Annotated in this window: 51 protein-coding genes and 2 pseudogenes; 26 read left to right on the top strand and 27 right to left on the bottom strand. The window is 66.0% G+C overall.

The features are described 5' to 3' along the window. Positions 1–24: 24 nt before the first annotated feature. Together KZZ07_RS05755 and KZZ07_RS05750 are read right to left on the bottom strand one after the other, a co-directional pair. On the bottom strand, positions 25–1,359 hold the full coding sequence (locus KZZ07_RS05755) for a PQQ-like beta-propeller repeat protein (protein WP_219512836.1): 1,335 nt from the start codon (positions 1,357–1,359) through the stop codon (positions 25–27). 65 nt (positions 1,360–1,424) lie between these two features. Further along, entirely contained in the window at positions 1,425–2,081 is a 657-nt protein-coding gene (locus tag KZZ07_RS05750) for a tetratricopeptide repeat protein (protein WP_219512835.1), read from the bottom strand. Positions 2,082–2,428: 347 nt separating this feature from the next. Between KZZ07_RS05750 and KZZ07_RS05745 the strand changes: the two genes are divergently transcribed. Beyond that, a complete protein-coding gene (locus KZZ07_RS05745; protein WP_255564179.1) occupies positions 2,429–4,372 on the top strand; it encodes an efflux RND transporter periplasmic adaptor subunit in 1,944 nt (647 codons plus the stop codon). Further along, positions 4,369–8,190: an efflux RND transporter permease subunit gene (locus tag KZZ07_RS05740; protein WP_219512834.1), complete on the top strand. Its 3,822-nt coding sequence runs from the start codon at positions 4,369–4,371 to the stop codon at positions 8,188–8,190. Before KZZ07_RS05745 ends, KZZ07_RS05740 begins: the two co-directional genes overlap by 4 nt. Before the next feature lie 129 nt (positions 8,191–8,319). On the opposite strand, the gene KZZ07_RS05735 is transcribed toward KZZ07_RS05740, so the two are convergent. Together KZZ07_RS05735 and KZZ07_RS05730 are read right to left on the bottom strand one after the other, a co-directional pair. Then, positions 8,320–8,490: a DUF2256 domain-containing protein gene (locus KZZ07_RS05735; protein ID WP_219512833.1), complete on the bottom strand. Its 171-nt coding sequence runs from the start codon at positions 8,488–8,490 to the stop codon at positions 8,320–8,322. After that, on the bottom strand, positions 8,490–10,001 hold the full coding sequence (locus tag KZZ07_RS05730) for an FAD-binding domain-containing protein (RefSeq protein WP_255564178.1): 1,512 nt from the start codon (positions 9,999–10,001) through the stop codon (positions 8,490–8,492). The genes KZZ07_RS05735 and KZZ07_RS05730 overlap by 1 nt, the downstream gene beginning before the upstream one ends. 90 nt (positions 10,002–10,091) lie before the next feature. Between KZZ07_RS05730 and pepN the strand changes: the two genes are divergently transcribed. From pepN to KZZ07_RS05710, 4 genes are all read left to right on the top strand, one after another. Then, positions 10,092–12,644 carry an aminopeptidase N gene (gene pepN, locus KZZ07_RS05725; RefSeq protein ID WP_219512831.1) on the top strand — a complete coding sequence of 851 codons (2,553 nt, stop codon included), beginning with the start codon at positions 10,092–10,094 and terminating at the stop codon, positions 12,642–12,644. A gap of 209 nt (positions 12,645–12,853) precedes the next feature. Beyond that, positions 12,854–13,597, top strand: coding sequence for an SDR family oxidoreductase (locus tag KZZ07_RS05720; protein ID WP_219512829.1), 744 nt, complete (start codon positions 12,854–12,856; stop codon positions 13,595–13,597). Further along, on the top strand, positions 13,594–14,025 hold the full coding sequence (locus KZZ07_RS05715) for a hypothetical protein (RefSeq protein ID WP_219512828.1): 432 nt from the start codon (positions 13,594–13,596) through the stop codon (positions 14,023–14,025). The genes KZZ07_RS05720 and KZZ07_RS05715 overlap by 4 nt, the downstream gene beginning before the upstream one ends. Before the next feature lie 268 nt (positions 14,026–14,293). Then, positions 14,294–15,157 carry a lysophospholipid acyltransferase family protein gene (locus tag KZZ07_RS05710; RefSeq protein ID WP_219512827.1) on the top strand — a complete coding sequence of 288 codons (864 nt, stop codon included), beginning with the start codon at positions 14,294–14,296 and terminating at the stop codon, positions 15,155–15,157. 119 nt (positions 15,158–15,276) lie between these two features. On the opposite strand, the gene KZZ07_RS05705 is transcribed toward KZZ07_RS05710, so the two are convergent. Further along, on the bottom strand, positions 15,277–16,038 hold the full coding sequence (locus tag KZZ07_RS05705; RefSeq protein ID WP_219512826.1) for a transglycosylase SLT domain-containing protein: 762 nt from the start codon (positions 16,036–16,038) through the stop codon (positions 15,277–15,279). A gap of 242 nt (positions 16,039–16,280) precedes the next feature. On the opposite strand from KZZ07_RS05705, the gene KZZ07_RS05700 reads away from it, so the two are divergent. Both KZZ07_RS05700 and gatB read left to right on the top strand, forming a co-directional pair. Beyond that, a complete protein-coding gene (locus KZZ07_RS05700) occupies positions 16,281–17,513 on the top strand; it encodes a hypothetical protein (protein WP_219512825.1) in 1,233 nt (410 codons plus the stop codon). Positions 17,514–17,584: 71 nt separating this feature from the next. Continuing rightward, on the top strand, positions 17,585–19,099 hold the full coding sequence (gene gatB, locus KZZ07_RS05695) for an Asp-tRNA(Asn)/Glu-tRNA(Gln) amidotransferase subunit GatB (protein WP_219512824.1): 1,515 nt from the start codon (positions 17,585–17,587) through the stop codon (positions 19,097–19,099). Positions 19,100–19,872: 773 nt separating this feature from the next. Here the strand turns inward: gatB and KZZ07_RS05690 are convergent. Continuing rightward, entirely contained in the window at positions 19,873–20,130 is a 258-nt protein-coding gene (locus KZZ07_RS05690) for a BolA family protein (protein WP_219512823.1), read from the bottom strand. Between the two features lie 73 nt (positions 20,131–20,203). Here KZZ07_RS05690 and KZZ07_RS05685 point away from each other — a divergent pair, with 73 nt between their 5' ends. Together KZZ07_RS05685 and KZZ07_RS05680 are read left to right on the top strand one after the other, a co-directional pair. After that, on the top strand, positions 20,204–20,827 hold the full coding sequence (locus KZZ07_RS05685; protein ID WP_219512821.1) for a J domain-containing protein: 624 nt from the start codon (positions 20,204–20,206) through the stop codon (positions 20,825–20,827). Positions 20,828–20,954: 127 nt separating this feature from the next. Further along, on the top strand, positions 20,955–22,277 hold the full coding sequence (locus KZZ07_RS05680) for an invasion associated locus B family protein (protein ID WP_219512820.1): 1,323 nt from the start codon (positions 20,955–20,957) through the stop codon (positions 22,275–22,277). A gap of 173 nt (positions 22,278–22,450) precedes the next feature. On the opposite strand, the gene msrB is transcribed toward KZZ07_RS05680, so the two are convergent. Together msrB and KZZ07_RS05670 are read right to left on the bottom strand one after the other, a co-directional pair. Continuing rightward, positions 22,451–22,915: a peptide-methionine (R)-S-oxide reductase MsrB gene (gene msrB, locus KZZ07_RS05675; protein WP_219512819.1), complete on the bottom strand. Its 465-nt coding sequence runs from the start codon at positions 22,913–22,915 to the stop codon at positions 22,451–22,453. A 118-nt stretch (positions 22,916–23,033) separates the two neighbouring features. Next, positions 23,034–23,600, bottom strand: a complete 567-nt coding sequence (locus KZZ07_RS05670) for a fasciclin domain-containing protein (protein ID WP_219512818.1) — start codon at positions 23,598–23,600, stop codon at positions 23,034–23,036. A 230-nt stretch (positions 23,601–23,830) separates the two neighbouring features. Here KZZ07_RS05670 and KZZ07_RS05665 point away from each other — a divergent pair, with 230 nt between their 5' ends. Then, a complete protein-coding gene (locus KZZ07_RS05665) occupies positions 23,831–25,204 on the top strand; it encodes an L-serine ammonia-lyase (RefSeq protein ID WP_219512817.1) in 1,374 nt (457 codons plus the stop codon). A 149-nt stretch (positions 25,205–25,353) separates the two neighbouring features. Here KZZ07_RS05665 and KZZ07_RS05660 read toward each other — a convergent pair whose 3' ends face one another. The 15 genes from KZZ07_RS05660 to KZZ07_RS05595 all read right to left on the bottom strand — a co-directional run bounded on the left by KZZ07_RS05660 (position 25,354) and on the right by KZZ07_RS05595 (position 39,419). Then, complete coding sequence (locus KZZ07_RS05660) at positions 25,354–25,914, bottom strand: helix-turn-helix domain-containing protein (protein ID WP_219512816.1); 561 nt, start codon at positions 25,912–25,914, stop codon at positions 25,354–25,356. 189 nt (positions 25,915–26,103) lie between these two features. After that, positions 26,104–26,973, bottom strand: coding sequence for a substrate-binding domain-containing protein (locus KZZ07_RS05655; RefSeq protein WP_219512815.1), 870 nt, complete (start codon positions 26,971–26,973; stop codon positions 26,104–26,106). A gap of 58 nt (positions 26,974–27,031) precedes the next feature. Further along, positions 27,032–27,841, bottom strand: coding sequence for an ABC transporter substrate-binding protein (locus KZZ07_RS05650; RefSeq protein ID WP_219512814.1), 810 nt, complete (start codon positions 27,839–27,841; stop codon positions 27,032–27,034). A gap of 32 nt (positions 27,842–27,873) precedes the next feature. Further along, positions 27,874–28,632, bottom strand: a complete 759-nt coding sequence (locus tag KZZ07_RS05645) for an ATP-binding cassette domain-containing protein (RefSeq protein ID WP_219512813.1) — start codon at positions 28,630–28,632, stop codon at positions 27,874–27,876. Further along, the gene (locus KZZ07_RS05640) at positions 28,625–29,332 is read right to left on the bottom strand and encodes an ABC transporter permease (protein WP_219512812.1); all 708 of its coding nucleotides are present in this window, start codon (positions 29,330–29,332) and stop codon (positions 28,625–28,627) included. The genes KZZ07_RS05645 and KZZ07_RS05640 overlap by 8 nt, the downstream gene beginning before the upstream one ends. Before the next feature lie 204 nt (positions 29,333–29,536). Further along, the gene (locus KZZ07_RS05635; protein ID WP_219512811.1) at positions 29,537–30,865 is read right to left on the bottom strand and encodes a sigma-54-dependent transcriptional regulator; all 1,329 of its coding nucleotides are present in this window, start codon (positions 30,863–30,865) and stop codon (positions 29,537–29,539) included. A gap of 27 nt (positions 30,866–30,892) precedes the next feature. Further along, positions 30,893–31,018, bottom strand: coding sequence for a hypothetical protein (locus KZZ07_RS27600; RefSeq protein ID WP_255564177.1), 126 nt, complete (start codon positions 31,016–31,018; stop codon positions 30,893–30,895). Further along, positions 31,015–32,298, bottom strand: coding sequence for a c-type cytochrome (locus KZZ07_RS05630; protein ID WP_219513084.1), 1,284 nt, complete (start codon positions 32,296–32,298; stop codon positions 31,015–31,017). The genes KZZ07_RS27600 and KZZ07_RS05630 overlap by 4 nt, the downstream gene beginning before the upstream one ends. Then, a complete protein-coding gene (locus KZZ07_RS05625; protein ID WP_219512810.1) occupies positions 32,298–33,566 on the bottom strand; it encodes a formate dehydrogenase subunit gamma in 1,269 nt (422 codons plus the stop codon). The genes KZZ07_RS05630 and KZZ07_RS05625 overlap by 1 nt, the downstream gene beginning before the upstream one ends. 163 nt (positions 33,567–33,729) lie before the next feature. After that, positions 33,730–34,323: a formate dehydrogenase FDH3 subunit beta gene (fdh3B, locus tag KZZ07_RS05620; protein ID WP_219512809.1), complete on the bottom strand. Its 594-nt coding sequence runs from the start codon at positions 34,321–34,323 to the stop codon at positions 33,730–33,732. A 12-nt stretch (positions 34,324–34,335) separates the two neighbouring features. After that, the gene (locus KZZ07_RS05615; RefSeq protein ID WP_219512808.1) at positions 34,336–37,236 is read right to left on the bottom strand and encodes a formate dehydrogenase subunit alpha; all 2,901 of its coding nucleotides are present in this window, start codon (positions 37,234–37,236) and stop codon (positions 34,336–34,338) included. A 137-nt stretch (positions 37,237–37,373) separates the two neighbouring features. Next, entirely contained in the window at positions 37,374–37,562 is a 189-nt protein-coding gene (locus KZZ07_RS05610; protein WP_219512806.1) for a twin-arginine translocation signal domain-containing protein, read from the bottom strand. 80 nt (positions 37,563–37,642) lie between these two features. After that, positions 37,643–38,272, bottom strand: a complete 630-nt coding sequence (locus tag KZZ07_RS05605; protein WP_370631076.1) for a TorD/DmsD family molecular chaperone — start codon at positions 38,270–38,272, stop codon at positions 37,643–37,645. Beyond that, positions 38,269–38,886, bottom strand: a complete 618-nt coding sequence (locus tag KZZ07_RS05600; RefSeq protein ID WP_219512805.1) for a DUF3306 domain-containing protein — start codon at positions 38,884–38,886, stop codon at positions 38,269–38,271. The genes KZZ07_RS05605 and KZZ07_RS05600 overlap by 4 nt, the downstream gene beginning before the upstream one ends. Continuing rightward, positions 38,883–39,419, bottom strand: coding sequence for a DUF3305 domain-containing protein (locus KZZ07_RS05595; RefSeq protein WP_219513082.1), 537 nt, complete (start codon positions 39,417–39,419; stop codon positions 38,883–38,885). Before KZZ07_RS05595 ends, KZZ07_RS05600 begins: the two co-directional genes overlap by 4 nt. 370 nt (positions 39,420–39,789) lie before the next feature. On the opposite strand from KZZ07_RS05595, the gene KZZ07_RS05590 reads away from it, so the two are divergent. Beyond that, positions 39,790–41,736 carry a 4Fe-4S binding protein gene (locus KZZ07_RS05590; protein WP_219512804.1) on the top strand — a complete coding sequence of 649 codons (1,947 nt, stop codon included), beginning with the start codon at positions 39,790–39,792 and terminating at the stop codon, positions 41,734–41,736. Between the two features lie 37 nt (positions 41,737–41,773). Here KZZ07_RS05590 and KZZ07_RS05585 read toward each other — a convergent pair whose 3' ends face one another. Continuing rightward, entirely contained in the window at positions 41,774–42,538 is a 765-nt protein-coding gene (locus KZZ07_RS05585; protein ID WP_219512803.1) for a cytochrome c, read from the bottom strand. A 53-nt stretch (positions 42,539–42,591) separates the two neighbouring features. On the opposite strand from KZZ07_RS05585, the gene KZZ07_RS05580 reads away from it, so the two are divergent. The 14 genes and pseudogenes from KZZ07_RS05580 (at position 42,592) to KZZ07_RS05515 (ending at position 53,753) form a co-directional block, all read left to right on the top strand. Beyond that, on the top strand, positions 42,592–42,783 hold the full coding sequence (locus KZZ07_RS05580) for a DUF6494 family protein (RefSeq protein ID WP_219512802.1): 192 nt from the start codon (positions 42,592–42,594) through the stop codon (positions 42,781–42,783). Further along, the gene (locus tag KZZ07_RS05575) at positions 42,780–43,853 is read left to right on the top strand and encodes an Mrp/NBP35 family ATP-binding protein (protein WP_255564176.1); all 1,074 of its coding nucleotides are present in this window, start codon (positions 42,780–42,782) and stop codon (positions 43,851–43,853) included. Before KZZ07_RS05580 ends, KZZ07_RS05575 begins: the two co-directional genes overlap by 4 nt. Beyond that, positions 43,850–44,560 (top strand): biotin/lipoate--protein ligase family protein, encoded by a 711-nt coding sequence (locus KZZ07_RS05570; RefSeq protein ID WP_219512801.1) that lies wholly within the window; start codon positions 43,850–43,852, stop codon positions 44,558–44,560. Before KZZ07_RS05575 ends, KZZ07_RS05570 begins: the two co-directional genes overlap by 4 nt. Next, positions 44,557–45,036 carry a DUF6505 family protein gene (locus tag KZZ07_RS05565; protein ID WP_219512800.1) on the top strand — a complete coding sequence of 160 codons (480 nt, stop codon included), beginning with the start codon at positions 44,557–44,559 and terminating at the stop codon, positions 45,034–45,036. The genes KZZ07_RS05570 and KZZ07_RS05565 overlap by 4 nt, the downstream gene beginning before the upstream one ends. A gap of 25 nt (positions 45,037–45,061) precedes the next feature. Beyond that, a complete protein-coding gene (locus KZZ07_RS05560; RefSeq protein WP_219512799.1) occupies positions 45,062–47,008 on the top strand; it encodes a sensor histidine kinase in 1,947 nt (648 codons plus the stop codon). A gap of 367 nt (positions 47,009–47,375) precedes the next feature. Continuing rightward, entirely contained in the window at positions 47,376–47,525 is a 150-nt protein-coding gene (locus KZZ07_RS05555; RefSeq protein ID WP_219512798.1) for a hypothetical protein, read from the top strand. Next, positions 47,516–47,677 (top strand): hemin uptake protein HemP, encoded by a 162-nt coding sequence (gene hemP, locus KZZ07_RS05550; RefSeq protein ID WP_219512797.1) that lies wholly within the window; start codon positions 47,516–47,518, stop codon positions 47,675–47,677. Before KZZ07_RS05555 ends, hemP begins: the two co-directional genes overlap by 10 nt. Beyond that, complete coding sequence (locus tag KZZ07_RS05545) at positions 47,674–48,156, top strand: hypothetical protein (protein WP_219512796.1); 483 nt, start codon at positions 47,674–47,676, stop codon at positions 48,154–48,156. The genes hemP and KZZ07_RS05545 overlap by 4 nt, the downstream gene beginning before the upstream one ends. Positions 48,157–48,185: 29 nt before the next feature. Further along, a complete protein-coding gene (locus KZZ07_RS05540; protein ID WP_219513080.1) occupies positions 48,186–49,457 on the top strand; it encodes an imelysin family protein in 1,272 nt (423 codons plus the stop codon). A 22-nt stretch (positions 49,458–49,479) separates the two neighbouring features. Continuing rightward, positions 49,480–49,695, top strand: a pseudogene (locus tag KZZ07_RS05535) ((2Fe-2S)-binding protein); the annotation flags it as partial. 26 nt (positions 49,696–49,721) lie between these two features. Further along, positions 49,722–50,207, top strand: coding sequence for a bacterioferritin (bfr, locus tag KZZ07_RS05530; RefSeq protein WP_219512794.1), 486 nt, complete (start codon positions 49,722–49,724; stop codon positions 50,205–50,207). Positions 50,208–50,244: 37 nt separating this feature from the next. Further along, complete coding sequence (locus KZZ07_RS05525) at positions 50,245–51,708, top strand: di-heme oxidoreductase family protein (RefSeq protein ID WP_255564175.1); 1,464 nt, start codon at positions 50,245–50,247, stop codon at positions 51,706–51,708. A 1-nt stretch (position 51,709) separates the two neighbouring features. Then, the gene (locus tag KZZ07_RS05520; protein ID WP_219512792.1) at positions 51,710–52,699 is read left to right on the top strand and encodes an imelysin family protein; all 990 of its coding nucleotides are present in this window, start codon (positions 51,710–51,712) and stop codon (positions 52,697–52,699) included. 1 nt (position 52,700) lies between these two features. Further along, on the top strand, positions 52,701–53,753 hold the full coding sequence (locus KZZ07_RS05515; protein WP_219512790.1) for a DUF1513 domain-containing protein: 1,053 nt from the start codon (positions 52,701–52,703) through the stop codon (positions 53,751–53,753). Positions 53,754–53,759: 6 nt separating this feature from the next. Here the strand turns inward: KZZ07_RS05515 and KZZ07_RS05510 are convergent, their stop codons facing one another. The 3 genes and pseudogenes from KZZ07_RS05510 to KZZ07_RS28045 form a co-directional block, all read right to left on the bottom strand. Then, positions 53,760–54,932, bottom strand: coding sequence for an acetate/propionate family kinase (locus KZZ07_RS05510; protein WP_219512788.1), 1,173 nt, complete (start codon positions 54,930–54,932; stop codon positions 53,760–53,762). Beyond that, entirely contained in the window at positions 54,932–56,320 is a 1,389-nt protein-coding gene (locus KZZ07_RS05505; protein ID WP_219512786.1) for a bifunctional enoyl-CoA hydratase/phosphate acetyltransferase, read from the bottom strand. Before KZZ07_RS05505 ends, KZZ07_RS05510 begins: the two co-directional genes overlap by 1 nt. A gap of 186 nt (positions 56,321–56,506) precedes the next feature. Then, positions 56,507–56,583 (bottom strand): annotated as a pseudogene (locus KZZ07_RS28045) (aldehyde dehydrogenase family protein); the annotation flags it as partial.

Genomic DNA, 56,583 nt, shown 5'->3' with positions numbered 1-56,583 from the left:
CGCGCGCCCGCAGGCGCGCTCCTTTTAGCGGTAGGCGTGCAGCACACCCTTGCGCGATACGACATAAAGCGTGCCGCCCGCCACCACGGGGCGCGTGGTGGCGCCACCGGGGATCGCGATCTCCTGCAGCAACTTGCCGTCCACCGGGTTGAAGGCCCTGATCTTGCCATCCGAACTGGCCACGATCAGGCGCCCGCCCGCCAACACCGGGCCGTGGTTGGCGTAAGAGCCGTCACGGCGGCGGTTCGGATTGCGCGTGGGGCGATAGCCCGGCAGGTCGCGGCTCCAGATTTCCTGGCCGGTTCCGGCGTCCAGCCGCACCAGCTGGTTGAGATCGGAGACGAAGAACACCGAATCGCCGGCGGGCCACATCGGCCCCAGAGCGCCCTTCTTGGCGGTCCAGATGCGCTCGCCATTGTAGACCGACAGCGCCACAGCACGGCCCGAATGGTTGCCGGCAAAGACGCGGTCGCCCGCGATCACCGGATCACCGGTGACATCGTTGATGCCCGCGATGGTGACGCCGGTGCGGCGACCCAGCAACTCGGCGTTCCAGACCTGCAGCCCGCCCTGGCGGAAGGCAGCCGAAACAGCGCCTGACCCAAAGGCGAATACAACGTATTTGTCGTTGATCGCAGGCGCGGGCGCCCCGGCGATGTTGTTGAAATCCTTGGCGCCTTCGAACTGCCAACGCACGCGGCCATCGTCGCTTTCGATTGCCCAGGCTGTGCTGTCGCCCGAGACGACGTAGACCAGCCCGTCGCGATAGCTCGGTGCGCCGGTGGCGGTGTTCTTGAGATCCTGCTCCCAAAGCTTCTGCCCCGTCGCCGGGTCCAGCGCAGTCAGCATGCCGAAACCGGACGAGACAAAGAGCTTGCCGTCGCCATAGGCCAGACCGCCGCCCTGCCCCTCGGGAGCCTTGTCGCGCTGCGGCACAAGGGTCGCCGTCCAGAGTGCCTGCCCGGAGGTGGCGGTGGCCCGGACCTGGTGGTTGGCATCCATCGTGAAGATGCGTCCGCCCGCGACGATCGGATCGGCGTTCAGCCGGGTCTTGCGCCCGTCGCCCGCGCCGATCCCGACCGAGAACAGCGGTTTGAGCGCCTGGCCCAGGGCCGGGTTCGTGACCCGGACCCTTGGCGACACCGGGCTTTGCGCCCAATCGGTGTTGGTCACGCTGGCGGGCGTGGAAAAGGCGCGAGCCTGCGGGCCCGCCGGTGCAGGGTCTGCGCCGTCATCATACCCGCCGGTCAGCACGTCCCGGACGTTCAGCCGTTCGCCCGGAAGGATCTGCTCGCTCTTGGCGCAGGCCGTCAGCGCCAGCGCGGCCAGCGAAATCAGCAGAGAGGTCTTGCGCAGCATCACCATGCCCCTTTTCGTCACTACCCGGGGCCCTGCCCCCCGCCGTGCGCCCCGCCTGCGCGGGCTCAGTTGCCGGACGCGTCGCCGCCCAGTGCCACAATCAGTTGCCCGGCCCGGCGCTGCAAGCCCTGCGTTGCCTCGGCATCCTCTGCCAGGCGTTCAAGCCGTGCGATCGCGGCGTCACGCTCGCCGGTTTCGATCTCGATCAGGGCCAGTTGTTCCTCGGCCAGCAGGCGCAGCGGCTGGCCCGGAACGGCCAGTGCCTCGAAACCGGCGCGGCGTTCGTCCACCGAAAGGACGGAGGCGCCGCGGGTCAGGGCCTTGTAGCTGGCGATCTGTCGATAGATCGACGGGATCTCGGTGTTCTCGGCCACGGCCTGCAGGCGGGCGACCGCCTCGGCGTCGTCGCCGGCGGTGCCTTCCTCGGCGGCGGTCAGCATCGACAGAATCGCCGCGGCACCGGTCGTTGGCGCGTCGATTGCGGCCAGGGCGTCGATGCGCTGCGCCGGCTCCTCGGCATCCAGCGCGTCAAGCACGCTGTCACCAAAGGCCTGGGCCCGGGATTCGGCAGAGGCGATCTGCCATTCGCGCCAGGCGGTGCCGCCGACGATCAAAAGCACGATGACCACGCCAACCCAGCCCCACTTGCGCAAAGTGGCGAACAGGCGGTCGCGTTTGACCTCTTCGGTCACCTCGTCGATAAAACTGTCGGCGTCGCTCAAACGGGCCCCCTCCGGTTGGTTTTCTCCCTCTTACATGTCCCGCCGCGCAGTGCCAAGGCGAGATGGCACCGGCGCAAGAGCCCATTTCCGCGCCGAAACCCGTCCGGCGAATTGTCGCGCAGTTGCCGATTAATCGTCAAACTCTCGCAGAATTGTCGAAAAACCGCCGCTTTACCGCGCAAAAACCCCGCCCGTGCTTGAAGCCTCCGTCGCGGCACCCTAAAACTGAACGGAACAGTTCAGCCCGGAGTCACCCGGGTCAGCGGGGTTCGGGGCGGCTCGGCACCGTAACGATTAACAGGATATGCGGCGGGCCACCGAGGTTCGGCGCCGAAGGGACGAAGACGATGCGCATCATGTCTATCCTGACCGCCTGCCTTGTGGCTGCGGTTCTTTATGGGGTTGTGTTCGAACGGGACCGACTGCTGGAATTTTCCCGCGAGGTGGCCCCGGCATCGCAGGATGATGCGGCAGAGGGCGGGCCCGATCCTGTCGATATCGCCGATCCGGCGCCGGAGGCCGCGGCCCCCGATGCACTGCCCGAAGGCGCGGTGCGCGTGATGGCCAAGCGGTCGGTGGCCCAGGTTGTCGACAGCGAGGTGATCCTGCGCGGCGAAACCCAGGCCGTCCGCCAGGTCGAGGTGCGGGCCGAAATCTCTGGCAAGATCGTCTCTGAACCGCTCCGCAAGGGATCTCTGGTCGAGGCCGGGCAACTGCTGTGCGAAATCGACCCGGGCACCAGCCAGGTCTCGCTGCAAGAGGCGCTGGCCCGGCTGGCCGAATCCAAGGCCCGCCTGCCCGAGGCCAAGGCGCGTCTGGCCGAAGCCCAGGCGCAATTGCCCTCGGCCAGGGCCCGCATCCTGGAGGCCGAGGCCGCCGTGCCCGCCGCCGAGGCGCAACTGGCCGAGGCCCGCGCCAGCGTCCCCGCCGCCGAGGCGCAACTGGCCGAGGCCAAGGCGCGCGTCCCGGAATTCGAAGCCCGCCTTGAAGAGGCCGAGGCCCGCGTGCCGGAGGCCGAAGCCCGGCTGGCAGAGGCCCGGGCCGCGGTTCCCGCCGCAGAGGCCCGCCTGAAAGAGGCCGAAGCCGGTGTGCCCGCCGCAAAGGCCCGGCTGGTCGAGGCCGAGGCCCGCGTCCCCGAGGCGGAGGCGCGGCTGAAACAGGCCCAGGCGCAGGTGCGCGAGGCCGAGATCAACCTGCGCGCCTCGCAGGAACTGGCCCGTGACGGATTTGCCGCGCAGACCAAGCTGGCCGGGGCCGAAGCCGCTTATGAAACCGCACTGACCGCCGTGCAGACCGCGCAACTGGGTCTGAAATCGGCCGCAGCAGGGATCGAAACGGCCAAATCGCAGCTGCAGGGCGCTCTGGCCGCCATCCAGACCGCCAAGAGCCAGGTCGAGACCGCGAAGGCCGCTGTGCAGGCGGCACAAAGCGGCATCCGCAACGCCCGCGCCGGGGTGATCTCGGCCAAGGCGCAGATCCAGAACGCCCTGGCCGGTGTGCAATCTGCGCAAAGCCGATTGCAGGGCGCCAAGGCCGCCGTGGCCTCGGCGCTGTCGGGTGTCGAAGGCGCCAAGGCGGCGGTCATCGCCGCACGCGCCCAGCTTGAAACCGCCACGGCGGGCATCCAGTCGGCCAAGACCGGCGAGGAAAGCGCCCTGAGCGCGATCCAGTCCTCCGAGGCCGCCGTCGCCTCGGCCCGCCGGGAAATCGACCGGCTGCAGGTGCATGCGCCCTTTGGCGGTCTGCTGGAAACCGACACGGCGGAACTGGGCGCACTGCTGCAACCCGGATCGGCCTGCGCCACGGTCATCCAGCTGAACCCGATCAAGATCGTCGGCTATGTCCCGGAAACCACAGTGGCGCGGGTGATGCTGGGCGCCAAGGCGGGGGCGCGGCTGACCAACGGTCGCGTCATACAGGGCGAGGTCACCTTCGTTTCGCGCAGTGCCGACCCGACCACCCGGACTTTCCTGGTGGAACTGACCGTCGACAACTCAGACCTGACCATCCGCGACGGCGAGACCGCCGAAGTTGCGATCGAGGCCGAGGGCGCCAAGGCGCACCTTTTGCCCCAGTCCACCCTGACCTTGAACGACCAGGGCAAGCTGGGCGTGCGCACGGTCAAGCCGGATGACAGCGTGCAGTGGATGGATGTCTCGATCCTGCGCGACACCCGCGACGGTGTCTGGATCACCGGCCTGCCGGACGAGATCAACGTGATCACTGTCGGCCAGGAATACGTTACAAACGGCGTGACCGTGGTGCCGAGTTACGAGGATATCATACAATGACCGGCATCATCGACTGGGCCGCCGCACGGGCCCGAATGATCATCGCCTTCATCGTTCTCAGCCTCGTGGTCGGGGCCTATGCCTATGTCTCGCTGCCCAAGGAGGGCGAACCGGACATCGAGATCCCGGCGCTCTTCGTCTCGGTCCCCTTCCCCGGCATTTCCGCCGCCGACGCAGAAAAGCTGCTGGTCAAGCCGATGGAGACCGAGCTGTCGGATCTCGACGGGCTGAAGAAGATGACCGCTACCGCCGCCGAGGGCTATGCGGGCCTGGCGCTGGAGTTCGAGTTCGGCTGGGACAAGACCAAGATCATCGCCGACGTGCGCGACGGCATGAACAACGCCGAGGCCGAGTTCCCCGAGGGCGCCGAGAAATACTCGATCAACGAGATCAACTTTTCCGAATTCCCGATCCTGATCGTCAACCTCTCCGGCCCGGTGCCGGAACGCACGCTGACCAAGGTCGCGAAGGACCTGCAGGACCGGCTGGAAGGGTTGGATGCCGTGCTGGAGGCCGGGATCGCGGGCAATCGTGACGAGATGCTGGAAGTGGTGATCGACCCGCTGCGGCTGGAAAGCTACAACGTCACCGCCGACGAGCTGATCCGCGTGGTGCAGAACAACAACCAGCTGATCGCCGCGGGCGAGGTCGAGACGGAAAACGGCGCCTTCTCGGTCAAGATCCCGTCCAGCTTTGATGATGCGCGCGATGTCTATGACCTGCCGGTCAAGGTGAACGGCGACCGCGTGGTGACGCTGGGCGACCTCGCCTCGATCAACCTGACCTTCGAGGACCGCAAGGGCACGGCACGGTTCAACGGCGAACAGACCGTCGCGTTGCAGGTGGTCAAGCGCAAGGGCTTCAACATCATCGACACGGTGGCGCAGGTAAAGGCCGAGCTGGCCACCGCGCAGGAGAACTGGCCAGACGAGCTGCGCGCGGTGCTGGACGTGGGCACCTCGAACGACCAGAGCCGGCAGGTGGCCAGCATGGTCAGCCAGCTCGAAGGCTCTGTCCTGACGGCCATCGCGCTGGTGATGATCGTGGTGCTGGCGAGCCTGGGCCTGCGGCCCGCGCTGCTGGTGGGCTTTGCCATCCCGACCTCCTTCCTGCTGTGTTTCGTGCTGCTGACGATGATGGGCGTGACGATTTCGAACATCGTGATGTTCGGCCTGATCCTGGCGGTGGGCATCCTGGTGGACGGCGCTATCGTGGTGGTGGAATACGCCGACAAGCGTATCGGCGAGGGCACCGGCCCCATGCACGCCTATGTCGAGGCCGCGCACCGGATGTTCTGGCCCGTGGTCTCGTCCACGGCAACGACGCTTTGCGCCTTTCTGCCGATGCTGTTCTGGCCCGGTGTCGCGGGCGAGTTCATGGGCATGTTGCCGATCACCATCATCTTCGTGCTGACCGCCTCACTGGTGGTGGCGCTGATCTACCTGCCGGTCATGGGCGGTGTCTCGGGGCGGTTTTCCCGCAACGTGCACCGCGCCGGCGACTGGCTGCGCGCGCGGCTGCACTGGAGCCTGCGGATCCTGCTGGTGCCGGTTGCGATCCTGGGCCTGTTCACCGGCGCCATGATGGTGCTGAACCCCAGCTACCTGGGCCCGACAGAGGCCACGGGCTGGACCGCGCATATGCCCGGCGCCGTGATCTTCGTGCTGTTCGCTGTGATCTCCTCGGTGGTGATGGATGCCGCCGAGTTCCGCCGCAAACCCAAACACATCGACGCCCGCCGCCGCCGGACGCTGTTCGGCAAGTTCACCAAGCTGATCGCGGGCAACCCGATCATGCCGCTGGTGACGGTCTTTGCCGTGGTGGGGTTCGTGGTCAGCGTCTTCGCCTACTACGGCGAGAACAACAACGGCGTGGATTTCTTCGTCGAGAGCGAACCGGAACAGGCCATCGTCTACGTCCGGGCGCGGGGCAACCTGAGCCTTGCGGAAAAGGACGCGCTGGTGAAACGGGCCGAGCGGATCGTGCTGAGCCATCCCGGCATCCTCAACGCCTTCTCCTTTGCCGGTGAAGGCGGGCTGGACAACAACACCGGCGGCGCGGCGGCGCCCAAGGACACCATCGGCCAGGTCCAGTTCGAGACGATTTCCTGGGACGACCGCCCCGCCTATGCCCGCGCAAACGACATTCCGCTGGCGCGGCTGGACGGAGACGTGATCCTGGACGACCTGACCGAAAAGCTGGAGCGCATTCCCGGCGTCGAGATCGAGATCCTGGCGCAGGCACGCGGCCCCGCCAGCGCCAAGCCGGTGCACCTGCAGCTGCGCGGCGACGACTGGAACGCCCTGCTGGAGGCGGCGGGCATCGCGCGGGCCAAATTCGAGAACACGCCCGGCTTGACCCTGGTCGAGGACACGCGCCCCCTGCCGGGCATCGACTGGCAGATCGACGTGGACGTGGAAAAGGCGGGCCGTTACGGCGCCGACGTGGCCACCGTGGGGGCAATGGTGCAGCTGGTGACGCGCGGGCTGGCCATCGGCAGCTATACCCCCGGCACCTCGGACGAGGAAATCGACATCCGCGTGCGCCTGCCCGAGGAGAACCGCGTGCTGTCCACGCTGGACAGCCTCAAGGTGCGGACCCCGGACGGGCTGGTACCGCTGGTCAACTTCATCACCCGCGAGCCGGTGGCCAAGCTGGCCGAGATCGAGCGCATCGACCAGACCCGCTTTTTCGACATCAAGGCCGGCGTCCGCGAGAGCCTGATGGAAATCGGCTGGGACGTGACGACGACCGGCCCGGACGGGGCGGACAAGACCGAGTTCGTGCCCCTGATGACCGGCGTCGAGCTGGACCCGGAAACGGCAGATATCTCGACCGCGGACTGGAGCCATGACTTTGGCCGCTCGTCCGGCTTTTTCGAATGGCTGATGGGGGACAATCTGCGTCACTTCGGCGATGTGCGCTGGCTGACCGACATGACCCCCGAGGAAATCACCGCGCAGGCCGGCACTGGCGACATGTCGCGCCTGAAAGTGGTTCCGGTGACGGGGACAGAGCGGATCGACGTGCTGACCGATTGGCTGCAGACGAACCCCCTGCCCGCGGGCATCGAATGGGAATGGACCGGCGACCAGGAAGACCAGGAGGAAAGCCAGGCCTTCCTGCAATCGGCCTTTGCCGGTGCGCTGTTCCTGATGTTCATCATCCTGCTGGCGCAGTTCAACAGCTTCTACAACTCGGTGCTGGTGCTGCTGGCGGTGATCCTGTCCACCACGGGCGTGCTGATCGGCATGCTGGTGATGGACCAGTATTTCTCGATCATCATGACCGGGACAGGGATTGTGGCCTTGGCCGGGATCGTCGTGAACAACAACATCGTCCTGATCGACACCTACCAGGATTATTCACGTTACATGCCGCGGATCGAGGCCATCGTGCGCACCGCGCAGGACCGTATTCGCCCTGTCCTGTTGACGACGATCACCACCATGGCGGGCCTGGCGCCGATGATGCTGGGGCTGAGCCTGGATTTCTTCGGCGGCGGCTATTCCATCGACAGTCCGACGGCGCTGTGGTGGAAGAACCTGGCGACGGCGGTGGTCTTTGGCCTTGGGATCGCGACGGTACTGACTCTGGTCTTTACCCCCGCGATGCTGGCAATCCGGGTCTGGTTCACGACCTATGTGCTGTGGTTCGCGCGTCTGCTGGCGCGACTGAGCTTTGGCCGTGGCAGCCGCGTGGCCCGGGACTGGGCGCTGAACCGCGCGGCACGGCAGGTGAAATCGCCCGAGATCATCTGGGAAGACGAACCCGTCCCCGCGATGGAACTGACGCCGGACCTGCGCGCGGCGGAGTAACGTGACCTGGTGTCGGCCCGCTGGCGCGGGCCGATCCGCGCGCCTTGCGGCGCGTTTGGGGGCGCTGCCCCCGTCGCGCAAAGCGCGACTCCCCCGGAGTATTTCCAGCCCAAAGAAACACTGTGCCGGTCAGGGTCGGTCTGGTCCCCTTGAGGTAGGTTTGCGACTGCGACGGCAGCGGTCCGAGCAATAGCGCACCTCCTCCCAGACCTTTGCCCATTTCTTGCGCCAGGTGAACGGACGCCCGCAGGTGGCGCAGGCCTTGACCGGCAGATCGCCTTTACGGGTGCCGCGCGGCATCAGAAGTCGAAGCTTTGCTGGCGGCTGTCCGCCGCCGGGCGCCTTTTGCGCGGCGCGCGGTCGTTGACGAAATGGCGTTGCGGATCCTTGCGCGAGGCGTGTTTGCGCACCACCCGGGCGGCTTCATCGCCAAAACCCGCGCCCTTGCGCACCGACCAGATGGCATCACGGGCTGTTCTTGCCGCCTGTTTCACGTCGACCACGGGCGGCAGATACTCTGCGCGCGCCTCCCCTCTCCAGGGTTGCTGCAGGAACGCATCCGGCACCTCGGCCAGTTCCGGGCACCAATGGCGGGTGAAGGCGCCGGTCGGGTCCTGATCGTACCCCTGTTTGACAGGATTGTAGATCCGCAGACTGTTGATGCCCGTGGTTCCCGATTGCATCTGGACCTGGCTCCAATGGATGCCCGGCTCGTAGTCGGTGAAGAGCCGCGCCAGGTGCCGGCCCGTGCGCTGCCAGGGCAGCCAGAGATGATAGGAGGCCACGCTCATCAGCATCGAGCGCATGCGGAAATTGAGCCATCCGGTGGCGATCAGCGAGCGCATGCAGGCATCGACGAAGGGCAGCCCGGTTTCGCCCTTTTCCCAGGCGGCAAGGCGCGCGGCATCCGGTGTTTCCGGGCGGAGCCCCTCGTAGGCGCGGTGCAGGGCGCGCCATTCCAGGTCCGGCTCGTCTTCGAGTTTCTGGATGAAATGGTCGCGCCAGGCGAGGCGGGACTGAAAGCTCTTCAGGCTGCCGGACCACCCCGTCCGGGTGCCCCTGACCTCGCGCTGACGGGTGGCTGTGGCGCGCACCGCCTCGCGCGGGCTGAGCGTGCCAAGCGCCAGATGGGGGGACAGACGGGAACAGGCGCTTGCCCCCTCCAGCGGGGTCGACATGGCCTTGCGATAGGTCTGACCGCGCTCTGTCAGGAAACTGGCCAAGAGCGCCTCGGCCTCGGCGCGTCCGCCAAGTTGGCGCCCCGGGCAGGGATCGACGGTCAGTCCCAGGTCGGCGGCCTCCGGCAGGGGATCGGACGGGAGATCGACGGGCGGCAGCGCCCTGGGCGCGGGCAGCGGATCCTGTGCCATCAGCCGGTTGCGATGGGCGGCCCAGCCGTCACGGTCGTGGCGCCCGCGCCTGACCGCCGAATGTGGCATTTCCTGCCAGCGCACCCCCTGCCCCGCGGCCCAGGCGGCCACGGCCCGGTCACGGGCATGGGTCCAGCCGTTGCCGGTTTCCTCGGTGCTGATCAGCCTGTCGGCCCCGCAGTCCCGGCACAGGGCCTCCAGCACGTCGACCGCCGGGCCAACCCGGATCACCAGATCGCTGCCCAGGGTCCGCAGGTCGGCGCGCAAGTCGGCCAGCGTCTCGCAGAGAAAGGCGTAGTGCCGGGCCGAGGCATCGGGCTGTTTCCAGAGACCCGGCTCAACGATGTAAAGCGGCACGACCGCGCCCAACTCCGCCGCGCGCAGCAGCGCGGCATTGTCCGTCACGCGCAGATCACGCTTGAACCAGAGGATCACGAGCATCGGATCTCCTTTCCGCTGCGCTGCCATTGCAGCCCCCTCGGGTCCGACCTAGGGTCACGGCCAAGAGCTTCCAGCCCCGCGAGGACCCCGATGAAAGACGCCGCACCCACGACCATCTATCTCAAGGATTACACGCCGTTCGGCTGGCAGGTCAGCGACGTGCACCTGACCTTTCGCCTTGCGCCCAAGTCGACGCGGGTGATCTCGAAGATCCATTTCGCCCCCAACCCGGAGGCCCCGACGCAGGACTTCTTTCTGCACGGCGAAGAGCTGAACCTGGTGCGGGCCGCAATCGACGGCGTCGAGGTCACGCCGGAGGTGACGCCCGAAGGCCTGCGCTGTGACGTGCCGGACGGCCCCTTCCTGTGGGAGAGCGAGGTGGAAATCGCGCCCGAAGACAATACCGCGCTGGAGGGGCTGTACATGTCCAGCGGCATGTATTGCACCCAGTGCGAGGCCGAAGGCTTTCGCAAGATCACCTATTACCCGGACCGTCCCGACGTCATGAGCGTCTTTTCGGTGCGGATCGAGGGCGATCTGCCGGTGCTTTTGTCCAACGGCAACTCGGTCGACCGGGGTGAGGGCTGGGCCGAATGGCACGATCCCTGGCCGAAGCCGGCGTACCTCTTCGCGCTGGTGGCGGGCGACCTGGTGAATTTTCCGGATCGGTTCACCACCCGGTCGGGCAAAGAGGTCAAGCTGAACATCTGGGTGCGTCCAGGCGACGAGGGCAAATGTGCCTTCGGCATGGAGGCCCTTAAGACCTCCATGAAATGGGACGAGGACACATATGGCCGCGAATATGACCTGGACGTGTTCAACATCGTCGCCGTCGACGATTTCAACATGGGCGCGATGGAAAACAAGGGGCTGAATATCTTCAACTCGTCCTGCGTTCTCGCCTCGCCGGAAACCTCGACCGACGGCAACTTCGAGCGGATCGAGGCGATCATCGCGCATGAGTATTTCCACAACTGGACCGGCAACCGCATCACCTGCCGCGACTGGTTCCAGCTGTGCCTGAAAGAGGGGCTGACCGTCTTCCGCGACCAGCAGTTCACGGCCGATGTGCGGTCCGCCCCCGTGGCGCGGATCGAGAATGTCGCCATGTTGCGCGCGCGCCAGTTCCCCGAGGATCAGGGCCCCTTGGCCCACCCCGTTCGGCCCGAAAGCTTTCAGGAGATCAACAACTTCTACACCGCGACCGTCTATGAAAAGGGCGCCGAGGTGATCGGCATGCTCAAGACGCTGGTGGGGGATGAGGATTACGCCAAGGCGCTGGACCTCTACTTTGACCGCCATGACGGCGACGCGGCCACGATCGAGGATTGGCTCAAGGTGTTCGAGGATGCCACGGGACGCGACTTGTCGCAGTTCAAGCGCTGGTACAGCCAGGCCGGCACACCGCGCGTCGACGTGACCGAGGATTGGGCCGACGGCACCTATTCGCTGACCTTCAAGCAGCACACGCCGCCCACGCCCGGACAAGACGAAAAGGCCCCGCAGGTGATCCCGATGGCGGTGGGCCTGCTCAATCCCAATGGGGACGAGGTGGTGCCGACCCGCGTGTTGGAGATCACCGAGGGTGAGCAGACTTTCACCTTTGACGGGCTGGCCTCCCGCCCCGTGCCCTCGATCAACCGGGGATTTTCGGCGCCGGTGGTGCTGGAGCGCGAGTCGAACCGCGAGGAACGCGCCTTTTTGCTCGCCCATGACACCGATCCGTTCAACCGGTGGGAGGCCACGCGCCTTCTGGCCCGTGAAAGCCTGATCGCGATGATTTGCGAGGACGCCGGGCCGGACGAGGCCTGGCTGGACGGGCTGGAACGGCTTTTGCGCGACCGCGACCTTGACCCGGCCTATCGCGCCATGATGATGGGAACACCCACGGAATCGGAACTGGCGCAGGTGCTGTTCGAACGCAGTGTGACGCCGGACCCGGAGGCGATCCACGCCGCCAAAGAGGTGCTGGCCCAGGTCAAGGCGGAACGCTGGGCCGATCTTCTGCCGCAACTGGCCGCCGAGGGCACGGTGGACGCGCCCTTTGCCCCGGATGCGGAACAATCGGGCAAGCGCGCGTTGGGGGCGGCGGTGCTGGCGCTGACCTCGCGGCTGGATGGCGGCAAGGCGGCGCGGGCGCAATTCGACAGTGCCGACAACATGACGCTGCAACTCTCGGCCCTGGCCCAGATCGTCCGGGTGGGCGAGGATGCCGAGGCGCTCAAATCCTTCGAGGACCAGTGGCGGCATGACCGGCTGGTCATGGACAAATGGTTCGGCCTTCAGGTCGGGGCGACGGCGCCGGAAAACGTCGTGCCCCGCGCAGAGGCGCTGACACAGCATCCCGATTTCGACTGGAAGAACCCCAACCGGTTCCGCGCGGTGATGGGGGCATTGGCGATGAACCATGCCGGGTTCCACCGCAAGGATGGCGCGGGCTATCGGCTGTTGATCGACTGGCTGATCAAACTGGACGACCTGAACCCGCAGACAACGGCGCGCATGACCTCGGCCTTCCAGACCTGGAAACGCTACGACTCGGAACGCCAGGCCCTGATGCGGGCAGAACTGGAACGCCTGCAGGCCAAACCCAAGTTGAGCCGCGACACCGGTGAGATGGTGACGCGCATCCTGGGCGCCTGACCACACGGGATCGCCCTGCGATCCCCCCTGCAGGCGAATGACCCGGCATTCGCCTGCAAGAACCGCTCCGGACGCGCAAGCAATCTTGTGGCCTGTGCCGAAACCGCGATAGCCTGAGGTCGAACCACTCCGGAGACCGCGATGCGCCCTGTCCTATCCCCTGCCGGCCGCTGGCCGTGCCTATGCCTCTGTGCCCGGGCGGGCCGCGCATGAACGGCGTGCTGATCATCACCGGCGCCAGCGCCGGGATCGGCGCGGCAACCGCGCGCATGGCGGCCTTTTCCGGTTGGCAGCGGATCGTCATCCACTACGGCCAGGACAAGGCGGGGGCCGAGACGACGGCGGCGATGGTCGAAAGCATGGGCGCACAGGCCTACCTGTTGCAGGCGGATGTCTCCAAGCCCAAGGCCATCGAAAAGATGTTTGCCAAGCTGCACGAGCTGAAGCCCGGCCCCGTCGGGCTGGTGAACAACGCCGGCATCGTCTCACCCCACGGCAGCATCGCGGACCTGACCCCGGACCGGGTGCAAAAGGTCTTTGCCGTCAATGTTTTCGGCGCGATCGAGGTGGCCCGGCAGGCGGTCGGCCTGATGCGCGACTGGGGCCAGGGCGGCGGCATCGTCAATGTCTCCTCGGCCGCGGCGCGGCTTGGGTCGGCCAATCAATATGTCGATTACGCCGCCAGCAAAGGTGCCATCGACACCTTCACCCTGGGCCTTGCGGATGAACTGGCGCCCGAGGGGATCCGCGTCAACGCCATCCGCCCCGGCCTGATCGAGACGGAAATCCACGCCAAGGGCGGCCAGCCCGACCGGCTGGAACGACTGGCACCGGCCACCCCGATGGGCCGCGCGGGAACGACCGAAGAATGCGCCGAGGCGATCCTCTGGCTGCTGTCGGAGCGGGCCTCTTATGTCACACGCTCCATCCTCGACGTGTCGGGCGGGCGGTGAGCGCGCCACTGGAACATGCCTCTTCGGGCCGGTCGCTGCGGGCCTTCCTGGTGCTGATGCTGGTCTGGCTGGCGGCTTTGACGTTGTGGTTCGCGCTGCAGGCGTCGGTCTGGATCGTGGGCGCGCTGCTTTTGGTCAGCCTGCCGGCGCTGATCGACTTCGGCACCGGGCGCAGCGCCTGGTTGCGGCTGGACGACAAGATGCTCAGCTGGGGATCGGGCGGGTCAACGGGCGAGGTTGCCTTGACTCGGATCACGCTGGTCCGCTTTGAAACGCGACTCGATTTCTCGATCCGGGTGCGTCTGGTCCTGGACGATGGCCGCCGCATCACTCTGCCGCAGGACAGCCTGCCGCCGCATCCCCGCCTGCAAGAGGCGCTGGAGGCGCGGGACATCAAGACAGAACGACATCATTTCGGCCTGATCTGAGACCGGGCCAGCTCCGTCACACACCCTTTTGTTTTAAAACATATTTTATAGAATACGCGTCCGAGAGAAGGCCACGAAGGATGCGTTTCAGAAAGGAAAAACCGCCCGAAATCCGCCCCGGCGATAACCTGTTCTTTTTGCCGAATGGCAAGCCATCGCCGAAAGCATACGTCAGAGGCGTGCACCCGCCGCGCCGGTGGTGTAAACTGCCTATGGAAGAGGCGCGCCCGTCATGGAAGTGTCACGAAATTATGATCTTGGGGCTAGAATGAAAGACCGCATCGACCCGCTGATCGCCGAGCGCGCGCCCTGGTTGTTTTCCAGTTCTCCGGTTGTCCGGCCTGCCCGGGCCGTGCTGAACCGCATGCTGGGCTATGAAAAGACCATAGAGATCGGGACGCTGGTCAAGGACATGAGCGCCGACCAGATCATGCAGGTCATGGCCGAGATGCTGGCCAAGGACTTGGAGGTCACGGGCCTGGAACACCTGCCGCGTCAGGGTCCGGCCCTGATCGTGTCGAACCACCCGACCGGAATCGCCGACGGAATCATGCTGCATCACGTGATCGGCCAGATCCGGCGCGACACCTATTATTTCGCCAACCACGACATCATGCGCGTGCTGCCGCAATACGCCGAGATGATCGCCCCCGTGGAATGGCGCAAGGAAAAGCGCAGCCACGGCAAGACGCGCGAGACGATGGCCTATACCCGCAAGGCCGTGGACGAAGGCCGGCTGGGCGTGATCTTTCCCTCGGGCCGGTTGGCGAAACGGCGCGGCCTGTCCCTGCACGAACGGCCCTGGATGGCCAGCGCGGCGATGATTGCGCGCAAGTTCGACCTGCCGGTGATCCCGGTGAATATCCGGGCCCGCAATTCGGTGCTGTTCTACCTCTTCGACCTGCTGCACCCCACCCTGCGCGACATCACCCTGTTCTACGAAACGCTGAACAAGGCCCGCCAGCCCTACCGGATCACTGTCGGCGAGGCGATCTCGCCCAAGGCGCTGCCCGCCAAGTCCGAGGATGGTATCGAGATGTTGCGCCGGGCGACCCTTGCCCTGGGCGGCCCCAAGGCACCGGCGGTATCGCTGGTGGATGCAACACGCCGGCCCAGCTGGTTGAAGGCCTGAGGTCCGGGACGCAGACGGCGCTTGTCCCGCCCACCGTCCCGTGACCGCGTTTCCCGTGCGCACCGCTTGGCGCGTTTTTTCGCCTCCGGGCTCACCAGAAAACAGGCAAGGCCAGAGGATCAGTCCCCCGTCGGGGCCGGGGCATCCGCCACGTCGCTGTCAGGGCCAAGCCCCTCGGGGCGCACCACCGGGCGCAGCGAACGCGCAAGGCCCGTGCAATAGTTTTGCGACCGGGTCCAGGCCATGATGTCCTCACGCTTGCTCCGGGAATGGAACGGCCCCCAGTCCGCGGCGACGCCCCGCATCCCTCGGCTGATGACCTTGTCGCGCGGCACCGTGACCGCCATGATCCGCAACGCGCAGGAGAGGTTGTCCTCGGGGTCCTTCAGCGCCGCGCCGCTGCGCGCCTTGCACTTGTAGAACCGCGCGGTCGGCGGATAGATCTGCACCAGCCCGAACCAGCGCCCGCCGCCGCCCACGGCCCAGGGCCGATGGGTGCTTTCGTGCCAGGCCAGGGCCGAGATCAGGCCAACCCAGAAAGCCTCGCGCTGCGCGCGGCCCGCACTGGGATAGGCCGGACAGTATTCGGCGATATCACGCGGCACGAGGTCCGGCAGATGGTCGGCCTGCGCGCGCAATCCCCGCAGGGCCGCGATGCTCCAGCTCCGGCTGCCCTCGATGTTGTCCCAGCGCGCCTTGGGCACGACGAATTTCTTGCGCGCCTTGGGCCGCAGAGAGACCGGAACCGCGAGGCGCGAAATCTCCGCCGCAGGCGGACTGACCGGCGGATGCAGGGCAATGGCCCCGGACGGATCGGGATTGGCGAAAGCGGCCTGGCCCGCGAGGACGAGACCGCAAAGGAGGACGGCAGCTTTTTTCATTTGTCCTGAAATTTCGCCCGAGGCCCCGACCGATGCAAGCGTCGCTGCCGCCGCAGGGCCTTGACCCGCCAATTGCAAGGCGGATCTCTGCTCATCGCCCCAGCCTTGGCGATGCATTGTTCGCCCGCCCGCAACATGTTGTCCCCCAGCTGGCACCAAAGTCCGACCCTTGCCGGCAGAAAGACAGCGCAATTCCCGCAAGCCGCCGGATTTTGGCCGCGAATCGCCGTCAGATTGGGTTTATGACGATACGTAACCTGTTTCCCTCCGTCCGCGCCGTTAGCGCTCGTTTCTCCCCACGGTCGGCTGCCCCCGTCGTCGCGGCTGTACCGGAGGCCCCTGCGCATCGGCACCCGCCGGTCGAAATCCCCGTCTGCGACCCCGGCCCGGATGCCCTGGCCTGTGAGCGGCTACGCGCGCGCGGGCAATTCCTGGCCCGGCAGGAGGACTGGGAACAACTGGCCACGGAAATCGCCACCGCCGAGGCAGAGCGGCGCCTGACCCCCGGTCTGCGGTCGGCGGCGGCGTTGCTCGCCGAGGGCGCGCGCCGCGACATGACCGTGGCGATCGCCGAGGCGGTGGCCCGGGGCAAGCCGCGCGAGGTGCAGTCCGCTGTCGCCGCGTTGGAACCGCTGTTGGCCGAAATGCCCGCCTGTCCGGTGATCGCCCAGGTCGTTGCGATGGTCCATGTCGAGACGGCCCGTGCCTGGCGTGCGGCCCGCGACACCAATGCTCCCGCCATTGACCGCGAGGCCGCTTTTGCCCGGCACATGGCCACCGCGACACGGTTGAACGACCGGTTCGACCCGTTCGAGCTCCAGTCACCGCTCTGGGCCGTCGTGCGGTGCGCGGTGCTGGAGGCAGACCCTGCGCCGCAGGACCGCGTGGCCGACGATTTCGAAGACCTGATCGACCTCGACCCCGGCAATCCGTGGCACATGTGGCAGTTGGGCAAGGCCCTGCGCCCCGCGCGTTTCGGCAGCTGGGAACAGCTGGATGCCCAGGCCCGGCGCACCGCGGCGCGCACCGGCGATCTCTGGGGCAATGGCGGCTATGCCTGGATTTACCTCGGCGCGCTTTGCGAAGAGGCCGGCGCCTTTGCCCGGCTTGACGCCGAACTGTTCGTGGAGGGGTTGCACGATATCCTGACCCGCCACCCCACGCAGGACATGGCCAATCGGATGGCCGCCCTGGTCGGGCACACGTTGGGCGGGCCGACCCGGGCCGGCAGCACGCGCCGCAGGGTTGCCGATTGCCTGGGCTGGATCGCCCAGGATCACCTGCGCGAGTTGCACCCGCAGGTCTGGGCCGAGGTGCCCGAGCGCCGCTCTGGCGGGAAACTGGATCGCCACGCTGCCGCCCCCGGGCAGGCCCGCGCGCTGGACTGCCTGGCAGAGTTTTATGGCCCCGCGCTGGAGGCGGGTCGGAGAGTGCAGTTCGGCCCCGATGGAATGCGGATGATCAAGGGCGACTGACGGGCGGGCCTTGCCCCCTGCCCCGCGCTGTTCTAGACCGCTCGGCAACCCGTTTTCCGATGAGGACCGCCATGCTGGATCTGACCTATGAAGCGCCCAAACCCAAGGTGATCGCCGGGGCCAAGCACGATTGGGAGCTGGTCATCGGGATGGAGGTGCACGCGCAGGTGGCCAGTCAGGCCAAGCTGTTTTCGGGCGCCTCGACGAAATTCGGCGCGGAACCCAATTCCAACGTCTCGTTCGTGGATGCGGCGATGCCGGGGATGCTGCCCGTCATCAACGAATACTGCATCGAACAGGCGGTGCGCACCGGGCTGGGCCTGAAGGCGGAAATCAACCTTGTCAGCGCCTTTGACCGCAAGAACTATTTCTATCCCGACCTGCCGCAGGGCTACCAGATTTCCCAGCTGTATCATCCGCTTGTGGGTGAGGGTGAGATCATCGTGGACATGGAACCCGGCATCGCGCGCCTTGTGCGCGTCGAACGCATCCACGTCGAACAGGACGCGGGCAAATCGATCCACGACATGGATCCGAACATGTCCTTTGTCGACCTGAACCGGACCGGCGTCGCACTGATGGAAATCGTCAGCCGCCCCGACATCCGCGGCCCCGAAGAGGCCGCCGCCTATATCGCCAAGCTGCGCCAGATCCTGCGCTATCTCGGGACCTGCGACGGCAACATGCAGAACGGCAACCTGCGGGCGGACGTCAACGTCTCTGTCTGCCTTCCGGGGCAATATGAAAAGTACCAGGCAACGCAGGACTTTTCACATCTCGGCACGCGCTGCGAGATCAAGAACATGAACTCGATGCGGTTCATCCAGCAGGCGATCGACTACGAGGCCAAGCGCCAGATCGGCATCCTGGAGGCCGGCGGCAAGATCGACCAGGAAACCCGCCTCTACGATCCGGACAAGGGCGAAACCCGGTCGATGCGATCCAAGGAAGAGGCGCATGACTACCGCTATTTCCCCTGCCCCGACCTCTTGCCGCTGGAGATCGAGCAGGGCTGGGTCGATGACATCGCCGCCAGCCTGCCGGAACTGCCGGACGAGAAAAAGGCGCGGTTCGTCAAGGACTTCGGCCTGTCGGAATATGACGCCAGCGTGCTGACCGCCGAGGTGGTGAATGCCGCCTATTTCGAAGAGGTGGTGACCGCCTCCGGCGATGGCAAGCTTTCGGCCAACTGGGTCATCAACGAGCTTTTCGGCCGCCTGAAGAAAGACGACACCGAGATCACGGATAGCCCCGTGAACCCGGCGCAGCTGGCTGCGATCATCAAGCTGATCAAGTCCGATGCCATCAGTGGCAAGATCGCAAAAGACCTGTTCGAGATCGTCTATACCGAGGGTGGCGACCCGGAAAAGATCGTTGAAGAGCGCGGCATGAAGCAGGTGACCGACACCGGCGCCATCGAAACCGCAGTGGATGAGATCATCGCCGCCAACCCGGCGCAGGTGGAAAAGGCCAAGCAGAATCCAAAGCTTGCGGGCTGGTTCGTGGGCCAGGTCATGAAGGCCACGGGCGGCAAGGCCAACCCCAAGGCCGTGAACGAGATCGTCAGCGCCAAGCTGGGCCTGTAAGGGGGCGTTCCGCCCCTGGCGCGCCTGCTCCATTACCTGCGTTTTATGCGGCGTTTTCCGCAGCATATACAAACGATGTGACGCGGCCCCCTCGGGCCGCGTTTCTCGTTTTCTTGCGTACAGATCAGGCCAGGCGAGGCCCCGGATTACCCCAAGGTAAGGAATCCCTGACTGCCGTTAGGTCAGCGCAATTTGTTAACGTTGTGTTACCGGAGGCTGCTAGATCTCCAGAGCGTCAGGATTGATCGACGCGCCACGCAAAAGATTGAAACGGGGGCTTTCATCCGTTTGTTCACAGAAAGTCGGGGCGCGGTCCGCATGGACCACGCCCCTTTTTCTGCCAAAGGGCGTCATTTGGTACCGCTGGTCGAACTCGTTGAAAAAATCTGGGACAGAACGCCGCTTGCCACACTGGAACGCGGCGGCTCCGGCACCTGGTTGCCCGACGGGACGCCCTTGCCCGGCGCAGCGCCGGATTGAAACCCGCCAAAGCCAAGGCCTTTGCCATTGTGCGTTCCCTGTACCACCGGGAATGGATCGTCCGCCTGCACGGCAGATGCCGCGAGGATGACCGCCGCGACGGTACAGGTGAGTCTGGTTAGTGACATAAGCTCGCCTCCTTTGAACCGGGCACAGTACCCGTGCGCCTCGTTTCCAAAGTTGAGCCGAAACTTACAACATCATCTTAAGGAAGAGCAGACATCGGGTCGAAACCCGCCGGATTGGCCGGGTCTGGGCGGTCGTTTCCCGCCGACACCCCGGCCTTGGCAAAGTTACGCCTGCACATCCAGCGACAGTGCGTGGATTTCCGCCACAAGCTCGGGTCCCAGAGCCGCATGCACGGCCCGGTGCCGGGCGATGCGGCTTTTCCCGGCAAGCTCCGGCGCCCGCAACAGCACATGAAAATGGCTTTCGCCGCTGCCATCGTCCCCGGCATGGCCGGCATGGCGCGCGCTGTCGTTGCGCACTTCGATCTGGCTGGGCTGAAAGGCCGCCTCTAGTTTCATCTGGATTTCATCGGCTCGCGACATTTTTCTCAGGACCCCCTGTATCTCGTTTCACGATAGTCTATGCTCCGGTGTCCGAGTCGAGAAGAGGTGCGAGATGAGCAAACCTGACCCCTTCGGTTTCGACATGTCCGTTAAGTCCGCGAAAAAGAAAAACCCACGCGGACGGAAGGGCATGACAGGCGCACAGGAGACATCCACGCGCATCTGCGACCATGACGGTTGCCAGGAACCGGGCAAATTCCGCGCGCCCAAGGCGCCTGACGTGCTGGATGATTTCTTCTGGTTCTGCAAGGACCATGTCCGGGAATACAATGCCAAGTGGTCCTTCTTCGACGGCAAGACCGAAGCGGAGATGAACGCACAGGAATCCTCGGACAAGGTCTGGGAGCGCAAGACCAAGGACTGGCGCGACCCCGAGGCCAAGGCCTGGGCGCGGCTGGGGATCGAGGATCCGCACCAGGTGCTGGGCGACAAGGCCACGCGCAACCCCGGGCGCAAGCAGGGTGGCGGGCGCAAGCTGCCCCCGACCGAGCGCAAGGCGCTGGATATTCTCGACGCCAAGGACGACATGTCCAAGGCCGAGATCCGCAAGGTCTACAAGTCGCTCATCAAGGTGCTGCACCCGGACATGAACGGCGGCGACCGCAGCCAGGAAGAGCAGCTGCAGCAGGTTGTCTGGGCCTGGGACCAGATCAAGGACAGCCGCAGCTTCAAGTAGGCGGCACTCCGCCCGCGCAACGGGCCTGACATGTGTGCGAATGAATGGCTGGGTCCGGGTAGTCCGGACCCATTTTCGTCCCGGTTCCGGTGATAGGCTTGGTCACATCTCCAGGAGTACGATTCGCATGTTCCCCACCCGCCGCACGACCCTTGCTGCCCTCGCCGCCTGTTCCCTTGCCCTGCCGCTCTCGGCACAGGACGTGCCGCTGGGACCCAGATCGGATTTCGGCAAAGTGGTGCTGACGGACAACCAGGTGTCCGGCGGCGGCGTGACGTTGGAACAGGTCTTTGGCGGCGGGTTCGATTCCGAACCGGCCTACCAGTACCCGGACATCTCGGGCTATCGAAAAATGGGCCGTGCCGTCGGTCGGCTGGACATCGCCACGGACAAGGGCACGGCGCATTGCACCAGCTTCCTGATTTCGGACACGTACCTGTTGACCAATGGCCATTGCCTGCAGATCGAGGGCGCGCGCGTACAGGCGGTGAATTTCGTCGCCGGTTACGTCGAGAACGGCGTGACGGACAACACGCGCATCTACTCGGTCAACCCCGAGCCGGTCGAGATCAGCCCGCCCGACGATCTCGACTATGCCATACTCGAAGTCTTTGGTGCGCCCGCTCAGGATTGGGGCACCCTGCCCCTGCAGGCCTTCGCGTTCGACCCTGACCGGCACGCGGGCCTGCCGCTGATCGTGATCGGCCACCCGATCGACATGGCCCAGCACATCAGCCGCAAGGAATGCCGGGCCGCCGCGCGCAACCTGCTGTCCAATAACCGGCTGCGCCACACCTGCGACACGCTGCGGGGCAACTCCGGCTCGCCCGTGATCGGCGAGGATGGGCGCAAGGTCATCGCGCTGCACCACGCGGGCGACTCGATCAACGGGGTGAACTTTGCCGTGCCGATTGCCGCCATCGCCGAACGCTCGCCCATCGTGGCCGCGCTGATCGCGCCGGCGAAGCCTGCCACAACCACGCCGCCGCGCAAAACCGCCTACAAACCTCCGCAACAGGCCTATGTCAAAGCGCGCCACGGCGACTGGGCCCTTCAATGCCTGAGGGGGAAGGACTTTTGCCAAGGCTATCAGTTATTGAACGACAGCCGGGGCAACGCAGTGGCCGAGATATCCGTCTTCAAGCTCGACAACGGCGGGCGCGCCGTGGCCGGGGCCACAGTCGTGACACCCAAAGAAACGCTGCTGTCCAAGGGACTGACGCTTGAAATCGACGGAGGCAGTTCGCTCAAGTACGACTTTTCTTTCTGCAACGACCAGGGCTGTACGGCGCGGATCGGGTTTGATGCGCAGACCTTTGCGCAGCTGGAACGGGGACGCCAGGCCACGCTGACCATCTATCCAGCCGTTGCCCCAGACTCCCCCGTGACGCTGCAGCTTTCCCTGCGCGGCTTTACCCAGGCCATGACGCAGACGTCCGCTCTGGATTAAGCATCGGTGTCAGAAGACGCCCATAGATTTGCGCAAATCCCTGGACGGGCGATCTGACGCGACCGAACGTCGGCTTCGGGCAATCTTTCGACCCGTTTGACCCGGCAAAGGAAACGGGCGCGAGGCCTTAGTCCAGCCACACGCCCGTTTTTCTTGTCTTGGCGCTGCGCCGGTCAGGCCGGGCGGAAGGTCAGGCTGACACCGTTGATACAGTGGCGTTTGCCCGTGGGCGGCGGACCATCGTCAAAGATATGCCCCAGGTGCGATCCGCAGCGGCGGCAATGGCATTCGGTGCGGGTGACGAACAGCTTGCGGTCGGGTTTGGTTTCAACCGCGTTGGGCAGGGCCCGGTAGAACGACGGCCAGCCGGTGCCGCTGTCGAACTTGGTTTCCGAGGCATAGAGCGGCAGGTCACAGCCCTTGCACAGGAAGGTCCCTTTCCGCTTTTCGTCGTTCAGCGGCGAGGTAAAGGCCCGTTCCGTCCCCTCCTCGCGCATGACGCGGTATTCCGCGTCGCTCAGCATGGCGCGCCATTCCGCCTTGCTGCGGGTGATTTCGAAATTGCCATCGGCGGCCAGGGCGCTGCGCGTAAAGAACGGCAGCACAGCCCCGGCAGCGATAAAGTTGCGTCGTTTCATCGGGGCCTCCTCTTTCGGGGAAAGGATGCGCACCCCGGCCTGCGGGGGCAAGCTCGGGATGCGCACAATTGCGCGAGGCACGAACTGGGGGTTACATTGCCGCGCGCAATTGATCGGTTTACTGCTTGGGCAGCAGGACGCGGTCGATGACGTGGATCACGCCGTTCGACTGCTTGACGTCGGCGATGGTCACGGTCGCGGTGCGCCCGTTCTCATCGGTCAGCGTGATCTCGTCCCCGTCCATCTTGGCTTGCAGCGTGCAGCCGCCCACCGTGGGGACCGGGTGCATGCCGCCGTCATCGGCAATCATGCCCGCAATGGCATCGGACATCGCATTCGCCGCCACGACGTGACAGGTCAGGATCGTGGTCAGCTGGTCCTTGGCCTCGGGCTGCAGCAAAGCGTTCAGGCTTTCCGGCTTGATCATGGCAAAGGCGTCATCGGTCGGGGCAAAGACGGTGAAGGGGCCTTCACCGGACAGCGTGTCGACAAGGCCGGCTGCCTTGACCGCCGCGACGAGGGTTTCGTGATCGGCCGAGTTCACGGCATTTTCAACGATCGTCTTGTCCGGGAACATCGCGGCGCCGCCGACCATCGGGTTGCCGGTATCGGAATGGCTGGCCGCAAAAGCGGCGCCGGACACGGTCACAAGGGCAATGGCTGCAAAAGTCTTGAGGGGTTTCATTTGGTCGTCCTTCCTGTTTCTCTGTCGTTTCAGAGCGGCACCTCTCTGGTGCGGCTGATCGGAGTCACGCGACAGGCTGGCGAAAGTTTCGCCCCGGACCGTCACAAGCCGTTCACGGTGCCGTGAACGACCCGGTGACAAGCGCGCCTTTGGCAGACGTCATGTCGTTTTCGGCGGCGGCATGGCCAGGGCGCTGCGCTACATGAGGCACAAGAATAAAGGGAGCGCAGATGTTTCTTTCGGTCTTCGAGATGTTCAAGGTTGGGATCGGCCCATCGTCCTCGCACACGATGGGCCCGATGGTCGCGGCGGCCCGCTTTCTGGACAAGCTGCGCGCGGCGCCCTTTGCGGTGCACGGGCTGCGCGCCTCGCTGCACGGGTCGCTGGCCTTCACCGGCGTCGGCCATGCCACCGACCGCGCCACGGTGCTGGGGCTGGCGGGCTTTGTCCCGGAAACCTACGACCACGAAAAGGCCGAGGCCGCACTTGCCGAAATCGCGAAAACCCACAGCGTCACGCCCGACAGCTTGCCCACGCTGCAATTCGATCCGTCCAGGGACCTGGTCTTCGACTACGATGAGACGCTGCCGGGCCACGCCAACGGGATGATCCTGCGGGCCACGGATGCCCAGGGCGACGTGATCCTGCAAGAGGTCTATTACTCGGTCGGTGGCGGCTTTGTCCTGACAGAGGCGGAACTGGCCGCCGGAAAGGACACGGATGAGGGCGCCCCCGTCCCGCACCCCTTCAAGTCCGCCGCGGAAATGCTTGAGATGGCAAAGAAATCCGGGCGCAGCATCGCCGACATGAAACGCGCCAACGAGGTGTCACGCGGCTGCGCCGACAGCCTGGAAAAGGGCGTGGCGCGGATCTGGCAGGTGATGGAGGATTGCATCGACCGGGGCCTGACCTCGGACGGCGTCCTGCCCGGCGGGCTGAACGTGAAACGCCGCGCCAAGAATATCCATGACCAGTTGCTGGCCGAGCGCGGCATGAACCTGCAGGCGCCGCACACGATCAACGACTGGATGAGCGTCTACGCGATGGCGGTGAACGAGGAAAACGCCGCCGGGGGCCAGGTGGTCACCGCGCCCACCAATGGCGCGGCGGGTGTCGTTCCGGCGGTGATCCGCTACTGGCTGGACCATGTGCCCGGCGCCACGCGCGCCCGCATCCCCGAGTTCCTGCTGACCGCCGCCGCGATCGGCGGATTGGTGAAATACAATGCCTCGATTTCGGGCGCCGAGGCCGGCTGCCAGGCCGAGGTCGGCAGCGCCAGCGCAATGGCGGCGGCCGGGCTTTGTGCGGTCATGGGCGGCACGCCGGAACAGGTGGAAAACGCAGCGGAAATCGCACTGGAACACCACCTTGGCATGACCTGCGACCCGGTCAAAGGCCTGGTGCAGGTGCCTTGTATCGAACGCAACGGTTTGGGCGCGATCAAGGCGGTCTCGGCGGCCTCGCTCTCCTTGCGGGGCGACGGCACGCATCTGGTGCCGCTCGATGCCTGCATCGAGACCATGCGCCAGACCGGCCACGACATGAGCGAGAAGTACAAGGAAACCTCGCTGGGCGGGTTGGCGGTGAACGTGCCGAACTGTTGAAAGCGAGACACCCGGCGATCCGGCGCGTCTTCTTCTCTCTGAAAATACTCCCGGGGGTGAAGGCCGCAGGCCGAGGGGGTCATGCCGAAGGCCTGCCTTTGGCATGACGCCCCCTTTCGCCCCGGCGGCCGGGCGTCCGGGCGCGCCGCTTAGCTGGTGACGCTCACCAGCATGAATTTCGCCCCCTGTCCGCGATCCGTGACCAGTCGCACTTCACCATGTTCGCGATAGCGCAGCGCGTCTCCGGCGCCCAGGTTATAGCCCGATCCATCCAGACTGACGTGCAGATAGCCACTGATGAGCACGATGTGATGCTCCTGCCCGACAACCTCGGGCGATTCCTGCACCATCTCGGAATTCGGCGTCATCTTGCATTCGACCACCTCACCCGCCAGGGCCGAGGCCGCAGGAGAGACGAACCGCTTGGCCAGCCCGGTCTCACCATCGCGCCAGACGGCCTGTTCCTCGCGCGTGACATGGGCGGAAAACCCGTCCTCGATCATGGCAAAGAGGCGGGACAGGGACATTTCATGCGCTGCTGCAAGACGCGAGAGAACATCCGCCGAAGGACTGACCTCGGCATTCTCGAGCCGCGATAACGCCGCGCGGCTGACACCGCTGGCAGCGGCGAGTTGATCCAGCGTCCAGCCACGGGCAGCCCGTAGCGCCGACAGGCGCCCGGCGAGGCGGACCGTCAGATCGCTCTTCATTTTTATCCCCCCGGGAAACTATCCCGTATCTCGAATTAGATACAGATTCCCGCTGAAACGCAAGAATTGCGGGGCTTCGAGCCTGCTAGAATTTGGCACATATCTGATACAGAGCCCCTGCCCCGCATAGGCCAATTGTGGATTTTCAAACGATTCCAGTCTTCAATCCGGCAAAGCTCAAGCTGGTCATCAGGCGTTCCAGCGAATGGCCCCCAGGTCCGCGAGGTCATAGCCCCCCAGCCGGGCGGCCTGATCGCGAAAGGCTTCGCCGCGACAGAAATCCAGAAGCGCCTGAACCGGCCCTTCGAAATACTCCCGCCGGTCGATCAGAAGGTCAAAGAACTCTTCGATCAGGGGCAGGAAGCGCAGGCCGAAATCCCGGGCCAGCGTTTCCAGTCCGAAAGTCGCGTCCGCCTCGCCCCGGGCCACGGCCTGCACGGCCTCGGTCTCGGTCCGTGAGATAGGTGCCAGATCGAGCGCTGCATGGTCCAGTCCGGCCTCCCCGGCCAGGTCTCCGAACAGCTTGGCGGTGCCCGAAAGCGGCTGGCGCGGCGCAAATCGTCGCCCGGCGAGATCCTCCAGTCCGGTGATCCCCGCCTCGTCGGGGCGCACCACCAGCCCGCGACGGCGGCGGGCAAATCCGATCAGCACCGCGTCCTGGGTCTTGTCGACGCTGGGTACGTTCCAGTCTCCGGCCTTGGGATGGTAGACATGCAGGCCGCAGGCGACGCCTTCGCGCGCCTTGAACCTGTCCAGCCCGTCCAGGGATCCGTCGAAATAGGTGGCCAGGCCGCAGCTGCTTTCGCGGACGGCCCAGTCCAGCAGCGGATCATGGCTGCCCAGCAGGATCGGCGGGCGGTCCTCAGCCCCTTGCGGGCCCGTGGTGTGCGAAGCGATCCAGGCATAGACGTCGCGCGCGGGAAACAGCAGCTTACCGGTCGCGCGCGAACAAGGGACCTCGCCAGAGGCGGCGAGGTCGTAGATCTTGCGTTCCTTCAGCCGCAGCAGCTCTGCCAGCTCGGCTACGGTGAAATACTCAGGCGTCTTGTCATTGGACATACGGGCCTCCTGGCCCGTTGACCTAGTGTATATGGGCCGCCTGCCGAATTGTCCTAGATCAATCCGGGGCGTTCGGGAAGAAGAGTTGTTGCCCGTCGACCTCATAATCGGCAATCGCCGCCTGGCCCGCATCCGACAAAAGCCAATCCGCAAAGGCCTGTGCGCCCTCGACGTTCACCGAGGGGCATTTCTTTGCCGAAACCGGGATAACGCCATACTGGTTGAACAGGTCCGCATCGCCTTCGACCAGGATCTTGTAGTCCTGCTTGTTCTTGAAGCTGATCCAGGTGGCGCGGTCGGTCATGACATAAGCGCCCATACCGATGCCCGCGTTCAGCGTTGCGCCCATGCCCGATCCGGTTTCACGATACCAGTCGCCCGAAGCCGTGGCCGGATCGACCGAGGTGCTCGCCCAGAGCGAGACCTCTTTCTTGTGGGTGCCGGAATCGTCGCCGCGCGACGCGAACAGCGCCTGCGCCGCGGCGATCTTTTCCAGCGCCGGCTGGATATCGTCCAAACCGGCCACGGCGGCGGGATCGGCGGCCGGGCCGACGATGATAAAATCGTTGTACATCAAGTCAGTCCGCGAGGCACCGAACCCATCGGCCACGAATTTCTCTTCTGCCGGCTTGGCATGGACCAGCAGCACGTCACCGTCGCAGTTGCGGGCGTTGCGAATGGCCTGGCCGGTGCCGACGGCCACCACGTTGACCTGGATGCCCGTTGCCTCGGCAAAGATCGGCAACAGGTGGTCGTAGAGGCCCGAGTTCGCAGTCGAGGTGGTCGACTGCACCAGGATGTCGTCGGCCAGCGCGGCACAGGGCAGCGACACGGCGCACAGCAGCGCCGCAAGACGAAGCGGTTTCATGGAATATCTCCTCCGTAGGGTCTTGAGTGAGGTCAGAGCACGAGGCCGCCCGAGACATGAGCCCGGGCCGCCGGCGTTCGGGGGCCTGCGAAAAAACGGTCGGCGGCGGCTTGTTCGGCCACGCGCCCGCCGTGCAGAAAGACGATCTCATCAGCAAGGCGGCGGGCCTGCCCGATGTCGTGGGTGACAAGGATCACGCGGGTGCCGTTGCGCACGGCCTGCAGCACGATCTCCTCGATTCGGTTGACAGAGGCCGGGTCCAGGCTGGCGGTGGGTTCGTCCAGGAACAGCACCTCCGGCTCGGTGGCCAGCGCACGGGCCAGGGCCAGGCGCTGCGCCTCTCCCCCGGACAGCAGGCGGGCGGGCTGGCGGGCCTTGTCGCCCAGGCCGACATGGTCCAGCAGCGCGTTGCGGCGGGCGCGCGGCAGGTTGCGCGACTTCAGCACGAAATCGACATTCGCGGCGACCGAGCGGCGCAGCAGGACAGGTTTCTGGAACACAAGCGCCTGTCGCGACGTGATCTGCGCCGGTTTTGCACCGTTCCAGTCGATCTCGCCCGTGTCCGGCTCAAGAAGGCCATGCAAAAGCTTGAGAAACTGCGTTTTACCCGCCCCGTTCGGCCCCAGGAGGACGGTGCAGCCCGTCGGTCCCAGCTCCAGATCCAGGTTGTTCAGGATGCGGCGTCCGCCCAGGGACAGGCAAAGACCGCGCACTCGCAGGGGCAAGAGGTTCGAGGCCGGGACAGCGCCCTCGGTCAGAGCTTCGGGTCCGTGGATGATGGCTTCACGCATAGGCTTGTCTCACGGCAGTCAGGCGCAGGCTGTGGACCAGGGCGTTGACCCCCAGCGCCAGGATCATCAGCACGATGCCCAGGCCCAGGGCCAGCGGCAGGTCCCCCTTTGAGGTCTCCAGCGCAATGGCGGTTGTCATGACACGGGTCAGGTGGTCGATGTTTCCGCCGACGATCATCACGGCGCCCACCTCGGCCACGGCGCGGCCGAACCCGGCCAGCGCCACGGTCAAAAGCGCATACCGCGCATCCCAGAGCAGCGCCTGCACAGTCTGGCGGGTGGTCAGACAGAGCGAGCTGAAGTGGTCGGCGTATTCGGCGTGCATGTCCTCGATCACCTGGCGCGACAGCGCGGCCACAATGGGCGCGATCAGGATGGTCTGGGCAATGATCATGGCGGCGGGCGTGTAAAGCAGCCCGAGGAACCCAAGCGGCCCGGCCCGCGACAGATGCAGGTAGACGATCAGCCCCACGACGACCGGCGGCAGCCCCATGAGCGCGTTCATCACCACCAGAACGGCGCCCCGCCCCGGAAAGCGGTTGGTGGCGACCAGCGCGCCGATGGGCAGGCCGATGGCACAGGCTGCGACGGTGGCGGTCAGGCTGACACGCAGCGAAAGGCCGACGATCTCGACTAGATCGCCATCGCCCGAGAGGACAAGCGTCATAGCGACGGCAAGGGCCTCTCCCATGTCCTGCATGTCATCTCCTGCAAAATTTCCGGGATGAACACCCGATCTGGTGCAGAAGGTATGAAAAGACAGGCCCTGCCTGCAAGAAGAAAAGCGAGACATATTGGCCATTGGCGCAACAAAGCGACGGGGCTGGCAGGTCAGATTGACCCGCTAGCCCGACTGTAAAAAATGCATAATCTTGCGGTTATCAGAAAGGGCATTCCAGCGGGGTCACTGCCCCCAAGTGGCCACCTTGCGATCCACGGTCTTGCGCGAGACGCCAAGGCGCCGCGCTGCCTCGGCCCGGTTGCCGCCCGACAGTTCGAGGACGTGCATGATGTGGCGCTGCATCACCAGGTCGAGGTTCTCGATGGCCTGCACCCCGGTGACAGAGCCGCTGCCCGCGAAATCCTCGGGGAAGCTGCCCAGGATGACAGAGCGTTCGACGAGATTGCGCAACTCGCGCACGTTGCCGGGCCAGGGATAGCGGCTGAGTTTCAGCAGCGTCTCGTCGTCCAATTTCAGTTCCGGCAGGCCAAGCGACCGGCTGAAATGCTGGATGAAAAGCGCGGCCAGTTCCACGATGTCCTCTGACCGGTCGCTTAGCGGGGGCATCTCGATCCGCAGCACGTTGATGCGGTGGTACAGATCCTCGCGAAAGCGCCCCTCCTCGACCGCCTTGGCAAGATCGGTGTTGGTGGCGAAGGTCAGGCGCAGATCCAGCGGGATCTCGCGTTCGGCCCGGAGCGGGCGGATGCGCTGATCCTCGATCACCCGCAGCAACGCCGCCTGCAGGGTTTCCGACATCTGCGCCACCTCGTCGAGAAACAGCGTGCCACCATCCGCCAGCAGGAACAGGCCCGGGCGCAACCGGTCCCCCTCGACCTCGCCAAACAGTTCGGCGGCAATGCGGTCCGGCGCGATGGCGGCGCAGTTCACCGCCACGAAGGGCCGGTCCGACCGCCCCCCGATCTGGTGCAGGGTGCGCGCGGCCAGTTCCTTGCCCGTGCCGGTCGCGCCGGTGAACAGCACCGGCGTCGGCAGCGGCGCCAGTTTCTCCAGCATGGCGCGCACCGCCTGCATCGGCGCCGACCGGCCCAGGAGCCGGGTTTCGCCCTCGGCCTGCAGGGCATGGCGCAACAGGCGGTTGTCGCGGCGCAGGGCGCCCCGGTCCAGCGTGCGCGCCACGGCACCGATCAACTGATTGGCGCGAAAGGGTTTCAGGACAAAATCGCTGACGCCCGCGCGCAACGCGGCGATGGCGGTTTCAAGGTCGGCATAGGCGGTGATCAGCACGGTTTCGGCATAGAGCCCCTTGCGTCGCTGCTCCGTCACCCAGTCGATGCCCGAGCCGCCGGGCATCTTGTTGTCGACCACGATGACATCGAACTGGGCCTCGTCCAGCCGCTCTGTCGCCTCGCGCGCCGAGGCCGCCTCTGCCACGGTCTTGACCCGCGGGCCCAGCGTCTTGGCCAGGAAATTGCGCATGCCCGGTTCGTCGTCGACAACCAGCACCGATGCGCCGCTAAGGGCCTGTCCGTAATCATCCAATGGGGTCATGGGTGTTAGTCTAACCCGCCGGCAGGATCAGTCGAGCCGAACGTTGGCGCCGGTCTGCTGGTCGGCGGTCGAGAATCCCATCTCGTTCAACCCGTACCAGGCGCCGACGGCCAGCAGGATCATCGCGGCGAACCCCGAGAGCATGGCTTTCATTTGGTCATTCCTTCACTAGCGGATTTGAGAAAGGCGATCAGGTCGGCCCGGTCAGAGCCTTTGGCGATCACCTGCATGGGCATCTTGGAACCGGGAATGTAGTGGTCCGGCCCCTCGTCGAACAGGGCGTCTATGGTCTCATCCGTCCAGGCGAAACCGGCCTTCTCCAAGGTGTCGGAATAGCTGTAGCCCGGCAGCGTCCCGGCCTGGCGGCCAAAGACTCCGTACAGCGTCGGCCCCGCCTTGCGCGACGGCCCCGGTGTCAGGGCATGGCAGATCGAACATTTGCGCATGAACTGCCGTTCGCCGTTGGACATGGTTTCGGGGTCGCGCAAAAAGCTGCGCTGGCCCGAGCCTTCGGGCGCGTCCAGCTCGTCCATCAGGTCCACGGGCCAGGCATAGACCACGTCGTCGAGGCCCCCGGCATAGATCACCTGCCCATCGGGCGAAAAGGCCAACGCCCAGACCGGGCCGTGGCGCATGGCGCGGAAATCGCGGGTGATGCGCCAACCATCGGTATCCACCATCATGATGTAGCCGTGCCCGTCACCCACGGCCAGCTGCGCCGTCTCCGGATGCCAGGACAGGGCCAGGATCGGGCGGCGGTCCAGCGTGAAATCGGCGATCTGTGCACCCGTGCCCGCGTCGATCACGCGGGTCCCCCCGTCCACCGCGCCATAGGCGATCCAGCCGGGACCGGCCACCAGCCGGTTGATGCCAAAGCCGTGCTCGACCAGCGGCAGGGGCGATCCGCCCTGCTCCAGGTTATATTGCAACAGCACGCCCTTGGAGGTGGCCGCAAACAGGAACCGCCCATCCGATGAATGCGCCACGGCGTTCACACCCGCGCCGGGATAGGGAAGCTCGTCTGCCCTGCCCATCTCTGTCAGAGGCCAGAGCCGGATGCTGCCGTCCCAACTGCCGCTGGCGACATGGCTTCCGTCGGGCGCCACCGAGAGCGAGGTGACCTTGCCCTTGTGCTCCCCCAGCAGGCGGTCGACCGGGCGCCATTGGCGCACGGCAAAATCGTCCCCGCCAGAGATCAGCGCCCCGCCCGGCCCCCAGGTCAGCGCGGTGACGGCGGCGGCGTGCCCTTCGAGCCAGGCGGGCACGCGGCCCGACCAGAGCCCGACGGAATTGTCGAAACTGGCGCTGGTCACGGCGCCGCCGGGCGAGATGGCCAGGGCCATGACGGGACCGCCATGCCCCTTGAGCGTGGTGAACTCCTCCGCGCCCGCGGGCAGGGCCACAAGCGCAAGGGCGAGCAACGCGGCCCGCATCATTCGGCCGGGGTGGCCCCGGTGCCGGGGGTCTTGTCAGGGGTGTTCTTGCCGTTCTTGGCTTCGCGCGCCTTGACCTCGTCCAGCCAGAGCGAGTGGTGCTGATGCGCCCAGGCCTCGTCCACCTCGCCCGAGCCCATGGCGTCAAAGGCGCCCTTCATCCCGATGGATCCGATGTAGATATGCGCGATGATGATCGCCATCAGGACAAAGGCAACGATCGCGTGCCACAGCTGCGCCAGTTGCATTTCCTCTTGCGGGGTCAGGTCGGTCGGCAAGGCGCCGTAGCCCAGTCCCTGCAGGATACCGGTATCGTTGACGATCGCAAAGGTCTTGGCAAAGAGCGGCAGCTCGAACGGAAAGAGCAGCGACAGGCCCGAAAGCGAGATCGAGGCGCCCAGCAGGATCACCGACCAGAAGATGATCTTTTGCCCGCCGTTGAACTTCTTGGCCGGCGGGTGGTTCTTGCCGATGATGCCGCCCGCCTGGGCGAACCATGTGATGTCGGTGCGGTCGGGGATATTGTGCCAGACCCACATGACAAAGACCATGACCAGCCCCAGCATGAAGGGCCAGGCCAGGTTGTTGTGCACGAATTTCGACGCGATGAGGAGCTGCGAGTTCAGCTCGGGCCCGAAGGTGGGCAGGATGAAGAACCGCCCGAAAAGCGTCAGCAGGCCGGAGAGGCCCAAAAGGACAAAGGACCCGGCCAGCAGCCAGTGCGCAAAGCGTTCGATGGCCTGGAAACGGGTCACGGTGCGCCCGGTCATCGGCTCGTCGATGCCGATCCGGCCGCGTAGCAGGTAGAAGAAGGCCAGCGCGACGATGGTGCCGACCAGCAGCCAGCCGCCATAGGTGGCCAGCGGCCCCTTGCGGAATTCGTACCAGGCCATGCCGCCGTCCTGGACCAGCACCTTGGCCACGTCGCCCCCGGCGGAGACGTTCAAATCCGCCGCGTCATAGCGCAGCGCGCGCCACATCTCGGGGTCCGATGCGCCGCCAAGCGGGGCCAGAGCCAGGGGCGCATTCGGGTCGGCGCCCGGCTGGCCGAACTCGCGACGAAAACTGAGATCGACGTTTTCGCCCCGTTGCCGGGCCAGGATGTCCTCCAGCGTCTGCGCGCCCCCCGTCGCCTTGCGCGCCTCGGCCAGGGCCGCCGGGTCCGTGCCCGTCTCGGCCGGCGCGGGAGGCCGGAAAATGAAGGTCAGCACGGCAAGGCCGGCCACCAATAGAATGAACCATCCGAAACCGCTGGAGCGTTGTGACATGACTGTCCCCGTCGAAAAGACACGCCATGAGCGCGGCAGCCGAAGTGGCGAAACCGGAGGCCCGTGGCGTCATATTCTGCCATTGGTCAGAGGCCCGTGGATCACGGGCCCCTGCCATGTGATGGAATGATCGGGCGGGACCAGGCCCCGCCCAAAAGAGGCGTCAGCCGCCTTTCTGGTCGTAAGCGGTGCCCCAGCCCCAAGCGCCCGAACCGAAGCCACGGGCCACCACGCGTTCGCGGTAGATGCCCGAGACCACGTCGCCGTCACCGGCGAGCAGGGCCTTGGTGGAACACATCTCGGCGCAGATCGGCAGCTTGCCTTCCGCGATCCGGTTGCGACCGTACTTGGCGAACTCGGCCGTCGAGTGATTTTCCTCGGGGCCGCCGGCGCAGAAGGTGCATTTGTCCATCTTGCCGCGCGAACCGAAGTTGCCCGCCTGCGGGAACTGCGGCGCGCCGAAGGGGCACGCGTAAAAGCAGTAGCCGCAGCCGATGCAGAGGTCCTTGGAGTGCAGGACCACGCCTTCTTCGGTCTGGTAGAAGCAATCCACCGGACAGACGGCCATGCAGGGCGCGTCGGAACAATGCATGCAGGCCACCGAGATCGAGCGTTCGCCCGGCGTGCCGTCCTGGATCGTCACCACGCGACGGCGGTTGATGCCCCAGGGCACCTCGTTCTCGTTCTTGCAGGCGGTGACACAGGCGTTGCACTCGATACAGCGCTCGGCGTCACAGAGGAATTTGGATCGTGCCATATCTGTTTCTCCTTACGCCACGGTGATCTTGCAGAGAGTACATTTCGTCTCCTGCATCTGGGTGACACTGTCATACCCGTAGGTCATGGCAGTGTTCGCCGCTTCGCCCAGCACATAGGGGTCTGCGCCGTCCGGGTACTTGGATCTCAGATCCTCGCCCTGGAAATGGCCGCCAAAGTGGAAGGGCATGAAGGCGACGCCCTCACCCACCCGCTGGGTGACCATGGCCATGACCTTGACCTTGCCGCCCTCCGGGCCTTCGACCCAGACATCCGCGCCGTCGCGAATGCCGAGGTTGTTGGCGTCCCGCGGGTTGATCTCGACGAACATGTCCTGCTGAAGCTCGGCCAGCCAGGGGTTGGACCGGGTTTCGTCCCCGCCGCCCTCGTATTCGACCAGACGGCCAGAGGTGAGGATGATCGGGTAGTCCTTCGAGAAATCGTTCTTCTGGATCGACGCATACATGGTCGGAAGACGATAGAACTTGCGGTCCTCGTAGGTCGGGTAGTCGGCCACGAGGTCGCGGCGGTTGGTGTAGAGCGGTTCGCGGTGCAGCGGCACCGGGTCCGGGAAGGTCCAGACAACCGCACGGGCCTTGGCGTTGCCGAAGGGGGCGCAGCCGTGCTTGATCGCAACCCGCTGGATGCCGCCCGAAAGGTCGGTTTTCCAGTTGGTCTTGGGCCCGGCGATCCCGTCGATCACCGCACGCTCTTCCTCGGTCAGGTCACCGTCCCAGCCAAGGTCCATGAGCATCTGCATGGTGAATTCCGGATATCCATCCTGGATTTCCGATCCCACCGAGTAGACGCCGTCGGCCAGCAGGTTGTCCCCGTTCCGCTCCACGCCGAACCGGGCGCGGAAGGTCAGGCCGCCCTCTGCGACAGGCTTGGACATGTCGTAGAGGTTGGGCGTGCCCGGGTGCTTCATGTCGGCGGTGCCCCAGCTGGGCCAGGGCAGACCGTAATAGTCGCCGTCGGCCGGACCGCCGATCGCCTGAAGCGTGGTGCGGTCGAAGGTGTGCTGGTTTTCCATGTGCAGCTTGAGCCGCTCCGGCGACTGGCCGGTATAGCCGATGGTCCACATGCCCTTGTTGATCTCGCGCAGCGTGTCCTCGACGTTCGGCGTGATGCCGTCGTCTTCCAGCGCGATGTTGCGGAACATGCGGTCATGAAAGCCGAACTTCTTGGCGAAGAGACCGATGATTTCCTGGTCGGGCTTCGATTCGAAGAGCGGATCGACCACCTGCTGGCGCCACTGGAACGACCGGTTCGAGGCGGTCACGGAGCCGTAGGTTTCGAACTGCGTCGCCGCGGGCAGCAGATAGACGCCGTCGGTGCGGTCGTTCATGACGGCGGAGACGGTGGGATACGGGTCGACGACGACCAGCATGTCCAGCTTCTCCATCGCCTTCTTCATCTCGACCCCGCGGGTCTGAGAGTTGGGCGCATGTCCCCAGAGCACCATGGCCCGGACCTTGTTCGGCTGGTCGATGTTCTCGGCGTCCTCAAGGACACCGTCGATCCAGCGGCTGACCGGGATACCGGTCTCGAACATCAGGTTCTTGTCCTTGCCGTCGGCCCCCTTGAGCGTGTCGAACTGGGCCGAAAGCCAGTCGAAGTCTTCCTCCCAGACGCGCGCCCAATGCTGCCACGAGCCCTTTGCAAGGCCGTAGTAGCCGGGCAGCGTGTGTGACAGAACGCCAAGGTCGGTCGCACCCTGCACGTTGTCGTGGCCACGGAAGATGTTGGTGCCGCCGCCGGAGGTGCCCATGTTGCCCAGCGCAAGCTGCAGGATGCAGTAGGCGCGGGTGTTGTTGTTGCCGTTGGTGTGCTGCGTCCCCCCCATGCACCAGATCACCGTGCCAGGACGGTTGTTGGCCATCGTGCGGGCCACGCGGCGCAGCTGCGAGCCCGGCGCGCCGGTGACGCGCTCGACCTCTTCGGGGGTCCACTTGGCCACTTCCTCGCGGATCTGGTCCATGCCCCAGACACGGGTGCGGATGAACTCCTTGTCCTCCCAGCCGTTCTCGAAGATGTGCCAGAGGATGCCCCAGACCAGCGCAACGTCACTGCCGGGACGGAAGCGGACGTATTCATCCGCATGGGCCGCCGTGCGGGTGAACCGCGGGTCGCAGACGATCAGCGGCGCGTTGTTCATCTCCTTGGCACGCAGGACGTGCAGCAGGGAGACAGGGTGCGCCTCGGCGGGGTTGCCGCCGATGATGAAGATCGCCTGGCTGTTATGGATGTCGTTGTAGGAGTTGGTCATGGCGCCGTAGCCCCATGTGTTCGCAACACCCGCAACAGTGGTTGAATGGCAGATCCGCGCCTGGTGGTCGACGTTGTTCGTGCCCCAGTAGCCGGCGAACTTGCGGAACAGGTAGGCCTGTTCGTTCGAATGCTTGGCCGAGCCGAGCCAGTAGACAGAGTCAGGTCCGCTTTCTTCGCGGATCTTCATCATGCCGTCACCGATTTCCTCGATCGCCTGTTCCCAGCTGATCCGGGTCCACTCGCCGTCGACCTTCTTCATCGGGTACTTCAGGCGGCGCTCGCCGTGCGCGTGTTCCCGCACAGAGGCGCCCTTGGCGCAATGGGCGCCCAGGTTGAAGGGGCTGTCCCAGCCGGGTTCCTGCCCGACCCAGACGCCGTCGCTGACTTCGGCGATGACGGTGCAGCCCACCGAACAGTGGGTGCAGACGGATTTCTTCAGCTCCACCGCGCCAAGACCGGCGGCAGAGGCGGCGCTGGCCTGTTTCACGGTGCCGCCGGTGGCGGCAATGGCGGCAATCCCGCCGATGGCCAGACCGGAACCGCGCAGAAAGGCGCGGCGATCAACCGAGGCGTTGGCGGCCTCGGAAAGGATACTTGTCCGCTGGGGGCGTCGCGCAACCCCGTTGGTCTTTTTCCTCAACATGGTTTCTCTCTCCCTTACGCGCCTTTTGAGGGGCGCAGGACTCTGACGAAGGCCTCGGGCAGTCGGGCGTCACGCAACCAGTCGCCTTGGGCCGTTAAATGCCTCGACCGGACAATACCGGGCGGAGCGGCGGCGCCTCAGAAGCGGGCGCTGTCGTAGAAGGCGCGCGTATGCGCCGTGTCCTGCATCTTGTCCGATGTCAGGTCAGGCTCGGCGGGACCGGCTTCGGCCGCCTGGCCGCTGGCGATCGCAACCGCGGCCGCAGGGGCCGAAACGCTTGCCAGCTTGAGGAAATTCCGGCGCGAGGCCTTGGTTTCCTGGGTCATGAAAGTGGCTCCTTTCACGGGTTGAGGGACGGTCGCCCGCCCCGGGATGGGTGCGTATCCGAACGCACCCGGCGAAAGTCTCACTCTCCGCTCATGCGGAACCCCTCGGACTCGATCTCCATGAAGAGCCGTCCGACGGTGCCCACCGGAGTGTAGAAAACAGAGCTCTTGGCGCCTTCGAGGTCTGCGTAGAAGTGTCCGGCCCAGGGGCCGATGTGCTTGTTGAAGAACTGGCGCTGCGCATCCAGGTTGGCAGGCGCGCCGAAACGGCCCACGATCATGGCGCCCATCATTTCCATCAGTGAGGCGATGTTGTCCTCGGGCTCGAACACGTTGTCGGCCCGTTCCAGTCCCTGACGCACCATGTCCTGCCGGAGCAGCGCCAGAGGCTTTTCGTTCAGGAAGCCGGTCAGGTAGTACGAGGCATAGGGCAGCAACTCGCCCCGTCCGAGACCGATGAACAGCTTGTTGTATTCGCTGGTCACGGTCTTGGGCTTTGTGACCTTGGCCAGTTTCGCAAGCGTGCCGATGGCCTGCCCCATCTCGGTCTCGTCCCCCGACAACCCGGCGGTTTGCGCCAGCAGCATCTCGTCCGGCGGCCCGGCCAGAAGCAGCCCGAGGAAATTGTAGAGATCGGCGCGGAGCCGGTCTTCTTCGGCGATCTGGCGGGTTTCGGCGGTGTTTGTCATCGGGTCCTTGTCGGTACTCATGTGCTGGTCTCGAAACGAAAGCGCATCCGGCGGGGGGCGGCGGCCTGTGGCTCTTGTTCGGGTGGCGGCTCGGCGATGGCCAGAAGCCCCGGTTCCGAGGCCGGGGCCGGTGGTTCCGCGCTGTCATCGGCCACTTCCGCGACCTCGCCCCGGACCTGATCCGGGGCCTCGTCGATCGCATCCTCGTCGATGTTGGCGGCACGCGCCTCTGCCTCGGCCTGCTCTACTGCCTTGTCGAACATGCCCTTGCCGACCTGATACAGCGTTTGCATGTTCTCGACGACCATCGCGGCGTCGGTGAAATCCTCTCCGTAGTCCACCAGCCCGTCGACATTGGCCAACACCGGGTTCAGACGCCACAACCGCCGCAGGGCGCGCGTCTTGAGCCGTTGCGGCGCCACCGCCTTGAGCAGCGCCTGCACCTGCGCGGGATCGTCCATCTCTTCGGGGGCAGGCAGGTTCAATTCGGCAAGCACGTCCTCGTCGGGCCGGTCCTCGACGGCGCGCAGCTGTTCCGCCTCGGCAGCACGCTGATCGGCCTGCGTCTCGGCCCTGTCCTCGGCGGCAACGGCGGCGCGGCGGCGCGACCAGAAATCTGCGGGGGACCGGCTCAATGCATGCGTCTCCGCTGCTGGGCGGGCGAGGCATAGACATCCTCCAGCTTGCCGATGCGCGGATCGCCCACGCCATCCTCGACAAGGTCGATGCGCTTCTTGTCCCGCTTGCGCTTGATAAAGACCTCTTCCTCGTGGAACTCCTCGACGAAATTCGCCACCAGCGCGTACAGCGCGGGCGGCATGGGGACCTTCTCGATGATTTCCTCGCCACTGTCCGAATAGTCCTGCGCCTCGTAGGGCGAGGCGGTCACGGTCAGCACCTCGAGCGGGTCCTCCCCCTCTATCGCCTCGCGCATGATGACGTAGACGCTGGGCTGCTGCGCCCAGAGTTCGTGCAGGTAGGCGTCCGTATCGGCGCCGTGCAGTTCCAGCTGCAGGGTCGCAGCGTGGTATTCGGTCACCTCGCCCTCGCTGCGCAGCACGCGCCAGTCGGCGGCACCGGCTCCGGGCATGACGGCGGATGCGGTCCAGACCCACTTTGCCCATCGGGTCACGCCAGGGGCGCGTCTCAGCACGATGCCCAGCGGCACGGTCCGGTACGCCTTCGGATTGTGGATCACGGTGGTCCTCCCTCGACCGGAGTTTGATCTGGCAACCTTGCCGAACGAAAGAGAAAAACGGCGTACCGTGGTATTCCGCGCCCGAAACGGTCAATTTGGGCAGCCGCGCAAGGGGTGCCGCCGGGCAACGGACCTTTTGTCCAACCTGACATTTTCGCTCGGAAAAGCGGTGATTTGAGAACGCACGAATCAGCCGCAGCGCAGCATCGCGATTGCGCCCGTTCCGGCGCCCCGGCTGACCGGGATAAACGGTTGTGGAGGGCTGCGAATCATGGCTAGGCTCCACCGGCACAGCGCGAAACAGGCACCGTCAAGCGTGCTTTGAGGGGAGGGCAAGACAATGGCCAAGTCACTGATAACATGTGACTGTCTAGGGACGCAGCAGATCGATTCACAGGCCCTGTCACGCACCACCGGCCTGGAGGTGCGTCCGCCCTGTTCCGCCCTCTGCACCACACAGATCGACCGGGCCGCCGCCGCCTTGCAGGAGGGGGACACGATTTTTTGCTGTACCCAGGAGTCCCGGGTTTTCGAGGCTCTGGCCGAGGAACTGGACCTGCCTGCCCCGCCGGTGCTGGACCTGCGCGACCGGGCCGGGTGGAGCGCGGATTCCGCCCCCGCAGTACCCAAAATGTCCGCCCTGATCGCCGAGGCCCTGCTGCCCGCCGCGCCGGAAAAGACGCTGGACGTGATCTCCGAGGGGCTCTGCCTGATCCTCGGCGCCCCCGAAGTGGCCCTGCCCGCCGCCGAGCAACTGGCGCCGCACCTGGGGGTGACGGTGCTCTTGCCGGAGGGCGCAGAGATGCCCGACAGCCGCGCCTATGACGTAGTGACCGGGCGGCTGCGGCAGGCGCAGGGCGCGCTGGGGCAGTTCCGCGTGGTGATCGACGCGCTGCGACAGGTGGACCCGGGCGGGCGCGGCGCCTTTACCCTGACCGACCCGCAAGACGGCGGCCAATCGGACTGCGACGTGATCCTCGACCTGCGGGGCGACACGCCGCTGTTCCCCGCCCATGAAAAGCGCGAGGGCTATCTGCGCGCCGATCCCGCACATGCGCCCTCTGTCGCAGCGGCGGTCATGGCGGCCTCGCATCTTGTCGGCACCTTCGAAAAGCCGCTTTACGTCCGGACAGAGGCGTTGCTTTGCGCCCATTCGCGGGCCGGGCAGACGGGCTGTACCCGCTGCCTGGACCTCTGCCCGACCGGCGCGATCTCGCCCGAGGGCGACCATGTGACGGTCGACCCGATGATCTGCGCCGGATGCGGCGCCTGTTCGGCGGTCTGCCCCTCGGGCGCGATCAGCTATGATGCCCCCCCGGTCGATTTGACATTCCGCCGGGTGCAGACGCTGGCCAAGGCCTATCTGGACGCGGGTGGCACCGCGCCGCGCCTCTTGGTGCATGACGCGCACGGGGCCGAGATGATCCGCCTCTCCGCCCGGCACGGGCGCGGCTTGCCGCGCGACGTGATCCCGTTGGAACTGCCCGTGGTCGGCGCCTTCGGCCATGCCGAGGCGGTGGCGGCGCTGGCGGCGGGCTTTGCCTCTGTCACGTTGCTGCCGGGACCGGGGGCCGACCGCGATGCGCTGACGGCACAACTGGCCCTGGCAGAGGCGATCGCGGGCGAGGACCGGGTGCGCCTGCTGGATACACCCGATCCCGACGCGATGAGCGACGCGCTGTACGACCAGACCTCCCCTGCCCCGGTGTCAGAGCCGGTGCGCCCCCTTGGCACACGGCGGCAGGTGACACGGCAAGCCGCCCGCGCGCTGCACGGGGACCAGGCGCAACTGCCCCTGCCCCAAGGCGCCCCCTATGGCGCAGTGCTGGTGGATACGGATGCCTGCACGCTGTGCCTGTCCTGCGTCTCGCTCTGCCCCTCTGGCGCGCTTGGCGACAACCCGGACCTGCCGCAGCTCCGCTTTCAAGAGGACGCCTGCCTGCAATGCGGGATCTGCGCCACGATCTGCCCGGAACAGGCCATCACGCTGGAGCCGCGCCTGGACCTGACCGAGACGGCCCTCCGGCAAGAGGTGCTGAACGAGGAAGAGCCCTTTGCCTGCGTCGACTGCGGCACGCTCTTCGGATCGAAATCCGCCATCGACCGGATCACCGAGAAACTCTCGGGCCACGCCATGTTCCAGGACCCGGACAAGCTGCGCATGATCCAGATGTGCGACGATTGCCGGGTCAAGGCGCAGATGGGGCAGGACAACCCCTTTGCGATGGGGGAGCGGCCCAAAGTGCGCACGACCGAGGATTACCTGTCCAAGCGCCGGGACCATTGACGTGACGGGATCCGCCCCTTCGAACGAGGACGCGCCGCTACTGGAACTCCAGCGGGGCCCCGAGATCGGCGGCCTGAATCGCCGCGACATAGGCGACGATGGCCTCGACCTCCTCGAGCGTCATCTTGACCGGCGCGATGGGCGAGGGACGGTTGTCCGGAAAGGGCAGTGTCACCCCCTCGACCACGGTGAAGGCCGGGTGCGGATTCAGCGCGTAGAAGGCATAGAACCGATCCTCCCAGTCGGGCAGCGCGCGCAGCACCATGAAACTGGGGGTCGAGCCGATGCCAAAGCCACGCGTCGCCTCGTCGATGACATGGCAGCGAACGCATTTGGTACGACTGACCTTGTGGCCCAGTTTCGCGTCGCCATCGATCACCACGGTCTCGACCACTTCGGTCGCCTCCGGCGGCGGGCCGAACAGCGGCGTGCCGTCGGGCGCAAAGCTTGCCACCGTGTTGACACCGACCTCGGATGTCAGCCAGTCCGCGAAACGGCTGGTGCCCGCGTGTTCCGCCGAGAGCACCTCCAGGTGCCAGACCCGCTCCGGCCCCGCGAACAGCGGGTCACCCGTGTCACCCAGCGCGATATCGGCTTTTTCCGGGTCCTCGACCAGTTCCACCCGCACCCGCGTCTTGAGCGTGAAGCGTGGAAGGATATGTTGGACAAGACCGCTGTCGACAAGCGCCGCGGGCGCATGCAGGCGGACGGGGCGCGGGTCGTCCTGGGCGACAACGGCGGGCGGAACAAGCGACAGGCCAAGCGCCAGTGCGCTGGAAATGAACGAAAGACGGCGGGTCATCGGGTCATGCTAGGCCCCTGCCCCGCCACACGTCAATTGAAAGGGACCAGACCATGAGCGAAGACTTCAACATGTCGATGCGCAAGTTTCTCAAGCAGGTCGGCGTGACCTCGCAGCAGGCCATCGAGGAGGCGATGCGCGACACCGACACCGCCGGCAAGACCTATGCCGTCAAGGCCGTGGTGACGATCCCCGAACTGGGCCTGACCCACGAGGTCACCGGCGAGATCAAGGGTCAGGAATGACCCCGGTGACGCTTGGACGCGATGCCGTCCTGGAAGTGCTGAAGAGCATCGCCGACCCGGTGGCAGGCGGCGACATCGTCGCCAGCGGCGTGATGCGGGCGCTGAATGTCGAGGGTGGCAATGTCCGCTTCGTCATGGAAATCGCGCCGCAGCACGCCGAGGCCTATGGCAAGGTCAAGGCCGAGGCCGAGGCCCGGCTGGGCGCGCTGGACGGGGTCGAAAAGGTCGCCATCGTCCTGACCGGCCACTCCGAGAAGGCGCCGCCGGACCTGGGCATGAAGAAAAAGGCCGAGCCTCAGGGACCGCAGAAGATCCCCGGCGTCGACCACATCATCGCCATCGCCAGTGGCAAGGGTGGCGTGGGCAAATCCACCGTCTCCTCCAACCTCGCCTGTGCGCTGGCCGCACAGGGGCGGCGCGTCGGCCTGCTGGACGCGGATGTCTATGGGCCCTCGCAGCCCCGGATGCTGGGCGTCTCTGGCCGTCCCGCCTCTCCGGATGGCAAGACCATCCTGCCGCTGCGCAACCACGGCGTCACCATGATGTCGATTGGTCTCATGACCAACGAGGATCAGGCGGTTGTCTGGCGGGGACCCATGCTGATGGGGGCGCTGCAACAGATGATGATGCAGGTGCAATGGGGCGCGCTGGACGTGCTGCTGGTCGATCTGCCGCCGGGCACCGGCGACGTGCAGATGACGCTCAGCCAGAAGGCGCAGGTCGATGGCGCGATCATCGTCAGCACGCCGCAGGATGTGGCGCTGCTGGACGCGCGCAAGGGCATCGACATGTTCCGGCAGCTCAATGTCCCGATCCTTGGCATGATCGAGAACATGAGCACGCATATCTGTTCCAACTGCGGACATGAGGAACATGTTTTTGGCCACGGCGGCGTGGCGGCAGAGGCCGAAAAGCTGGGCGTGCCCCTGCTGGCCGAGGTGCCGCTGGACCTGCAGATCCGGCTTGCAAGCGACGGCGGCGCGCCGATCGTGACCTCGAAACCCGACAGCGCGCAGGCACAGGCCTTTCATGCCATCGCCAGCGCGCTGGTGGCAGAGGGCGTCGCATGAGCGGGATCACCGAGCCGTTGACCTTCCCCCCCGCCATGAGCGGTGAGGAGGTCGGCGGCGATCCCTTTGACGGCGCCGTGATGCGGGCGATCCGGGGCTGTGACGCGGGGCTTGTCTGCTACCGCATCGCCGCCGACCGCATGGGCGCGGCGCTGGTGATGACGCCCGAGGTGCCGCTGGAACAGGCGATGGTCATGCTGCCGCTTTGTGGCGTGGGGTTCCAGAACGCGCTTGGCGCGCTGGCCCCGCCCGAGGTGGCGGTGCACCTGGCCTGGGCGGGCGGTATCCTGATCAACGGCGCTGCTTGCGGCGCCTTCCGGGCTTGTGCCTCGACCCAGGACCCGGAGGCCGTCCCGGACTGGCTGGTGGTGGGGTTCGAACTGCCACTGACGCTGGCCACCGTGCCGGGCGACGTGCCCGAGCAGACCGCCCTGTTCGAGGAAGGCTGCGCCGAGGTCCTGCCCGAACGGCTGGTCGAGGCCTGGGCGCGGCACACGCTGAACTGGATTGCCCGCTGGGAAGACGAAGGCACCAAGGCGCTGCACTCGGAATGGCGCGGTCTTGCGCATGGATTGGGTGAAACCGTGGTGCAGGACGGCTGGCCCGGCACCTTCCTGGGCGTGGACGAGGCGTTCGGGATGCTCCTGCGCGACAGCGAGACCACCCACCTGATCCCCTTGACGACCCTTCTGGAGGAGGCCCCGTGAAACTGGCCCGTGCCATCCATTTCGACGAAAGCGACCAACATGTCTTTGCCAGCCCCGCGCGCACCGGCGAGTGGTGCATCTCCGGCGGGTTCGAGTTTTCCAACTGGACCGAGGGCGACCTGGCCGGCAAGGCCCGGCAGGCCTTTGCCAACGGCTGGTTCGGGCTGGAAACCGGCGGACGGGTGACATTCGTCGCCGTGACAGAGGCGGAGCCAAGCGAAGTCGCGGCGCTGACCGACCTGCTGGCCCAGCATTTCGTGACCTATTACGGCGCGCCCTCCGTCGAGGCCGCGCGCCCCGTCGCGCAGGACGAGATCGCCCATATGGCCGAGCTGTGCGAGGATCACCCGGCCAACACCCTGCTGACCGTCGCGCGGGCCCTGTCCGAGTCCGGCGTGCGCGAGGCCTATCGCGTGATCGAGGCACAGGCGGCCGGGCTCGAACAATTCGCGATTCATGGATCGCTCGACGAGTGAGCCCCCAAGGCGCGGGCGCGTTCCCGTGCTCTCGGTGCGCCTGCGCCTTCTGGTGCTGGCGCTGGCACCGCTGACGGTGCTGATGCCGCTCTTGCTGGTGCTTGGCATGACCCGCTGGACCAGCGACTATGACGAGTTGCTGATCGCCAACGTCGAATCCGACCTGCGCATCGCCGAGCAATACCTGGCCCGCATCCTGGAAACGACCGGCGACGAGCTGACCGGCGTCGCCGAAAGCGCCGAATTCGGGCGCGTGCTGCAGGTCAGCGGCCCCACGTTCGACAGCTACCTGGCCGAAAAGCGCGAGGCGCTGGAGCTGGACTTTCTCTATTACCTGCCGAAAGAGGCCGCACGGGGCGCTCCCTCGCGCTGGCCGGTGATCTTGGCGGGGCTGGACAACCGCCCCGCGACCGAGATCGACATCTTTTCGGGCGCCGACCTGGCCGCCCTGCCCGGCAAGCTTGACGCCCGCGCCCGCATCCCCCTGATCGAGACAGAGGCCGCCGTGCCAACGGAACGCGAGGTCGAGGACCGCGGCATGGTGGTGCATTCCGCCGCGCCCGTGCTGCTCGACGGTCATCACGGTGTTCTGGTCGGCGGCATCCTGTTGAACCGCAACCTGCAGTTCATCGATACGATCAACGCGCTGGTCTACCTGAACGCCGTCACCGGCGGCGAACGCCAGGGGACGGCGACCCTGTTCCTGGACGACGTGCGCGTCTCGACCAACGTTCGGCTGTTCGAAGACGTGCGCGCGCTGGGAACGCGGGTCTCTGCTGTGGTGCGCCAGCAGGTGCTGGGCGACGGCCGGACCTGGCTGGACCGCGCCTTTGTTGTCAACGACTGGTATATCTCGGGCTACCTGCCGCTGACCGACAGTTTCGGCGAACGGGTGGGCATGCTCTATGTCGGTTTCCTCGAAGCGCCCTTTGCGGCGGAGAAACGTGACGCGGTCCTGTGGATGTTGGCGGCTTTTGTCGGTGTGCTGGTGCTGTCGGTGCCCCTTTTCCTGACACTGGCGCGCGGCATCTTTGCCCCGCTGGAACGCATCACGCGCACCATGCAACGCGTCGGGGCCGGCGATTTGTCGGCGCGCTATGGCGACGTGGGCGCGCGCGACGAGATCGGCCAGGTGGCGGCGCATCTCGATGACCTCCTGGGCCAGGTCCAAGACCGCGACGCCCGCCTGCGCGCCTGGGCGGACGAGTTGAACCAGCGGGTCGAGGACCGCACCGCCGAACTGCGCGAGGCCAATGCCAAGCTGGAAGAGACCTATCGCCAACTGGTGATGAACGAGAAACTGGCCTCGATCGGGGAAATCACCGCCGGCGTCGCGCATGAGATCAACAACCCCGTCGCGGTGATCCAGGGCAATGTCGACGTGATCCGCGAAACGCTGGGCGACAAGGCCGCTCCGGTCAAGACAGAGCTGGACCTTGTCGACCGGCAGGTGGCGCGGATCGACGCGATGGTGGGCAAGCTTCTGCAATTCGCCCGCCCCGGAGAGTTCCACGCCTACGAGGACTCCGTCTCGCTTGGCCCTCTGGTCGCGGATTGCCTGCTGTTGGTCGAACATGTCCTGTCCAAAAGCGCCATCCAGGTCGAGACGGATCTTGGTGACGCGCCAGAGGTGCATGTCGACCCCGGCGAAATGCAGCAGGTCATCATCAACCTGGTGATGAACGCCACGCAGGCGATGGGCCATGACGGCACGCTGACCCTGAGCCTGTCCGCCGAAAGCCGCGACGGTCAGGCCGGTGCCTGCCTGAGCGTGCAGGACAGCGGGCCGGGTCTCTCGGAAGGGGCGCAGGAGGCGGTCTTTGACCCTTTCTTTACCACCAAGCAGGGTGAAGGCACCGGGCTGGGCCTGTCGATTTCGCAAACGCTGGTCCAGCGCGCGGGCGGGTTGATCACGGCGACAAACGCCCCCGAGGGCGGCGCCCTGTTCCGGGTCTGGCTGCCCGCCGCATAAGGCCGGCGCATTTCATCCGAGCAACCGTTGCGCCCCTGGCTTGCCACTCTCTGATGTCACCTCTCGGCCGGGACATGTGACCAAAGCGCTGGATGACAGCAGCGACCAGCCTTTCCCACGACGCCGTTCCGTGGACGACCAGCGCCTCCGGGGCGCTGACCATCGGTTGCACCTTTCCCTTTTGCCACAGCCGCTCGGGCAGCCTGGAAGAAACAGGTCCGATTACAGTGTCTTGCGGGCACATTATTATCCGACAAAATTTGTCGGATTGACAAACCATACAGAAATAGTCAGCTTTAACTCATCCCAGCCAGCCCCTCGAATCCGGGCCAAGCCAACGACGAATTCCGGCACGCGGAGACCCTTGATGCTGAACGCCAGCGACATTGCCGCAGTTCCCCGGACGCCCGGCGAGGGCGATCGGCGGCCCGTGACACTTGGCTTGTCCACCCTGTTTTCGATCGAACGACTGTTCGACAGGATCGAGGGCAAACAGGAGGGGCGGTCATGGGCCTGAACACCGCGACCACTACCCGCCAGGCAGAGCCCCTGCCCGTCTACGATGCACGCGACCTGACCGAGGGCGGCGACCTGGCCCGCATCCGCCTGGCCGACCAGCTTTACATCCTGCGCATCACCCGCGCCGGCAAACTGATCCTGACGAAATGAGCGGTATGGTCGAAAGAGGCGGCGCGCCGGTGGGCTATCTCTCGGATCTTGGCCCGGTCGAGGCGGGCGCGGTCCTGTACCTGCGGCTGTTGAACGACGGCGACGATGCCCGCAGCGAGGTCTGGAGCGATTTTGCCCGCCACCTGGGCTCAACAGAAGGCCGCCAGGCCCTGGGGGCCTTCGAGGACCTTTGCGATCTTTGCGCGCGCCATTGCCGGCGCCCGCTGATGCGCCATCACGTCACCTGCAAATGCCTGGGCGCCGACGAGTCCTGCTTTGCCACTTTCATCGGCTACGCCAGCCAAGGCCAGCGCGAGGATGCGCTGTTGCTGGCGATGACGCTGGTGCGGCCCGACATTGCCCCGATCCTGGCCGCTCTGGCCGAGGAATTCGGCCTGGCCCTGCGCCGCATGACCAACCGCACCCCCGCCGGGACACCGCGCAAAGCGGGCCCGAACACCAACCCGACACTCCACTAGCAAATGCCAAGAGGACAAAAACAGTGAAGATCAAGACCACCCGGACCCTCGCGACCAGCGCGCTGGCGCTGACCCTCGCCAGCGGATCCGCCCTTGCCGAGGTCTCCAAGGCCGAGGTTCTGGACAATTACGCCGATATTGCCGAGGCCATCTACGGCGACAGCCTGATCGCCGCCCAGCGTCTGCAATCCGCCGTCGATGCATTGATCGCCCAGCCTTCGGCGGAAACCCTGCAGGCGGCGAAATCCGCCTGGCTGGCCGCCCGCGTCCCCTACCAGCAAAGCGAAGTCTACCGGTTCGGCAATGCCATCGTCGATGACTGGGAAGGCAAGGTCAACGCCTGGCCGCTGGACGAGGGCCTGATCGACTACGTCGACATGACCTATGGCGGCCCGACCGATGAAAACGCGCTGGCCGCGCTGAACGTGATCGCCTCTCCCTCGCTCACCATCTCGGGCGAGACCATCGACGCGACAGAGATCACCCCCACGCTGCTCTCGGACACGCTGCACGAGGCCGACGGGGTCGAGGCCAATGTCGCCACCGGTTATCACGCCATCGAGTTCCTGCTTTGGGGGCAGGATCTGAACGGCCACGCGCATGGCGCGGGCGCCCGCCCCTGGACCGACTACGCCCAGGGCGAGGCCTGCACCAACGACAACTGCGACCGCCGCGGGGACTACCTTAAGGCCGCGACCGAGTTGCTGGTTTCGGACCTGGAATGGATGGCCGCGCAATGGGCCGAGGGCGGCGAGGCACGCAGCACCCTGATGCAGGACGAAGGCGCCGGCCTCATCGCCATGCTGACCGGCATGGGCTCGCTCTCCTACGGCGAACAGGCGGGCGAACGCATGCGCTTGGGCCTGATGCTGAACGACCCCGAGGAAGAGCACGACTGTTTCTCGGACAACACGCACAACAGCCATTATTACGACGGGCTGGGCATTCAGAACGTCTACCTGGGCGAATATGTGCGCATCGACGGCTCTCTGGTCTCCGGTCCCTCGCTGGCCGATCTGGTGGCCGAAACCGATGCCGCGCTGGACGCCGAGATGCAGGGCAAACTGGCGCAGACGATGATGGCCCTGGGCCGGATCAAGTCCGCCGCCGAGGCGGGGTTTAGCTATGACATGATGCTGGAACGCGGATCCGACGCGGGCGAAGAGTTGGTCATGGGCGGCGTCAACGGGCTGATCGACCAGACCCGCACCATCGAACGCATCGTCGCCATGCTGGGTGCCGAGGGCGTCGCCATCGAAGGGTCGGACAGTCTCGACGACCCCGACGCCGTCTTCCAGTAAAACCAGACCGGGTTCCGCCGCCATGATCATCTGTCATTGCCAGAACATCACCGATCACGACATTCAGTCCGCCATCGACTGGATGCGGGCGGCGGACCCTGAAACCCTCATCACACCGGGCAAGATCTATCGCGCATTGGGCAAGGCTGCGGATTGCGGCGGCTGCATGCCACTGTTCCTTGGCACCATGCGCAAGAACCCGAACCTGCAAGTCCCCATGCACCTCCGTCGCCTCCGGGGCGGAGCAACACAGGAAAACGACCCATGCAAGGCGACCCGAAAGTCATCGACTACCTGAACCGCGCCCTTCGCAGCGAGCTGACAGCGATCAGCCAATACTGGCTGCACTACAAGCTGCAAGAGGACTGGGGCCTGGGCCACATGGCCAAGAAAAGCCGCGAGGAAAGCATCGAAGAGATGACCCACGCGGACAAGCTGATGGAGCGGATCGTCTTCCTGCAAGGCCATCCCAACCTGCAAAAGCTGGACCCGCTGCGCATCGGCCAGACGCCCAAGGAAACGCTGGAATGCGACCTGGCCGCCGAACAGGAGGCGCGCGCGCTTTACAAGGAGGCCCGCGAATACTGCCACGAGGCGGGCGATCACGTCACCAAGGAGCTGTTCGACCAGCTTCTGGCCGATGAAGAGGTCCATATCGACTTTCTCGAGACCCAGCTGGACCTGCACGACCGGGTCGGCGCCGAGAATTATGCTCACCTCAACGCGTCGAAGATGGATGAAGCCGAGTAAACTGGCCCTTTTGGCCTTAGTCACAGGGTCCGCCGCAATGGCGGGCCCGCTTGATGAACCGCATCTGACCGTCACGCCCCGCACCCCGGGAGAGGCCGCGCGCATCGCCAAGGTGCTGGCGCCGCCCGCCGGTTTCGACGCGCCGGAACCGTTCGAGGACAAGCCCGCCGGCGCCGCCACGGTGCGCGTGGCGCCGGATGCCAATGCCTTTTCCCTGCCCTCCGCCAGCCTCGATTTCGAGGATGAGCTGACCTTCAAGGTCGGGAACGGGCTGTTCCGCAAGATCTGGGTCTCGTCGCCGTCGTCTACGATGGCCTCGGACGGGCTGGGGCCGCTTTACAACGCGCGCTCTTGCCAGCGCTGCCACATCAAGGACGGGCGCGGCCATCCGCCGGAAGGGCCGGAGGACAAGGCCGTCTCGATGTTCCTGCGCGTCTCGGTGCCCGGCGGGCCCGGGGACATGATCCCCGAGATCGAGGGCTATATCGCCAGCGCGCCAGAGCCGAATTACGGCACGCAGCTACAGGATTTCAGCCTGCCCGGCCATGAGCCGGAATACCGCCTGCAGGTGGACTACGAGGAAATCGCCGTGCCGCTGTCCGGCGGCGAAACCGCCACCCTGCGCAAACCGACCTATACCGCCGCAAACCTGGGCTACGGCCCCCTGCACCCCAAGGCCATGCTGAGCCCGCGCGTCGCGCCGCAGATGATCGGCCTGGGCCTGTTGGAGGCGATCCCCGCAGCGGACATCCTGGCCGGGGCCGATCCCGGTGATGCCAACGGCGACGGCATTTCGGGGCGGGCGAATATCGTCTGGTCGGTAGAGTTCGACATGCCCCTGCTGGGCCGTTTCGGCCACAAGGCGGGCAATCCGACAATCCTGGAACAGACGGCAGCGGCCTTTGTCGGCGACATCGGCATTTCCAACCCCCTGTTCCCGGCGGGCGCGGGAGACTGCACCGACCTGCAGGCCGACTGTCAGGCGGCACCGCATGGCGATGGCGACGCGCGCGTCTTTGAGGTGGATGCCGAGGGGCTGGAACTGACCGCCTTCTACAGCCGCAACCTGGGCGTGCCCGCGCGACGCGATCTGGACGACCCAAAGGTGCTGCACGGCAAAGAGGTCTTTCACGACAGCGGCTGCGCCGACTGCCACACACCCAAATTCGTCACCCACCGCCTGCCCGACCGGCCCGAACACAGCTTCCAACTGATCTGGCCCTACACCGACATGCTGTTGCACGATATGGGGCCTGGGCTGGCGGATGGACGGCCAGAGGCGCGGGCCACGGGCCGGGAATGGCGCACCGCGCCGCTTTGGGGGATCGGTTTGACGCGGCAGGTTTCCGGGCATAGCTATTTCCTGCACGATGGCCGCGCGCGGTCTCTGCTGGAGGCGATCCTCTGGCACGGGGGCGAGGCGCAGCCCAGCCGCGACGCCGTCACCCGGATGCCGCCACCCGACCGCAACGCCCTGATCGCCTTTCTGGAAAGCCTCTGACATGCGCAACAGCCTTTTCGCCTTCGTCCTTGCCGCCTCGCCGGCCGTGGCCCAGACGCCCGACGTGGGCGCCATCGTCGATGCCCATATCCTGCCCGGCTACCAGGCGCTGGCCGAGAGCACCGCCGCGCTTGCCACCACGGCAGAGCAGCACTGCGCGGCAAGTGACCCCAAGCTGCAAGAGGCCTATGGCGCCGGGTTCGACGCCTGGGTCGCGGTCAGCCACCTGCGGTTCGGCCCCTCGGAACAGGGCGACCGCGCCTTTGCGCTGGCCTTCTGGCCCGACAGCCGGGGCGCCACGCCCAAGGCCCTGGGGCAGTTGATCCGGGACGAGGACCCGGTCGTCGAAAGCCTCGACAGTTTCCAGAACGTTTCAATCGCCGCGCGCGGGTTCTACGCGATGGAGTTCCTGCTATACGACGATCAGTTCAGCACCGCTGGCAGCGATGCCTACCGCTGCGCGCTGATCCAGGTCATGAGCGCCGACATCGCTGCGACCTCGGCGGCGATCCTCGCGGATTGGGAAGATGGCTATGCCGACCTGATGCGCGACCCCGGCAATGACACCTACCGCACGGGTGAAGAGGCCGCGAAACAGCTGTTCACCGCGCTGTCGACCGGGCTGGAGTTCACCGAGGACACGCGGATCGGGCGGGCGATGGGCAGCTATGACCGCCCCCGCCCCTTGCGGGCCGAGGCGCGCCGCTCTGGCCGGTCGCTGCGCCATGTCGTGCTCTCGCTGGCAGCCCTGCGCGACCTGGGGGCGCGTCTGTCCGGCGGAGACGCCGGGCTGGACACCGCCTTTGCCCGCGCCCTGACGCGTGCGAACCAGCTGGACGATCCGGTTTTTGCCGGGGTCAGCGATCCGCAGGGCCGCATCCGCATTGAGGCGCTGCAACAGCGCATCTCCGAGATCCGCGAGATCGTCTCGCAGGATCTGGGCCCCCGGCTGGGCATCGCCGCCGGGTTCAACTCTTTGGATGGAGACTGACATGGCCAACCGACGTCACTTTCTGGCCGGTCTGCTGGCCGCCAGCGCCTGCCCGCGCCCGACATGGGCCGAGGCGGGTTCACCCGCCTTCCTCTCTGCCGCGATGACGCGCGACGGGCGCTACCAGCTTTGCGGGCTCAGCGCCGCGGGCCAGATCACCTTTGCCTGCGCCCTGCCCGATCGCGGCCACGCCGCCGCAGCCCACCCGGAGCAGCCGCTTGCCGTGGGCTTTGCCCGCCGCCCGGGGCGCTTTGCCGTGGTGCTGGACTGCGCGACCGGCCATGAGATCGCCCGGTTCGACGCGCCCGAGGGGCGGCATTTCTATGGCCACGGCGCCTTTTCCTCCGATGGCAGACGGCTTTACACGGCGGAAAATGACTATGCCGCCGCGCGCGGCGTAATTGGTGTCTGGTCACTGGAGGGCAAGCGTCTGGGCGAATTCGACAGCCACGGCACCGGCCCGCATGACATCCGCCTGATGCCCGATGGCGAAACGCTGGTGGTGGCAAACGGCGGGATCGAAACGCACCCCGAGTCCGGCCGGACCAAGCTGAACATCCCGCTGATGGACCCCTCCCTGGCCTTCCTCTCGCTGGAGGGCGACCTGCTGGATCAACAGCGGCTTGACCGCAAGCTGCACAAGAACTCGATCCGTCACCTGGCGGTGGGCCCTGACGGCACGGTGGCCTTCGCGATGCAATGGCAGGGCGACATCACCGAGGACCCGCCCCTGATCGGCGTCACGCGCCGGGGAGGGGCCCCGCGCCTGTTCACCGCCCCGCCGGATCATGCGGCGCGGATGCAGGGCTACGCTGGCAGCGTGGCCTTGTTGGCCGGCGCCCAAGAGGTCGCCATCACCTCGCCGCGCGGCGGGTTGGTGCAGGTCTTTGACTTTGGCACCGGCGCGCTGAAACGGACCATCGACATGGTGGATGTCTGCGGCGTGGCCGCCAGCGGGGCGGGCTTCCTGCTGACTTCGGGGACCGGAGAGGTGCGCGGCGCGGCCCATGCAAGACACGACCTGCACTGGGACAATCACCTGGTCCCGATCTGAGCCGGTTCAGTCCAATCCCAGGTCCATCGCGGCGCGGGCGATCACCAGTTCCTCGTTGGTGGGGATCACCAGCACCCGCACCCGCGACATGTCGGAGCTGATGACCATGTCGTTGGCGATATTGCGCGCCGCGTCCAGTTCGATCCCGATCCAGCGCAGCCCCTGACAGACCTGCGCCCGCACCGGGGCCGCGTTCTCTCCGATCCCGCCGGTAAAGACGACCGCGTCCAGCCCTTCCAGCGCGGCGGCCAACCCGCCCAGTTCCCGCCGGATGCGAAAGCAGAAATAATCCACCGCCTCCCGCGCCCGTGGATCGTTCGTGGCCAAGAGCGTGCGCATGTCGCTGCTGATGCCCGACAGGCCCAGCAGGCCAGAGCGGCGGTACAGCAGTTCGGAAATCTCCGCCGCGTCCATCCCCTCGCTGTCCATGAGATAGAGCACCACGCCGGGATCGAGCTGCCCCGAGCGCGTCCCCATCGGCAGGCCATCCAATGCCGAAAACCCCATTGACGAGGCGATGGAGCGCCCGCCAAGTAGCCCGCACATCGACGCGCCATTGCCCAGATGCGCCACCACCACCCGGCCCGCGTGCAGCGTTGGCGCTATCTCGGCCAAGGCGCCAGAGATGTAATCGTAGCTCAGCCCGTGAAAGCCGTAGCGCCGCACACCCTTGTCGTAATAGGCGCGTGGCAGGGCGAAAGTGTCGTTCACGAAAGGATGGTTGCGGTGAAAAGCGGTGTCGAAACAGGCCACCTGCCGCGCCTCGGGAAAGGCCCGTAGCGCGGCCCGTATGCCGGCCAGGTTGTGCGGCTGGTGCAAGGGCGCGAAGGGCTCCAGCTTTTCCAGCGCGCGCAGCACCTCGGGCGTGATGCGCGTCGGCGCGGCAAACTCCATGCCACCATGCACGACGCGATGTCCGACGACACCGATTTCGGTCCCGGGAAAGCGTCCCTCGACCTCGTGCAGGACGGCGGACAGCGCCCCGGCGTGATCCGCGGCCGCATGGTCCGGCAAGGCCGTTTCCGCCAGCGCGGCGCCCTCGGCATCCGCCAGGTGCAACCGGGCCGCGCCGCCAATCCGCTCGACCTGACCGCCAGCCACCAGTTCCGGGTGGCGCCCCTGGAACAGGCCGAATTTCAACGAAGACGACCCGGCGTTCAGAACCAGCGCATGGGCCATCACCGCGCTCCCGTGATCCGCGCGTGATGCAGCGCCGCCACCGCGCAGGAGGCCAGCCGGGACATGTCGTCGTCGGCGCGAGAGTTCAGGATGATCGGCACCTTGGCGCCCAGCACCAGCCCCGCCCCCTCGGCGTGGCTGATATAAGTCAGCTGCTTGGCCAGCATGTTGCCCGCATCTATGTCCGGCACCACCAGCACCTCGGCCCGGCCCGCCACCGGAGAGGAAAGCCCCTTGGTCCGCGCGGCGGCGATGTCGACCGCATTGTCCATCGCCAAGGGACCGTCCACCAGCCCACCCGTGATCTGCCTGCGCTCGGCCATCTTGGACAAGAGCGCGGCATCGACCGAGGAAGGAATGTCAGGGTTCACCGTCTCGACGGCCGACAAGACCCCCACCTTGGGTTCCTCGATGCCGATGCTGATCGCCAGGTCGATGGCGTTCTGGACGATGTCCTTCTTGGCTTTCAGATCCGGCGCGATGTTGATCGCGGCATCGGTCACAAGCAGGGGGTGCGCCAGCCCCGGCACATCCATCACGAAGACATGGGTAAAGCGCCGCCCGGCCCGCAGGCCGGTCTGCTTGTCCAAAGCCGCGCGCAGCAGGTCGTCGGTGTGCAGGTGCCCCTTCATCAGGGCGCCCGCGCGCCCCTCCGTCACCAGCGCCACGGCGCGGCGGGCGGCGGCGGCATGATCCGGCTCGGCCACGATCTCGATCCCGTCAAGGCTCTGGCCCAGCTCCGCCGCGGTGGCGGCGATCTTTTCCGGGCACCCGACGAGGATCGGGGTGATCAGCGTTTGATCGCGCGCCAGCAGCGCCCCACCCAGGGAGTTCGGCTCTTCGGGTGCGATCACCGCCGTCACCAGCGGCGGCAGGGGTGCGGCGCGGGTCAGCAGCTTTTCGAAATGACGGTGCCGCTGGACGATCAGCCCCGGCAGGTCGTGACTGGAATAACTGATCTTGCGGCGCGGCGCCTCGACCTCTGCCACACCGGACAGGATCAGCGCCCCATCCGCCGGACGCGTGACCTCTGTCGCCAGCGTGACGATACCGGTCTGTTCGTTGCGGTCGGTGACGGTGACACGGCTTTCCAACTCGTCGCCCGCATGCGCCCGGTTGTGAAAGACCAGGCTCTGCGCATGATACAGCGTCCCTGCCCCCGGCAACATGTTGCCCAGCACCGCCGAAACCAACGCTCCGACGAACATGCCCGGTGCCACAGCTTCGGGCGTCCCGTCGCCATCGCCGTCCACGTTGAACACATGCATCGGGTTGTGGTTGCCCGAGACATTGGCAAAGACGATCAGGTCGTCCTGCGTGCACAGGCGCCGCAACGAGGCGGTGTCCCCCGGCTGCAATTCGTCGAACACGCGGTTTTCGATCTTCATGGCCTGCTATCCCTTTCCTCGAACGCCCCACGAGCGCGCCCAGACCTAAAGGACGAGACGCCCCGCGACATGACGCAGGTCAATACAGGCTCAATGTGACGGGAGTTTCCGCAGGTGCGCAACCAGAGGTGCACAGGAAAAAGGCCCGGCAAACTGCCGGGCCTTCCGGTCATCTATGGCGATGGGTTACCGCAGGTCCCCGGGCAGCAGGGCGTCGGGGAGGTTCTGGTAGCAGACCGGGCGCAGGAAGCGGCGGATGGCCA

This window comes from Mameliella sp. CS4, from assembly GCF_019392335.1.
Lineage (GTDB): Bacteria > Pseudomonadota > Alphaproteobacteria > Rhodobacterales > Rhodobacteraceae > Antarctobacter.
Note: the sequence above shows the minus strand (reverse complement) of the source record. Positions and strands in the feature narration are given on the sequence as shown.

What these genes read in the sequence shown, in the direction of transcription:
- KZZ07_RS05755 (WP_219512836.1), bottom strand. Translation starts at nt 1,359, where the DNA reads ATGCTGCGCAAGACCTCTCTGCTGATTTCGCTGGCCGCGCTGGCGCTG.
- KZZ07_RS05745 (WP_255564179.1), top strand. Translation starts at nt 2,429, where the DNA reads ATGCGCATCATGTCTATCCTGACCGCCTGCCTTGTGGCTGCGGTTCTT.
- KZZ07_RS05740 (WP_219512834.1), top strand. Translation starts at nt 4,369, where the DNA reads ATGACCGGCATCATCGACTGGGCCGCCGCACGGGCCCGAATGATCATC.
- KZZ07_RS05735 (WP_219512833.1), bottom strand. Translation starts at nt 8,490, where the DNA reads ATGCCGCGCGGCACCCGTAAAGGCGATCTGCCGGTCAAGGCCTGCGCC.
- KZZ07_RS05730 (WP_255564178.1), bottom strand. Translation starts at nt 10,001, where the DNA reads ATGCTCGTGATCCTCTGGTTCAAGCGTGATCTGCGCGTGACGGACAAT.
- pepN (WP_219512831.1), top strand. Translation starts at nt 10,092, where the DNA reads ATGAAAGACGCCGCACCCACGACCATCTATCTCAAGGATTACACGCCG.
- KZZ07_RS05720 (WP_219512829.1), top strand. Translation starts at nt 12,854, where the DNA reads ATGAACGGCGTGCTGATCATCACCGGCGCCAGCGCCGGGATCGGCGCG.
- KZZ07_RS05710 (WP_219512827.1), top strand. Translation starts at nt 14,294, where the DNA reads ATGAAAGACCGCATCGACCCGCTGATCGCCGAGCGCGCGCCCTGGTTG.
- KZZ07_RS05705 (WP_219512826.1), bottom strand. Translation starts at nt 16,038, where the DNA reads ATGAAAAAAGCTGCCGTCCTCCTTTGCGGTCTCGTCCTCGCGGGCCAG.
- KZZ07_RS05700 (WP_219512825.1), top strand. Translation starts at nt 16,281, where the DNA reads ATGACGATACGTAACCTGTTTCCCTCCGTCCGCGCCGTTAGCGCTCGT.
- gatB (WP_219512824.1), top strand. Translation starts at nt 17,585, where the DNA reads ATGCTGGATCTGACCTATGAAGCGCCCAAACCCAAGGTGATCGCCGGG.
- KZZ07_RS05690 (WP_219512823.1), bottom strand. Translation starts at nt 20,130, where the DNA reads ATGTCGCGAGCCGATGAAATCCAGATGAAACTAGAGGCGGCCTTTCAG.
- KZZ07_RS05685 (WP_219512821.1), top strand. Translation starts at nt 20,204, where the DNA reads ATGAGCAAACCTGACCCCTTCGGTTTCGACATGTCCGTTAAGTCCGCG.
- KZZ07_RS05680 (WP_219512820.1), top strand. Translation starts at nt 20,955, where the DNA reads ATGTTCCCCACCCGCCGCACGACCCTTGCTGCCCTCGCCGCCTGTTCC.
- msrB (WP_219512819.1), bottom strand. Translation starts at nt 22,915, where the DNA reads ATGAAACGACGCAACTTTATCGCTGCCGGGGCTGTGCTGCCGTTCTTT.
- KZZ07_RS05670 (WP_219512818.1), bottom strand. Translation starts at nt 23,600, where the DNA reads ATGAAACCCCTCAAGACTTTTGCAGCCATTGCCCTTGTGACCGTGTCC.
- KZZ07_RS05665 (WP_219512817.1), top strand. Translation starts at nt 23,831, where the DNA reads ATGTTTCTTTCGGTCTTCGAGATGTTCAAGGTTGGGATCGGCCCATCG.
- KZZ07_RS05660 (WP_219512816.1), bottom strand. Translation starts at nt 25,914, where the DNA reads ATGAAGAGCGATCTGACGGTCCGCCTCGCCGGGCGCCTGTCGGCGCTA.
- KZZ07_RS05655 (WP_219512815.1), bottom strand. Translation starts at nt 26,973, where the DNA reads ATGTCCAATGACAAGACGCCTGAGTATTTCACCGTAGCCGAGCTGGCA.
- KZZ07_RS05650 (WP_219512814.1), bottom strand. Translation starts at nt 27,841, where the DNA reads ATGAAACCGCTTCGTCTTGCGGCGCTGCTGTGCGCCGTGTCGCTGCCC.
- KZZ07_RS05645 (WP_219512813.1), bottom strand. Translation starts at nt 28,632, where the DNA reads ATGCGTGAAGCCATCATCCACGGACCCGAAGCTCTGACCGAGGGCGCT.
- KZZ07_RS05640 (WP_219512812.1), bottom strand. Translation starts at nt 29,332, where the DNA reads ATGCAGGACATGGGAGAGGCCCTTGCCGTCGCTATGACGCTTGTCCTC.
- KZZ07_RS05635 (WP_219512811.1), bottom strand. Translation starts at nt 30,865, where the DNA reads ATGACCCCATTGGATGATTACGGACAGGCCCTTAGCGGCGCATCGGTG.
- KZZ07_RS27600 (WP_255564177.1), bottom strand. Translation starts at nt 31,018, where the DNA reads ATGAAAGCCATGCTCTCGGGGTTCGCCGCGATGATCCTGCTGGCCGTC.
- KZZ07_RS05630 (WP_219513084.1), bottom strand. Translation starts at nt 32,298, where the DNA reads ATGCGGGCCGCGTTGCTCGCCCTTGCGCTTGTGGCCCTGCCCGCGGGC.
- KZZ07_RS05625 (WP_219512810.1), bottom strand. Translation starts at nt 33,566, where the DNA reads ATGTCACAACGCTCCAGCGGTTTCGGATGGTTCATTCTATTGGTGGCC.
- fdh3B (WP_219512809.1), bottom strand. Translation starts at nt 34,323, where the DNA reads ATGGCACGATCCAAATTCCTCTGTGACGCCGAGCGCTGTATCGAGTGC.
- KZZ07_RS05615 (WP_219512808.1), bottom strand. Translation starts at nt 37,236, where the DNA reads ATGTTGAGGAAAAAGACCAACGGGGTTGCGCGACGCCCCCAGCGGACA.
- KZZ07_RS05610 (WP_219512806.1), bottom strand. Translation starts at nt 37,562, where the DNA reads ATGACCCAGGAAACCAAGGCCTCGCGCCGGAATTTCCTCAAGCTGGCA.
- KZZ07_RS05605 (WP_370631076.1), bottom strand. Translation starts at nt 38,272, where the DNA reads ATGAGTACCGACAAGGACCCGATGACAAACACCGCCGAAACCCGCCAG.
- KZZ07_RS05590 (WP_219512804.1), top strand. Translation starts at nt 39,790, where the DNA reads ATGGCCAAGTCACTGATAACATGTGACTGTCTAGGGACGCAGCAGATC.
- KZZ07_RS05585 (WP_219512803.1), bottom strand. Translation starts at nt 42,538, where the DNA reads ATGACCCGCCGTCTTTCGTTCATTTCCAGCGCACTGGCGCTTGGCCTG.
- KZZ07_RS05580 (WP_219512802.1), top strand. Translation starts at nt 42,592, where the DNA reads ATGAGCGAAGACTTCAACATGTCGATGCGCAAGTTTCTCAAGCAGGTC.
- KZZ07_RS05575 (WP_255564176.1), top strand. Translation starts at nt 42,780, where the DNA reads ATGACCCCGGTGACGCTTGGACGCGATGCCGTCCTGGAAGTGCTGAAG.
- KZZ07_RS05570 (WP_219512801.1), top strand. Translation starts at nt 43,850, where the DNA reads ATGAGCGGGATCACCGAGCCGTTGACCTTCCCCCCCGCCATGAGCGGT.
- KZZ07_RS05555 (WP_219512798.1), top strand. Translation starts at nt 47,376, where the DNA reads ATGCTGAACGCCAGCGACATTGCCGCAGTTCCCCGGACGCCCGGCGAG.
- hemP (WP_219512797.1), top strand. Translation starts at nt 47,516, where the DNA reads ATGGGCCTGAACACCGCGACCACTACCCGCCAGGCAGAGCCCCTGCCC.
- KZZ07_RS05545 (WP_219512796.1), top strand. Translation starts at nt 47,674, where the DNA reads ATGAGCGGTATGGTCGAAAGAGGCGGCGCGCCGGTGGGCTATCTCTCG.
- bfr (WP_219512794.1), top strand. Translation starts at nt 49,722, where the DNA reads ATGCAAGGCGACCCGAAAGTCATCGACTACCTGAACCGCGCCCTTCGC.
- KZZ07_RS05525 (WP_255564175.1), top strand. Translation starts at nt 50,245, where the DNA reads ATGGCGGGCCCGCTTGATGAACCGCATCTGACCGTCACGCCCCGCACC.
- KZZ07_RS05520 (WP_219512792.1), top strand. Translation starts at nt 51,710, where the DNA reads ATGCGCAACAGCCTTTTCGCCTTCGTCCTTGCCGCCTCGCCGGCCGTG.
- KZZ07_RS05515 (WP_219512790.1), top strand. Translation starts at nt 52,701, where the DNA reads ATGGCCAACCGACGTCACTTTCTGGCCGGTCTGCTGGCCGCCAGCGCC.
- KZZ07_RS05510 (WP_219512788.1), bottom strand. Translation starts at nt 54,932, where the DNA reads ATGGCCCATGCGCTGGTTCTGAACGCCGGGTCGTCTTCGTTGAAATTC.
- KZZ07_RS05505 (WP_219512786.1), bottom strand. Translation starts at nt 56,320, where the DNA reads ATGAAGATCGAAAACCGCGTGTTCGACGAATTGCAGCCGGGGGACACC.